Source organism: Escherichia sp. MOD1-EC7011, assembly GCF_002965005.1.
In the GTDB taxonomy this organism is placed as follows: Bacteria; Pseudomonadota; Gammaproteobacteria; order Enterobacterales; family Enterobacteriaceae; genus Escherichia; species Escherichia ruysiae.
Genome location: NZ_PTRD01000030.1, coordinates 1 through 50,246, shown reverse-complemented (window position 1 = coordinate 50,246; position 50,246 = coordinate 1). Strand labels below are relative to the sequence as shown.

48 protein-coding genes, 7 tRNA genes, 1 other RNA gene and 1 riboswitch are annotated in these 50,246 nt (G+C 50.8%); of the genes, 41 read left to right on the top strand and 15 right to left on the bottom strand.

Annotation, left to right across the window (positions count from 1 at the left end):
• Positions 1 to 1,452 precede the first annotated feature (1,452 nt).
• From cydA to pnuC, 21 genes are all read left to right on the top strand, one after another.
• Positions 1,453 to 3,021 (top strand): cytochrome ubiquinol oxidase subunit I, encoded by a 1,569-nt coding sequence (gene cydA, locus A7098_RS16040; RefSeq protein ID WP_010345240.1) that lies wholly within the window; start codon positions 1,453 to 1,455, stop codon positions 3,019 to 3,021.
• A gap of 15 nt (positions 3,022 to 3,036) precedes the next feature.
• Positions 3,037 to 4,176 carry a cytochrome d ubiquinol oxidase subunit II gene (cydB, locus tag A7098_RS16035; RefSeq protein ID WP_105281082.1) on the top strand — a complete coding sequence of 380 codons (1,140 nt, stop codon included), beginning with the start codon at positions 3,037 to 3,039 and terminating at the stop codon, positions 4,174 to 4,176.
• A gap of 14 nt (positions 4,177 to 4,190) precedes the next feature.
• On the top strand, positions 4,191 to 4,304 hold the full coding sequence (cydX, locus tag A7098_RS16030) for a cytochrome bd-I oxidase subunit CydX (protein ID WP_000270283.1): 114 nt from the start codon (positions 4,191 to 4,193) through the stop codon (positions 4,302 to 4,304).
• Positions 4,304 to 4,597, top strand: a complete 294-nt coding sequence (ybgE, locus tag A7098_RS16025; protein ID WP_000034602.1) for a cyd operon protein YbgE — start codon at positions 4,304 to 4,306, stop codon at positions 4,595 to 4,597. Before cydX ends, ybgE begins: the two co-directional genes overlap by 1 nt.
• Before the next feature lie 149 nt (positions 4,598 to 4,746).
• Complete coding sequence (ybgC, locus tag A7098_RS16020) at positions 4,747 to 5,151, top strand: tol-pal system-associated acyl-CoA thioesterase (protein ID WP_001098372.1); 405 nt, start codon at positions 4,747 to 4,749, stop codon at positions 5,149 to 5,151.
• Positions 5,148 to 5,840, top strand: a complete 693-nt coding sequence (gene tolQ, locus A7098_RS16015) for a Tol-Pal system protein TolQ (RefSeq protein WP_000131314.1) — start codon at positions 5,148 to 5,150, stop codon at positions 5,838 to 5,840. The genes ybgC and tolQ overlap by 4 nt, the downstream gene beginning before the upstream one ends.
• A gap of 3 nt (positions 5,841 to 5,843) precedes the next feature.
• The gene (gene tolR, locus A7098_RS16010) at positions 5,844 to 6,272 is read left to right on the top strand and encodes a colicin uptake protein TolR (protein ID WP_000090099.1); all 429 of its coding nucleotides are present in this window, start codon (positions 5,844 to 5,846) and stop codon (positions 6,270 to 6,272) included.
• Between the two features lie 64 nt (positions 6,273 to 6,336).
• Positions 6,337 to 7,584: a cell envelope integrity protein TolA gene (gene tolA, locus A7098_RS16005; RefSeq protein ID WP_105281081.1), complete on the top strand. Its 1,248-nt coding sequence runs from the start codon at positions 6,337 to 6,339 to the stop codon at positions 7,582 to 7,584.
• A gap of 132 nt (positions 7,585 to 7,716) precedes the next feature.
• Positions 7,717 to 9,009: a Tol-Pal system beta propeller repeat protein TolB gene (tolB, locus tag A7098_RS16000; protein ID WP_010352214.1), complete on the top strand. Its 1,293-nt coding sequence runs from the start codon at positions 7,717 to 7,719 to the stop codon at positions 9,007 to 9,009.
• Positions 9,010 to 9,043: 34 nt separating this feature from the next.
• Positions 9,044 to 9,565 (top strand): peptidoglycan-associated lipoprotein Pal, encoded by a 522-nt coding sequence (gene pal, locus A7098_RS15995; RefSeq protein ID WP_001295306.1) that lies wholly within the window; start codon positions 9,044 to 9,046, stop codon positions 9,563 to 9,565.
• Positions 9,566 to 9,574: 9 nt separating this feature from the next.
• Complete coding sequence (gene cpoB, locus A7098_RS15990; protein WP_000097569.1) at positions 9,575 to 10,366, top strand: cell division protein CpoB; 792 nt, start codon at positions 9,575 to 9,577, stop codon at positions 10,364 to 10,366.
• Between the two features lie 164 nt (positions 10,367 to 10,530).
• Positions 10,531 to 10,606 (top strand) — tRNA-Lys (locus tag A7098_RS15985).
• Between the two features lie 26 nt (positions 10,607 to 10,632).
• Positions 10,633 to 10,708: transfer RNA gene (locus A7098_RS15980), tRNA-Val, on the top strand.
• A 2-nt stretch (positions 10,709 to 10,710) separates the two neighbouring features.
• Positions 10,711 to 10,786: transfer RNA gene (locus A7098_RS15975), tRNA-Lys, on the top strand.
• A gap of 51 nt (positions 10,787 to 10,837) precedes the next feature.
• Positions 10,838 to 10,913, top strand: a tRNA-Val gene (locus tag A7098_RS15970).
• Between the two features lie 3 nt (positions 10,914 to 10,916).
• Positions 10,917 to 10,992: transfer RNA gene (locus tag A7098_RS15965), tRNA-Lys, on the top strand.
• Between the two features lie 48 nt (positions 10,993 to 11,040).
• A tRNA-Lys gene (locus tag A7098_RS15960) sits at positions 11,041 to 11,116 on the top strand.
• Positions 11,117 to 11,248: 132 nt separating this feature from the next.
• Positions 11,249 to 11,324, top strand: a tRNA-Lys gene (locus A7098_RS15955).
• A gap of 24 nt (positions 11,325 to 11,348) precedes the next feature.
• Positions 11,349 to 11,480: non-coding RNA, RtT sRNA (locus A7098_RS15950), on the top strand.
• 279 nt (positions 11,481 to 11,759) lie between these two features.
• The gene (gene nadA / locus A7098_RS15945; RefSeq protein WP_105281080.1) at positions 11,760 to 12,803 is read left to right on the top strand and encodes a quinolinate synthase NadA; all 1,044 of its coding nucleotides are present in this window, start codon (positions 11,760 to 11,762) and stop codon (positions 12,801 to 12,803) included.
• Positions 12,804 to 12,840: 37 nt separating this feature from the next.
• Positions 12,841 to 13,560, top strand: coding sequence for a nicotinamide riboside transporter PnuC (gene pnuC, locus A7098_RS15940; RefSeq protein WP_105281079.1), 720 nt, complete (start codon positions 12,841 to 12,843; stop codon positions 13,558 to 13,560).
• Here the strand turns inward: pnuC and zitB are convergent.
• Positions 13,557 to 14,498 carry a CDF family zinc transporter ZitB gene (zitB, locus tag A7098_RS15935; protein WP_032224980.1) on the bottom strand — a complete coding sequence of 314 codons (942 nt, stop codon included), beginning with the start codon at positions 14,496 to 14,498 and terminating at the stop codon, positions 13,557 to 13,559. The genes pnuC and zitB overlap by 4 nt on opposite strands.
• 114 nt (positions 14,499 to 14,612) lie before the next feature.
• Complete coding sequence (locus tag A7098_RS15930) at positions 14,613 to 14,993, bottom strand: YbgS-like family protein (RefSeq protein ID WP_000784355.1); 381 nt, start codon at positions 14,991 to 14,993, stop codon at positions 14,613 to 14,615.
• Positions 14,994 to 15,308: 315 nt separating this feature from the next.
• Between A7098_RS15930 and aroG the strand changes: the two genes are divergently transcribed.
• Positions 15,309 to 16,361, top strand: coding sequence for a 3-deoxy-7-phosphoheptulonate synthase AroG (gene aroG, locus A7098_RS15920; protein ID WP_105281078.1), 1,053 nt, complete (start codon positions 15,309 to 15,311; stop codon positions 16,359 to 16,361).
• Positions 16,362 to 16,519: 158 nt separating this feature from the next.
• Here the strand turns inward: aroG and gpmA are convergent, their stop codons facing one another.
• The 7 genes from gpmA to modE form a co-directional block, all read right to left on the bottom strand.
• The gene (gpmA, locus tag A7098_RS15915) at positions 16,520 to 17,272 is read right to left on the bottom strand and encodes a 2,3-diphosphoglycerate-dependent phosphoglycerate mutase (RefSeq protein WP_001295305.1); all 753 of its coding nucleotides are present in this window, start codon (positions 17,270 to 17,272) and stop codon (positions 16,520 to 16,522) included.
• A 202-nt stretch (positions 17,273 to 17,474) separates the two neighbouring features.
• A complete protein-coding gene (galM, locus tag A7098_RS15910; RefSeq protein WP_105281077.1) occupies positions 17,475 to 18,515 on the bottom strand; it encodes a galactose-1-epimerase in 1,041 nt (346 codons plus the stop codon).
• Positions 18,509 to 19,657, bottom strand: a complete 1,149-nt coding sequence (gene galK / locus A7098_RS15905) for a galactokinase (RefSeq protein ID WP_000053448.1) — start codon at positions 19,655 to 19,657, stop codon at positions 18,509 to 18,511. The genes galM and galK overlap by 7 nt, the downstream gene beginning before the upstream one ends.
• Positions 19,658 to 19,660: 3 nt before the next feature.
• Positions 19,661 to 20,707: a galactose-1-phosphate uridylyltransferase gene (gene galT, locus A7098_RS15900; RefSeq protein ID WP_000191494.1), complete on the bottom strand. Its 1,047-nt coding sequence runs from the start codon at positions 20,705 to 20,707 to the stop codon at positions 19,661 to 19,663.
• A gap of 9 nt (positions 20,708 to 20,716) precedes the next feature.
• Positions 20,717 to 21,733: a UDP-glucose 4-epimerase GalE gene (gene galE / locus A7098_RS15895; RefSeq protein ID WP_001265444.1), complete on the bottom strand. Its 1,017-nt coding sequence runs from the start codon at positions 21,731 to 21,733 to the stop codon at positions 20,717 to 20,719.
• 250 nt (positions 21,734 to 21,983) lie between these two features.
• Positions 21,984 to 23,456, bottom strand: coding sequence for a molybdate ABC transporter ATP-binding protein ModF (gene modF / locus A7098_RS15890; protein WP_105281076.1), 1,473 nt, complete (start codon positions 23,454 to 23,456; stop codon positions 21,984 to 21,986).
• A gap of 67 nt (positions 23,457 to 23,523) precedes the next feature.
• Positions 23,524 to 24,312 (bottom strand): molybdenum-dependent transcriptional regulator, encoded by a 789-nt coding sequence (gene modE / locus A7098_RS15885; RefSeq protein ID WP_001147441.1) that lies wholly within the window; start codon positions 24,310 to 24,312, stop codon positions 23,524 to 23,526.
• Between the two features lie 128 nt (positions 24,313 to 24,440).
• Here modE and acrZ point away from each other — a divergent pair, with 128 nt between their 5' ends.
• The 4 genes from acrZ (at position 24,441) to modC (ending at position 27,280) form a co-directional block, all read left to right on the top strand.
• Positions 24,441 to 24,590, top strand: coding sequence for a multidrug efflux pump accessory protein AcrZ (gene acrZ, locus A7098_RS15880; protein WP_000891515.1), 150 nt, complete (start codon positions 24,441 to 24,443; stop codon positions 24,588 to 24,590).
• Between the two features lie 166 nt (positions 24,591 to 24,756).
• Positions 24,757 to 25,530, top strand: a complete 774-nt coding sequence (modA, locus tag A7098_RS15870; protein WP_000113010.1) for a molybdate ABC transporter substrate-binding protein — start codon at positions 24,757 to 24,759, stop codon at positions 25,528 to 25,530.
• The gene (modB, locus tag A7098_RS15865; protein WP_000604034.1) at positions 25,530 to 26,219 is read left to right on the top strand and encodes a molybdate ABC transporter permease subunit; all 690 of its coding nucleotides are present in this window, start codon (positions 25,530 to 25,532) and stop codon (positions 26,217 to 26,219) included. Before modA ends, modB begins: the two co-directional genes overlap by 1 nt.
• 2 nt (positions 26,220 to 26,221) lie before the next feature.
• Complete coding sequence (gene modC / locus A7098_RS15860) at positions 26,222 to 27,280, top strand: molybdenum ABC transporter ATP-binding protein ModC (RefSeq protein ID WP_032224988.1); 1,059 nt, start codon at positions 26,222 to 26,224, stop codon at positions 27,278 to 27,280.
• Here the strand turns inward: modC and ybhA are convergent, their stop codons facing one another.
• Entirely contained in the window at positions 27,281 to 28,099 is an 819-nt protein-coding gene (gene ybhA, locus A7098_RS15855) for a bifunctional pyridoxal phosphate/fructose-1,6-bisphosphate phosphatase (RefSeq protein ID WP_105281075.1), read from the bottom strand.
• Between the two features lie 154 nt (positions 28,100 to 28,253).
• Here ybhA and pgl point away from each other — a divergent pair, with 154 nt between their 5' ends.
• On the top strand, positions 28,254 to 29,249 hold the full coding sequence (gene pgl / locus A7098_RS15850; RefSeq protein WP_105281074.1) for a 6-phosphogluconolactonase: 996 nt from the start codon (positions 28,254 to 28,256) through the stop codon (positions 29,247 to 29,249).
• Positions 29,250 to 29,289: 40 nt separating this feature from the next.
• On the opposite strand, the gene A7098_RS15845 is transcribed toward pgl, so the two are convergent.
• Complete coding sequence (locus tag A7098_RS15845) at positions 29,290 to 30,243, bottom strand: LysR family transcriptional regulator (protein ID WP_105281073.1); 954 nt, start codon at positions 30,241 to 30,243, stop codon at positions 29,290 to 29,292.
• 184 nt (positions 30,244 to 30,427) lie between these two features.
• Between A7098_RS15845 and A7098_RS15840 the strand changes: the two genes are divergently transcribed.
• From A7098_RS15840 to A7098_RS15830, 3 genes are all read left to right on the top strand, one after another.
• Positions 30,428 to 31,480 (top strand): 4-oxalomesaconate tautomerase, encoded by a 1,053-nt coding sequence (locus A7098_RS15840; protein ID WP_105281072.1) that lies wholly within the window; start codon positions 30,428 to 30,430, stop codon positions 31,478 to 31,480.
• A gap of 75 nt (positions 31,481 to 31,555) precedes the next feature.
• Positions 31,556 to 32,989, top strand: coding sequence for an anion permease (locus A7098_RS15835; RefSeq protein ID WP_001036486.1), 1,434 nt, complete (start codon positions 31,556 to 31,558; stop codon positions 32,987 to 32,989).
• A 182-nt stretch (positions 32,990 to 33,171) separates the two neighbouring features.
• Positions 33,172 to 35,433: a hydratase gene (locus A7098_RS15830; RefSeq protein WP_105281071.1), complete on the top strand. Its 2,262-nt coding sequence runs from the start codon at positions 33,172 to 33,174 to the stop codon at positions 35,431 to 35,433.
• A 140-nt stretch (positions 35,434 to 35,573) separates the two neighbouring features.
• Here A7098_RS15830 and A7098_RS15825 read toward each other — a convergent pair whose 3' ends face one another.
• From A7098_RS15825 to bioA, 3 genes are all read right to left on the bottom strand, one after another.
• Complete coding sequence (locus A7098_RS15825) at positions 35,574 to 36,857, bottom strand: putative acyl-CoA thioester hydrolase (protein WP_105281070.1); 1,284 nt, start codon at positions 36,855 to 36,857, stop codon at positions 35,574 to 35,576.
• 151 nt (positions 36,858 to 37,008) lie between these two features.
• Positions 37,009 to 37,485 carry a kinase inhibitor gene (locus A7098_RS15820; RefSeq protein WP_000767386.1) on the bottom strand — a complete coding sequence of 159 codons (477 nt, stop codon included), beginning with the start codon at positions 37,483 to 37,485 and terminating at the stop codon, positions 37,009 to 37,011.
• 42 nt (positions 37,486 to 37,527) lie between these two features.
• Positions 37,528 to 38,832, bottom strand: coding sequence for an adenosylmethionine--8-amino-7-oxononanoate transaminase (gene bioA / locus A7098_RS15815; protein ID WP_105281069.1), 1,305 nt, complete (start codon positions 38,830 to 38,832; stop codon positions 37,528 to 37,530).
• A gap of 86 nt (positions 38,833 to 38,918) precedes the next feature.
• On the opposite strand from bioA, the gene bioB reads away from it, so the two are divergent.
• From bioB to uvrB, 5 genes are all read left to right on the top strand, one after another.
• Entirely contained in the window at positions 38,919 to 39,959 is a 1,041-nt protein-coding gene (bioB, locus tag A7098_RS15810) for a biotin synthase BioB (protein WP_000951210.1), read from the top strand.
• A complete protein-coding gene (bioF, locus tag A7098_RS15805; protein ID WP_105281068.1) occupies positions 39,956 to 41,110 on the top strand; it encodes an 8-amino-7-oxononanoate synthase in 1,155 nt (384 codons plus the stop codon). Before bioB ends, bioF begins: the two co-directional genes overlap by 4 nt.
• Positions 41,097 to 41,852 (top strand): malonyl-ACP O-methyltransferase BioC, encoded by a 756-nt coding sequence (gene bioC, locus A7098_RS15800; RefSeq protein ID WP_105281067.1) that lies wholly within the window; start codon positions 41,097 to 41,099, stop codon positions 41,850 to 41,852. Before bioF ends, bioC begins: the two co-directional genes overlap by 14 nt.
• Positions 41,845 to 42,525: a dethiobiotin synthase gene (gene bioD, locus A7098_RS15795; RefSeq protein ID WP_105281066.1), complete on the top strand. Its 681-nt coding sequence runs from the start codon at positions 41,845 to 41,847 to the stop codon at positions 42,523 to 42,525. Before bioC ends, bioD begins: the two co-directional genes overlap by 8 nt.
• Before the next feature lie 573 nt (positions 42,526 to 43,098).
• Entirely contained in the window at positions 43,099 to 45,120 is a 2,022-nt protein-coding gene (uvrB, locus tag A7098_RS15790) for an excinuclease ABC subunit UvrB (RefSeq protein WP_000042545.1), read from the top strand.
• 211 nt (positions 45,121 to 45,331) lie between these two features.
• Here the strand turns inward: uvrB and yvcK are convergent, their stop codons facing one another.
• Positions 45,332 to 46,240, bottom strand: a complete 909-nt coding sequence (gene yvcK, locus A7098_RS15785) for a uridine diphosphate-N-acetylglucosamine-binding protein YvcK (protein ID WP_010347415.1) — start codon at positions 46,238 to 46,240, stop codon at positions 45,332 to 45,334.
• A 265-nt stretch (positions 46,241 to 46,505) separates the two neighbouring features.
• A riboswitch (molybdenum cofactor riboswitch) is annotated at positions 46,506 to 46,650 on the top strand.
• On the opposite strand from yvcK, the gene moaA reads away from it, so the two are divergent.
• From moaA to A7098_RS15755, 6 genes are all read left to right on the top strand, one after another.
• Positions 46,638 to 47,627 carry a GTP 3',8-cyclase MoaA gene (moaA, locus tag A7098_RS15780; protein ID WP_001295301.1) on the top strand — a complete coding sequence of 330 codons (990 nt, stop codon included), beginning with the start codon at positions 46,638 to 46,640 and terminating at the stop codon, positions 47,625 to 47,627. (Overlaps the previous riboswitch by 13 nt.)
• 21 nt (positions 47,628 to 47,648) lie before the next feature.
• A complete protein-coding gene (gene moaB / locus A7098_RS15775) occupies positions 47,649 to 48,161 on the top strand; it encodes a molybdenum cofactor biosynthesis protein B (RefSeq protein WP_000084634.1) in 513 nt (170 codons plus the stop codon).
• A 2-nt stretch (positions 48,162 to 48,163) separates the two neighbouring features.
• Complete coding sequence (gene moaC, locus A7098_RS15770; protein ID WP_000080885.1) at positions 48,164 to 48,649, top strand: cyclic pyranopterin monophosphate synthase MoaC; 486 nt, start codon at positions 48,164 to 48,166, stop codon at positions 48,647 to 48,649.
• Entirely contained in the window at positions 48,642 to 48,887 is a 246-nt protein-coding gene (gene moaD, locus A7098_RS15765) for a molybdopterin synthase sulfur carrier subunit (protein WP_105281065.1), read from the top strand. Before moaC ends, moaD begins: the two co-directional genes overlap by 8 nt.
• Before the next feature lies 1 nt (position 48,888).
• Positions 48,889 to 49,341, top strand: a complete 453-nt coding sequence (moaE, locus tag A7098_RS15760) for a molybdopterin synthase catalytic subunit MoaE (RefSeq protein WP_105281064.1) — start codon at positions 48,889 to 48,891, stop codon at positions 49,339 to 49,341.
• 134 nt (positions 49,342 to 49,475) lie between these two features.
• Positions 49,476 to 50,180 carry a Bax inhibitor-1/YccA family protein gene (locus A7098_RS15755; RefSeq protein WP_000373623.1) on the top strand — a complete coding sequence of 235 codons (705 nt, stop codon included), beginning with the start codon at positions 49,476 to 49,478 and terminating at the stop codon, positions 50,178 to 50,180.
• Positions 50,181 to 50,246: the final 66 nt, after the last annotated feature.

Sequence of the window (50,246 nt, the reverse complement as noted above, 5' to 3'; positions counted from 1 at the left end):
ATTTTGAGGGCAACTGATGAAGCCCACTGTTTACGAACATTTTATTTTCCGGTTACACAGTTTCCTGATTTGACCTGCGTGAGAGGCGCCGGTTATTAATCATTTGAAACGTGAGCTACGGTCGAAAATATTATTTCAGTATGAATTAATATATATTTTTTTGGGGCCTTATAAGTAGCTGGTGCTTCTTTACAATGCGATTGTATAAAAAACTTTTTTAATATAATTAGTTATATCACTCGATGTACTACTGAATTATCAACTATTACTTTAAGGTTCAGTAGTCGTAAAGCTGTATCTCCAGATAACTAAATTTCTGACATCTTACAATATCATCATCTTCAAATAGTTAATTTTAGAATATTACACTGCTAAAACAGGTAAATTAAAGCAATCTATTAGATGTTGCAGAACAACCTTGATTCCAACGGCGAAATCGCTGCTGCTCATATGGAGCTGAATATCACTCAGTTCATGCTTGATGAGTCGATATCGCTATATCCATAGATAGGGGAGAGTACAATCGCATCAACGCCAATCACATGTGTTGCTTTCTTCATGGGGAATCCTTTGTAAGGCAGAGAGTTAATATTTTTTAGACAAGGTAGCGTGTATCCGAGAGTATCCGGTGTTTTCTAACGCCTGGTTATAATTCCGTTTGGTTGTTTCGTATCACTGCTATAACAATTTCTCTTGATTTTCAATCGTTGAGCGAATCATTGAATACCGATCGGGAAATATCAATACCATATATAATTTCTTTTGAAAATTCTTGTTCTATCTGACTATACCGAAGGTATCTATTTCTTTTCGTGATTATTGCCAGAAAAACAATAAGTGACGGATTTACAGTATGCTGCTCATAAAGACAACAATCAATTAACTTTGATAAAAATTTGTTATGTGAAATAGCAACAAATTGGCTACTCTAATCAATTAGGATTACAAAAAGTCGATAAGGCGGCTCTGTTAAATAAAATACTGGTTTTTTATCTATATATTTCCATGCCGGTAATTTTACTGTGTTATTTGGTTACAATAAATTAACAATAAAATTACTAGTGGCTCATGATTTACACATAATTAACATATCTGATTGATTTTGATATAAATCAATTTTTAATTCTTGAAAAAAATCTGCAAAACGAGATAAATTGTCGTAGATCAAATTGGTGAGATGGTGACAATTTCGCTATAAATTGATCACTGTCGAAAAATGCAATTTTGCTCAATAAAAACCTGTTTATTGTAAGGATTTTGCGGCGTAATATAATTACGGGATCAATTTGGTTTATTCATTAACATATTTGTAACCTTTTTATCATTGTCTTTCCTCTTTTGATGAAATGGCAACGGTAGGGGCGAGCAAATAATTTTGTATTGGGGCATGCGTGTGACCCTTTCTAACGGGGTTCACTCTCGGAGTCTTCATGCGATGAGCAAGGAGTCATGATGTTAGATATAGTCGAACTGTCGCGCTTACAGTTTGCCTTGACCGCGATGTACCACTTCCTTTTTGTGCCGCTGACGCTCGGTATGGCGTTCCTGCTGGCCATCATGGAAACGGTTTACGTCCTTTCCGGCAAACAGATTTATAAAGATATGACCAAGTTCTGGGGCAAGTTGTTTGGTATCAACTTTGCTCTGGGTGTGGCAACCGGTCTGACCATGGAGTTCCAGTTCGGGACTAACTGGTCTTACTATTCCCACTATGTAGGGGATATCTTCGGTGCGCCACTGGCAATCGAAGGTCTGATGGCCTTCTTCCTCGAATCCACCTTTGTAGGTCTGTTCTTCTTCGGTTGGGATCGTCTGGGTAAAGTTCAGCATATGTGTGTCACCTGGCTGGTGGCGCTCGGTTCAAACCTGTCCGCACTGTGGATTCTGGTTGCGAACGGCTGGATGCAAAACCCAATCGCGTCCGATTTCAATTTCGAAACTATGCGTATGGAGATGGTGAGCTTCTCCGAGCTGGTGCTTAACCCGGTTGCTCAGGTGAAATTCGTTCACACTGTAGCGTCTGGTTATGTGACTGGCGCGATGTTCATCCTCGGTATCAGCGCATGGTATATGCTGAAAGGTCGTGACTTCGCCTTCGCAAAACGCTCCTTTGCTATTGCTGCCAGCTTCGGTATGGCTGCCGTCCTGTCTGTTATTGTTCTGGGTGATGAATCTGGTTACGAAATGGGCGATGTGCAGAAAACCAAACTGGCTGCTATTGAAGCCGAGTGGGAAACGCAACCTGCGCCCGCCGCCTTTACTCTGTTTGGTATTCCTGATCAGGAAGAGCAGACGAACAAATTTGCGATCCAGATCCCTTACGCGCTGGGTATTATCGCAACGCGTTCCGTGGATACACCGGTTATCGGCCTGAAAGAACTGATGGTGCAGCACGAAGAACGTATTCGTAACGGGATGAAAGCGTACTCTCTGCTCGAACAACTGCGTTCTGGTTCCACCGATCAGGCTGTACGTGACCAGTTCAATAGCATGAAGAAAGACCTCGGTTACGGTCTGCTGCTGAAACGCTATACGCCAAACGTGGCAGATGCGACTGAAGCGCAGATTCAACAGGCAACCAAAGACTCCATTCCACGTGTAGCGCCGCTGTACTTCGCGTTCCGTATCATGGTGGCGTGTGGCTTCCTGCTGCTGGCAATTATTGCGCTCTCCTTCTGGAGTGTCATCCGCAACCGCATTGGCGAGAAAAAATGGCTGCTGCGCGCTGCGCTGTACGGTATTCCGCTGCCGTGGATTGCTGTAGAGGCGGGCTGGTTCGTTGCTGAATATGGTCGTCAACCGTGGGCTATCGGTGAAGTGTTGCCTACCGCAGTAGCGAACTCGTCGCTGACTGCAGGCGATCTCATCTTCTCGATGGTGCTGATTTGCGGCCTGTATACCCTGTTCCTGGTGGCAGAATTGTTCTTAATGTTCAAATTTGCACGCCTTGGCCCAAGCAGCCTGAAAACCGGTCGCTATCACTTTGAGCAGTCTTCAACGACTACTCAGCCGGCACGCTAAGACAGGAGTCGTCAAATGATCGATTATGAAGTATTGCGTTTTATCTGGTGGCTGCTGGTTGGCGTTCTGCTGATTGGTTTTGCAGTCACTGACGGTTTCGACATGGGGGTGGGGATGCTCACCCGTTTCCTCGGTCGTAACGACACCGAGCGTCGAATTATGATTAACTCTATCGCGCCACACTGGGACGGTAACCAGGTATGGCTGATCACCGCAGGCGGCGCGCTGTTCGCTGCCTGGCCGATGGTCTATGCCGCTGCGTTCTCCGGCTTCTATGTCGCGATGATCCTCGTGCTGGCGTCTTTGTTCTTCCGTCCGGTCGGTTTTGATTACCGTTCCAAGATTGAAGACACCCGTTGGCGCAACATGTGGGATTGGGGCATCTTCGTAGGTAGCTTTGTTCCACCGCTGGTGATTGGCGTAGCATTCGGTAACCTGTTGCAGGGCGTACCGTTCAACGTGGATGAGTATTTGCGTCTGTATTACACCGGTAACTTCTTCCAGTTGCTTAACCCGTTCGGCCTGCTGGCAGGTGTGGTGAGCGTAGGGATGATCATTACTCAGGGCGCGACCTATCTGCAGATGCGTACCGTGGGCGAACTGCACCTGCGTACCCGTGCAACAGCTCAGGTGGCGGCGCTGGTGACACTGGTCTGCTTCGCACTGGCTGGCGTATGGGTGATGTACGGTATCGACGGTTATGTCGTTAAATCGACAATGGATCATTACGCAGCATCTAACCCGCTGAATAAAGAAGTTGTTCGTGAAGCTGGCGCATGGTTGGTGAACTTCAACAATATGCCGATTCTGTGGGCTATTCCGGCGCTGGATGTTGTTCTGCCGCTGCTGACCATCCTGACTGCACGTATGGATAAAGCCGCGTGGGCGTTTGTGTTCTCCTCCCTGACGCTGGCCTGTATCATCCTGACTGCCGGTATTGCAATGTTCCCGTTTGTGATGCCGTCCAGCACCATGATGAACGCAAGTCTGACAATGTGGGATGCAACTTCCAGCCAGCTGACGCTTAACGTCATGACCTGGGTTGCGGTGGTTCTGGTTCCGATCATTCTTCTCTACACCATCTGGTGTTACTGGAAAATGTTCGGACGTATCACCAAAGAAGATATTGAACGTAACACCCACTCTCTGTACTAAGTAAGGAGCTAATAATGTGGTATTTCGCATGGATTCTGGGAACGCTTCTTGCCTGTTCATTTGGGGTAATCACCGCGCTGGCGCTTGAGCACGTCGAATCAGGTAAAGCCGGTCAAGAAGACAGCTAATGAGCAAGATTATCGCAACCTTGTATGCGGTAATGGACAAGCGCCCTCTGCGGGCGCTTTCCTTCGTGATGGCGCTTCTGTTAGCAGGATGTATGTTTTGGGATCCATCACGTTTCGCCGCGAAGACCAGTGAACTGGAAATCTGGCATGGTTTATTGCTGATGTGGGCCGTCTGTGCTGGCGTGATTCACGGCGTGGGTTTTCGTCCGCAGAAGGTTCTTTGGCAAGGGATTTTTTGCCCACTGCTTGCCGATATTGTTCTCATTGTCGGGCTGATTTTCTTCTTCTTTTAAATCAGAATTCTCTTTAAAAATTTATGGACCTTCAACAGTCCATAAATTTTTACGCTCCCTTAACTTGCCCTCATTCCCAAACCTCAATCGCACGCGTATAGTAGCAGCGTTTAAAAGTTCTAACTTTTGTTGCATTACCGGGATGTAAAGTGAATACAACGCTGTTTCGATGGCCGGTTCGCGTCTACTATGAAGATACCGATGCCGGTGGTGTGGTGTACCACGCCAGTTACATCGCTTTTTATGAAAGAGCACGCACAGAGATGCTGCGTCACCATCACTTCAGTCAACAGGCGCTGATGGCTGAGCGTGTTGCCTTCGTGGTACGTAAAATGACGGTGGAATATTACGCACCTGCACGGCTCGACGATATGCTCGAAATACAGACTGAAATAACATCAATGCGTGGCACCTCTTTGGTTTTCACGCAACGTATTGTCAACGCTGAGAATACTCTGCTGAATGAAGCCGAGGTTCTGATTGTTTGCGTTGACCCACTCAAAATGAAGCCTCGTGCGCTTCCTAAGTCTATTGTCGCGGAGTTTAAGCAGTGACTGACATGAATATCCTTGATTTGTTCCTGAAGGCTAGCCTTCTGGTTAAACTTATCATGTTGATTTTGATTGGTTTTTCAATCGCATCCTGGGCCATTATTATCCAGCGGACCCGTATTCTGAACGCTGCGGCGCGTGAAGCCGAAGCGTTTGAAGATAAATTCTGGTCTGGAATCGAACTTTCTCGCCTCTATCAGGAGAGCCAGGGAAAACGGGATAATCTCACTGGTTCGGAACAAATCTTTTACAGCGGGTTCAAAGAATTTGTGCGCCTGCATCGTGCCAATAGCCATGCGCCGGAAGCCGTAGTAGAAGGGGCCTCACGAGCGATGCGTATCTCGATGAACCGTGAACTGGAAAATCTGGAAACGCACATTCCATTCCTCGGTACGGTAGGTTCCATCAGCCCATATATTGGTCTGTTTGGTACAGTCTGGGGGATCATGCATGCCTTTATCGCTCTTGGCGCAGTGAAGCAGGCAACGCTGCAAATGGTTGCGCCCGGTATCGCAGAAGCGTTGATTGCGACGGCAATTGGTCTGTTCGCCGCAATTCCAGCGGTAATGGCTTATAACCGCCTCAACCAGCGCGTAAACAAACTGGAACTGAATTACGACAACTTTATGGAAGAGTTTACCGCGATTCTGCACCGCCAGGCGTTTACCGTTAGCGAGAGCAACAAGGGGTAAGCCATGGCCAGAGCGCGTGGACGAGGTCGTCGCGATCTCAAGTCCGAAATCAACATTGTTCCGTTGCTGGACGTACTGCTGGTGCTGTTGCTGATCTTTATGGCGACAGCGCCCATCATTACCCAGAGCGTGGAGGTCGATCTGCCAGACGCTACTGAATCGCAGGCGGTGAGCAGTAACGATAACCCGCCAGTGATTGTTGAAGTGTCTGGTATTGGTCAGTACACCGTGGTGGTTGAGAAAGATCGTCTGGAGCGTTTACCCCCAGAGCAGGTGGTGGCGGAAGTGTCCAGCCGTTTCAAGGCTAATCCGAAAACGGTCTTTCTGATCGGTGGCGCAAAAAATGTGCCTTACGATGAAATAATTAAAGCACTGAACTTGTTACATAGTGCGGGTGTGAAATCGGTTGGTTTAATGACGCAGCCTATCTAAGCATCTGCGTTTCCCTTGCTTGAAAGAGAGCGGGTAACAGGCGAACAGTTTTTGGGAACCGAGAGTGTCAAAGGCAACCGAACAAAACGACAAGCTCAAGCGGGCGATAATTATTTCAGCAGTGCTGCATGTCATCTTATTTGCGGCGCTGATCTGGAGTTCGTTCGATGAGAATATAGAAGCTTCAGCCGGAGGCGGCGGTGGTTCGTCCATCGACGCGGTAATGGTTGACTCAGGTGCGGTAGTTGAGCAGTACAAACGTATGCAAAGCCAGGAATCAAGCGCGAAGCGTTCCGAAGAGCAGCGCAAGATGAAGGAACAGCAGGCTGCTGAAGAACTGCGTGAGAAACAAGCGGCTGAACAGGAACGCCTGAAGCAACTTGAGAAAGAGCGGTTAGCTGCTCAGGAACAGAAAAAGCAGGCTGAAGAAGCCGCTAAACAGGCCGAGTTAAAGCAGAAGCAAGCGGAAGAGGCGGCAGCGAAAGCGGCAGCAGATGCCAAAGCGAAGGCCGAAGCGGATGCCAAAGCAGCCGCAGAAGCTGCGAAGAAAGCGGCTGCAGACGCGAAGAAAAAAGCGGAAGCAGAAGCCGCTAAAGCTGCTGCGGCGCTGAAGAAGAAGGCGGAAGCAGCAGAAGCCGCAGCAGCAGAAGCGAGAAAAAAAGCGGCTGCCGAAGCTGCTGAAAAAGCGAAGGCCGAAGCTGAGAAGAAAGCAGCGGCAGAAAAAGCTGCTGCTGATAAGAAAGCGGCAGCAGAGAAAGCCGCAGCAGAGAAAAAAGCAGCAGAAAAAGCGGCTGCTGAAAAAGCGGCTGCTGAAAAGGCTGCTGCTGATAAGAAAGCAGCTGCAGAAAAAGCCGCCGCAGACAAAAAAGCGGCAGCGGCAAAAGCAGCCGCTGAAAAAGCCGCTGCAGCAAAAGCTGCCGCAGAGGCAGATGATATTTTCGGTGAGCTAAGCTCTGGTAAGAATGCACCGAAAACCGGTGGTGGTGCGAAAGGGAACAATGCTTCGCCTGCCGGGAGTGGTAATACTAAAAACAATGGCGCATCAGGGGCCGATATCAATAACTATGCCGGGCAGATTAAATCTGCTATCGAAAGTAAGTTCTATGACGCATCGTCCTATGCAGGCAAAACCTGTACGCTGCGCATAAAACTGGCGCCAGATGGTATGTTACTGGATATCAAACCTGAAGGTGGCGATCCCGCACTTTGTCAGGCTGCGTTGGCAGCAGCTAAACTTGCGAAGATCCCGAAACCACCAAGCCAGGCAGTATATGAAGTGTTCAAAAACGCACCATTGGACTTCAAGCCGTAATCGCGATGTTGACCGTCACGGCGGTTAACATCAAACATCGGTTGTCGCTGGGTTCTGGTAGTTTTGTGTATTTGAGTTTGTTAACATTCTGCTAAATTATCGTGGGCTATCTGTCCAGATAAGGGAGATATGATGAAGCAGGCATTACGAGTAGCATTTGGTTTTCTCATACTGTGGGCATCAGTTCTGCACGCTGAAGTCCGCATTGTGATCGACAGCGGTGTAGATTCCGGTCGTCCTATTGGTGTAGTTCCTTTCCAGTGGGCAGGCCCTGGCGCGGCACCCGAAGATATTGGTGGCATCGTTGCTGCTGACTTGCGTAACAGCGGTAAGTTTAATCCGTTAGATCGCGCTCGTCTGCCACAGCAGCCGGGTAGTGCGCAAGAAGTTCAACCTGCTGCATGGTCTGCATTGGGCATTGATGCTGTCGTTGTAGGTCAGGTCACTCCGAATCCTGACGGCTCTTACAATGTTGCTTATCAGCTGGTTGATACCGGCGGTGCGCCGGGTACTGTACTTGCTCAGAACTCATATAAAGTTAACAAGCAATGGCTGCGTTATGCTGGTCATACCGCCAGTGACGAAGTGTTTGAAAAACTGACCGGCATTAAAGGTGCGTTCCGTACCCGTATTGCCTACGTTGTTCAGACCAATGGCGGTCAGTTCCCGTATGAACTGCGCGTATCTGACTATGACGGTTACAACCAGTTTGTGGTTCATCGCTCACCGCAGCCGCTGATGTCTCCGGCGTGGTCACCGGATGGCTCTAAACTGGCATATGTCACCTTCGAAAGCGGTCGTTCCGCGCTGGTCATCCAGACGCTGGCAAATGGCGCTGTACGTCAGGTAGCTTCATTCCCTCGTCACAATGGTGCGCCTGCATTCTCGCCAGACGGCAGCAAACTGGCATTCGCTCTGTCGAAAACCGGTAGCCTGAACCTGTACGTAATGGATTTGGCTTCTGGTCAGATTCGTCAGGTGACTGATGGTCGCAGCAACAACACCGAACCGACCTGGTTCCCGGACAGCCAGAACCTGGCCTTCACTTCTGACCAGGCCGGTCGTCCGCAGGTTTATAAAGTGAACATTAACGGCGGTGCGCCACAACGTATTACCTGGGAAGGTTCTCAGAACCAGGATGCGGATGTCAGCAGCGACGGTAAATTTATGGTAATGGTCAGCTCCAATGGTGGACAGCAGCACATTGCCAAACAAGATCTGGTAACGGGAGGCGTACAAGTTCTGTCGTCAACGTTCCTGGATGAAACGCCAAGTCTGGCACCTAACGGCACTATGGTAATCTACAGCTCTTCTCAGGGGATGGGATCCGTGCTGAATTTGGTTTCTACAGATGGGCGTTTCAAAGCGCGTCTTCCGGCAACTGATGGACAGGTCAAATTCCCTGCCTGGTCGCCGTATCTGTGATAATAATTAATTGAATAGTAAAGGAATCATTGAAATGCAACTGAACAAAGTGCTGAAAGGGCTGATGATCGCTCTGCCTGTTATGGCAATTGCGGCATGTTCTTCCAATAAGAACGCCAGCAATGACGGCAGCGAAGGCATGCTGGGTGCCGGCACTGGTATGGATGCGAACGGCGGCAACGGCAATATGTCTTCCGAAGAGCAGGCTCGTCTGCAAATGCAACAGCTGCAGCAGAACAACATCGTTTACTTCGATCTGGACAAGTACGATATCCGTTCTGATTTCGCTCAAATGCTGGATGCACACGCAAACTTCCTGCGTAGCAACCCGTCTTACAAAGTCACCGTAGAAGGTCACGCGGACGAACGTGGTACTCCGGAATACAACATCTCCCTGGGTGAACGTCGTGCGAACGCCGTTAAGATGTACCTGCAGGGTAAAGGCGTTTCTGCAGACCAGATCTCCATCGTTTCTTACGGTAAAGAAAAACCTGCAGTACTGGGTCATGACGAAGCGGCATACTCCAAAAACCGTCGTGCGGTACTGGTTTACTAAGAGAATTGCATGAGCAGTAACTTCAGACATCAACTATTGAGTCTGTCGTTACTGGTTGGTATAGCGGCCCCTTGGGCCGCTTTTGCTCAGGCACCAATCAGTAGTGTCGGCTCGGGCTCGGTCGAAGACCGCGTCACTCAACTTGAGCGTATTTCTAATGCTCACAGCCAGCTTTTAACCCAACTCCAGCAACAACTCTCTGATAATCAGTCCGATATTGACTCCCTGCGTGGTCAGATTCAGGAAAATCAGTATCAACTGAATCAGGTCGTGGAGCGGCAAAAGCAGATCCTGTTGCAGATCGATAGCCTCAGCAGCGGTGGCGCAGCGGCGCAATCAACCAGCGGCGATCAAAGCGGTGCTGCGGCATCAACGACGCCAACAGCTGATGCAGGTACTGCGAATGCTGGCGCGCCGGTGAAAAGCGGCGATGCAAACACGGATTACAATGCAGCTATTGCGCTGGTACAGGATAAATCCCGCCAGGATGACGCAATGGTGGCATTTCAGAATTTCATCAAAAATTACCCTGATTCAACTTACCTGCCAAACGCCAATTATTGGCTGGGTCAGTTAAACTACAACAAGGGTAAGAAAGATGATGCGGCTTACTATTTTGCTTCGGTGGTGAAAAACTATCCGAAGTCACCGAAGGCTGCGGATGCGATGTTTAAAGTTGGCGTCATCATGCAGGACAAAGGTGACACCGCGAAAGCGAAAGCCGTGTACCAGCAGGTTATCAGTAAATACCCTGGGACTGATGGCGCAAAACAGGCGCAAAAACGTCTGAACGCGATGTAATGCATAACACACGACCAGAAGTCGCATTATTTCTGGTCGTGTCGTGCGAATCATAAGCAGTTGAGTGATCTACATCGAAATTTTTGTTGCGCTCAAATCTGAAATCAGTAATATATGCCGCCGTTGCCACGGGATATCAAACAACTCGAAAGCAACGCAAAAGTGGGTCGTTAGCTCAGTTGGTAGAGCAGTTGACTTTTAATCAATTGGTCGCAGGTTCGAATCCTGCACGACCCACCACTTTAAGTAGTATCCAGCGTAGTATCGGGTGATTAGCTCAGCTGGGAGAGCACCTCCCTTACAAGGAGGGGGTCGGCGGTTCGATCCCGTCATCACCCACCACCGGGTCGTTAGCTCAGTTGGTAGAGCAGTTGACTTTTAATCAATTGGTCGCAGGTTCGAATCCTGCACGACCCACCACTAATTACGGTGGGTTCGGTGGAAGTAGTTTGTAGTATCCAGCGCAGTATCGGGTGATTAGCTCAGCTGGGAGAGCACCTCCCTTACAAGGAGGGGGTCGGCGGTTCGATCCCGTCATCACCCACCACTCGGGTCGTTAGCTCAGTTGGTAGAGCAGTTGACTTTTAATCAATTGGTCGCAGGTTCGAATCCTGCACGACCCACCAATTTTAATATTGGCATCAAGTAAAAAATCTTTCAGGTAACACCCGTATGGGTCGTTAGCTCAGTTGGTAGAGCAGTTGACTTTTAATCAATTGGTCGCAGGTTCGAATCCTGCACGACCCACCAATTTAAAGGTGGTTACTGGTAGAGAACGTGAAGGATAACGTTGCGTTAGCAACGGCCCGAAGGGCGAGACGAAGTCGAGTCATCCTGCACGACCCACCATCCTGAATGATTAAAGCAGCATAATCCCGCAAGGGGTCGTTAGCTCAGTTGGTAGAGCAGTTGACTTTTAATCAATTGGTCGCAGGTTCGAATCCTGCACGACCCACCAATGTAAAAAAGCGCCCTAAAGGCGCTTTTTTGCTATCTGCGATATTCAAAGATTCGAACCTGCAGCAGGTTCGAGTTGAGCGCAGCGAAACAACGGAGCCGCTCGCGGCGACGACCCGAAGGGCGAGCGAAGCGAGTCATCCTGCACGACCCACCAATGTAAAAAAGCGCCCTAAAGGCGCTTTTTTGCTATTCAGGCATTCCACAATTTCAATTCTTAACCCTGATGACATACTTTGCGCTTGCTGCGTAAGCAACTCTACGTCGGTGGAAATAAGATACCTGGCATTACATCCGACATCTCATACGTAATTCGAGTGACTTTTCCCCACTGTTCGGCTATTTTGTTTAGCATATAAAACAAATCAAACCGATAACGGCGAACATCACGCTTTATATCGGTTTAAATGTTAAGCCTGTAAAACGAGATGGTAAGATGAGCGTGATGTTTGATCCTGAAGCGGCGATTTATCCCTTCCCCCCGAAGCCGACGCCGTTAAGCATTGATGAGAAAGCGTATTACCGTGAGAAAATAAAACGTCTGCTAAAAGAACGTAATGCGGTGATGGTTGCCCACTACTATACCGATCCTGAAATTCAACAACTGGCAGAAGAAACGGGGGGTTGTATTTCTGATTCTTTAGAAATGGCGCGCTTTGGTGCCAAACATCCCGCTTCAACGCTACTCGTAGCCGGGGTGAGATTTATGGGAGAAACCGCCAAAATTCTCAGCCCGGAAAAAACAATTCTGATGCCGACACTTCAGGCTGAATGTTCACTGGATCTCGGCTGCCCAATTGAAGAATTTAACGCATTTTGTGATGCCCATCCCGATCGCACTGTCGTGGTCTACGCTAACACTTCTGCTGCAGTAAAAGCGCGTGCAGACTGGGTGGTGACTTCAAGTATTGCTGTTGAACTCATTGATCATCTGGATAGTCTGGGTGAAAAACTCATCTGGGCACCAGACAAACACCTGGGGCGTTACGTACAAAAGCAGACGGGGGCAGATATTATATGCTGGCAAGGTGCCTGCATTGTGCATGATGAGTTTAAGACTCAGGCGTTAATCCGTTTACAAAAACAACACCCTGATGCAGCTATACTGGTGCATCCGGAATCACCACAAGCCATTGTCGATATGGCGGATGCGGTCGGTTCCACAAGTCAGTTGATCAATGCTGCGAAAACATTGCCGCATCGGCGCCTTATTGTGGCGACTGACCGGGGTATCTTCTACAAAATGCAGCAGGCAGTGCCAGACAAAGAGTTACTGGAAGCACCAACCGCTGGCGAGGGAGCAACTTGCCGTAGCTGCGCGCATTGCCCGTGGATGGCCATGAATGGCCTTCAGGCCATCGCAGAGGCATTAGAACAGGAAGGAAGCAATCACGAGGTTCATGTTGATGAAAGGCTGCGAGAGAGGGCGCTAGTGCCGCTCAATCGTATGCTGGAATTTGCGGCTACACTACGTGGATAACGAATAATAAGGCGTCACGTTACGCTTTGGGGGAAAGATGGATTTTTTTAGTGTACAGAATATCCTGGTACATATACCAATAGGGGCGGGCGGTTATGATCTCTCATGGATCGAAGCGGTAGGCACGATCGCCGGGTTGCTGTGTATTGGCCTTGCCAGTCTGGAGAAGATCAGCAACTACTTCTTTGGCCTGATCAACGTCACCTTGTTTGGCATTATTTTCTTTCAGATTCAGCTGTATGCCAGCCTGCTATTACAGGTGTTTTTCTTTGCCGCGAATATTTACGGCTGGTATGCGTGGTCGCGACAAACCAGTCAGAACGAGGCGGAGTTGAAAATTCGCTGGTTACCATTGCCGAAGGCATTAACCTGGCTGGCGGTTTGTGTCATTGCTATTGGTCTGATGACGGTATTTATCAATCCGGTGTTTGCATTTTTGACCCGCGTGGCAGTCATGATCATGCAAGCATTAGGATTACAGGTTGCGATGCCTGAACTGCAACCGGACGCCTTCCCGTTCTGGGATTCCTGCATGATGGTACTCTCCATCGTGGCAATGATTCTGATGACGCGGAAATACGTCGAAAACTGGTTGCTGTGGGTCATTATTAACGTAATTAGCGTGGTGATTTTCGCCTTGCAGGGCGTCTATGCCATGTCGCTGGAGTATCTGATCCTGACGTTTATTGCCCTCAACGGCAGCCGAATGTGGATCAACAGCGCACGCGAAAGAGGTTCACGCGCGCTGTCCCATTAATGGTGATGATGTGAATGGCCAGACACCCCTTCATTCAGGTGGCAGTCTGGCCCATGACAAGGTTGATATTCCATCTGGATGGTGGCGTGCTCAATCTGATAGTGATCCATCAGATAATGTTGGATCTTGTCCAACAACGCATCGTGATCGTGTGGCGGGATCACCTGCACATGCAACGTCATTACTGGTTTCTCACCTACCATCCACACGTGTACATGATGCACATTTCGGACTTCCGGAATTTCCCGACACATACGGCGCTTGAGTTCAGCGATATCCAGCGACACCGGTGCACCTTCAAGTAATTCATTCACGCTGTCTTTCAATAATCGCCACGCGCTGCGCAGAACCAGAAGCGACACCAGTATCGAGAGAATGGGGTCAGCAGGCGTCCAGCCGGTCCAGATAATAATCAACGCGGCAACGATAGCACCAACCGAACCCAGAAGATCTCCCAGTACATGCAGTGCCGCTGCGCGCACATTGAGGTTTTTCTCTTCGCTGCCGTGATGAAGTAACCAGAAAGAAAGTATATTTGCCAGCAACCCAGCCACGGCAATTGCCATCATCATGCCGCCCTCGACCGGACGCGGCGTGCGGAAGCGTTCTATCGCCTCCCAGACAATCAAAATGGTAATCACCACCAGGGCGATGGCATTCACAAACGCCGCGAGCGTGGTCAATCTTAGCCAACCGAAAGTGTGGCGGATGGTGGGAGGACGACGTGAAAATTGTACGGCAAGCAGGGCGAAAAGCAGGGCGGCAGTATCGGTCAACATATGACCCGCGTCGGCCAGCAACGCCAGAGAGCCTGAGAGAAAACCGCCAATAACCTCAACCAGCATAAACCCGGCAGTCACGCCGAAAGCATACAACAAGCGACGAGCATTATTATCTTCTGGCAGGTGTGAGGAAGCGTGTGAGTGTGAGTGCGCCATGACGAGTCATCCCTTAATTTATCTCACTTAACTTTATGACATCATACTGCTTTTAGAAGGGAAAAATTAAAAAGGAGAGCCTCCGCTCTCCCATTATCAGCCATATATCCAGGCTTACTGCGTAGTACCGTCGGTTTTGGTATCGACATCATTGTTGATGCCATCACCGGTTTGTACTTTTTTATTAATGTCCGGGCAGCGACCATCTTTGCACATCGTATTTTTGTGCTCTTCATCTTTGGTCATGCCGTCATTGTCCATTGATGAACCGTTCGGGTGCAGCATGGTGCCGCCTGAGTTGTTATTAACCCCGCTATTATCAACGTTATTTGGTGCGACATTTTCACGGGCGTCCGGGGCAACCTGACCCGCATCAGCTGCGGCGTTTGCCTGGCCATTATTGGTTTGCGCTCCGCTATCGGCAGCCAGCGCGGCACCGCTGGCAAGGCTTAGAGTGGCAGTCAGAAATAGTGTGGCCAGTTTTGTCATTTTCATAGGATGCTCCTGTTATGGTCGTTATGTCGGATAACCTCTTCCAACAGTGCATTTGCAGGTGAATATCAGGTAATGGTTTAAGATTTCAGCCAGAAGAATAAATCCAGCAGAGAATCTTGAAAAAATTAATAAACAGAGACGTTACAGTTAGAAATTGTAGGTCAGATCTCGTTTTTCGCGACAATCTGGCGTTTTTCTTGCTAATTCCAGGATTAATCCGTTCATAGTGTAAAACCCCGTTTACACATTCTGACGGAAGATATAGATTGGAGGGATTGCATTCACCAAGATAAGTATGGCAACACTGGAACAGACATGAATTATCAGAACGACGATTTACGTATCAAAGAAATCAAAGAGTTACTTCCACCTGTCGCACTGCTGGAAAAATTCCCTGCTACCGAAAATGCCGCGAATACGGTTGCCCATGCCAGAAAAGCGATCCATAAGATCCTGAAAGGTAATGATGAACGCCTGTTGGTGGTGATTGGCCCGTGTTCTATTCATGATCCCGTCGCGGCTAAAGAGTATGCCACTCGCTTGCTGGCGCTGCGTGAAGAGCTGAAAGATGAGCTGGAAATCGTTATGCGCGTCTATTTTGAAAAGCCGCGCACCACGGTGGGCTGGAAAGGGCTGATCAACGATCCGCATATGGACAACAGCTTCCAGATCAACGACGGTTTGCGCATTGCCCGTAAGTTGCTGCTCGATATTAACGACAGTGGTCTGCCAGCGGCGGGTGAATTTCTCGATATGATCACCCCGCAGTATCTCGCTGACCTGATGAGTTGGGGCGCAATTGGTGCACGTACAACCGAATCTCAGGTTCACCGCGAACTGGCGTCCGGTCTTTCTTGCCCGGTAGGTTTCAAAAATGGCACCGACGGTACGATTAAAGTGGCTATCGATGCTATTAATGCCGCCGGTGCGCCGCACTGCTTCCTGTCTGTAACCAAATGGGGGCATTCGGCGATTGTGAATACCAGCGGTAACGGCGATTGCCATATCATTCTGCGCGGCGGTAAAGAGCCTAACTACAGCGCGAAGCACGTTGCTGAAGTGAAAGAAGGGCTGAACAAAGCAGGCCTGCCAGCACAGGTGATGATCGATTTCAGCCATGCTAACTCGTCCAAACAATTCAAAAAGCAGATGGATGTTTGTGCTGACGTTTGCCAGCAGATTGCCGGTGGCGAAACAGCCATTATTGGCGTGATGGTGGAAAGCCATCTGGTGGAAGGTAATCAGAGCCTCGAGAGCGGGGAGCCGCTGGCCTACGGTAAGAGCATCACCGATGCCTGCATCGGCTGGGAAGATACCGATGCTCTGTTACGCCAACTGGCGAACGCAGTGAAAGCACGTCGCGGGTAAGGTTTAATTGTCGGATGCACCGCCAGAGTGGCGTATCCGATTAATCACCGTAGGCATGATAAGACGCGCAGCGTCGCATCAGGCAATGTGCTCCATTGTTAGCAACAAAAAAGCCGACTCACTTGCAGTCGGCTTTCTCATTTTTAAACGAATGACGTTTACTTCGCTTTACCCTGGTTAGCCACCGCCGCTGCTTTCGCTGCGATCTCGTCAGCATTACCCAGATAATAGCGTTTCAGCGGTTTGAAGTTCTCGTCAAACTCATAAACCAGCGGCACGCCGGTCGGAATATTCAGCTCAAGAATCTCTTCTTCGCTCATGTTATCGAGATATTTCACCAGCGCACGTAACGAGTTACCGTGTGCTGCGATGATCACGCGCTCACCGCTCTTCATACGCGGCAGAATGGTTTCATTCCAGTAAGGGATCACGCGGTCAATGGTCAGCGCCAGACTTTCCGTCAGCGGCAGCTCTTTCTCGCTCAGTTTTGCGTAACGCGGATCGTGACCCGGATAACGCTCATCATCTTTAGTCAGTTCCGGCGGAGTCACTGCAAAACCACGACGCCACTGTTTCACCTGCTCGTCGCCATACTTTTCAGCGGTTTCTGCTTTGTTCAGACCCTGCAACGCACCGTAGTGACGTTCGTTCAGTTTCCAGGATTTCTCAACGGGCAGCCATGCCTGATCCAGTTCGTCCAGCACATTCCACAGGGTATGGATAGCGCGTTTCAGCACAGAGGTGTAAGCAAAGTCAAAGCTGTAACCTTCCTCTTTCAGCAGCTTACCTGCTGCTTTTGCTTCGCTTACGCCTTTCTCAGACAGATCCACGTCGTACCAACCGGTGAAACGGTTTTCTTTGTTCCACTGACTTTCGCCATGACGAACCAGAACTAGCTTAGTTACAGCCATATACTTACTCCTCAAATCATCTTTTAATGATAATAATTCTCATTATATTGCCGTGACGAAGCAACAGCAATGCTTACGCATAACCATAGCGAAAATAGTGTCGCAGTGTAAGGTTGTTGTGAATATTGAGTTGCAAATATGTCGGTGTTTGCTGGTGATTTGAACAATATGAAGATAAAGCCCTCATGACGAGGGCTTCAGGTTACTCAGCAATAAACTGATATTCCGTCAGGCTGGAATACTCTTCGCCTGGACGCAGGAAGCAGTCCGGTTGCGGCCATTCAGGATGGTTAGGGCTGTCCGGCAGAAACTCGCTTTCCAGAGCCAGCCCTTGCCAGTCGGCGTAAGGTTCGGTTCCTCGTGACGGCGTGCCGCCGAGGAAGTTGCCGGAGTAAAATTGCAAAGCCGGAGCGGTGGTGTAGACCTTCAGCTGCAATTTTTCATCTGCTGACCAGACATGTGCCGCCACTTTCTTGCTATCACCTTTGGCCTGCAACAAAAACGCGTGATCGTAACCTTTCACTTTGCGCTGATCGTCGTCGGCAAGAAACTCACTGGCGATGATTTTGGCACTGCGGAAATCAAAAGATGTCCCGGCGACAGATTTCAGGCCGTCGTGCGGAATGCCGCCTTCATCAACTGGCAGATATTCGTCCGCCATAATCTGCAACTTGTGATTACGCACGTCAGACTGCCCGCCGTCGAGGTTGAAATAGACGTGGTTAGTCATATTCACTGGGCAAGGTTTATCAACTGTGGCGCGATAAGTAATAGAGATACGGTTATCGTCGGTCAGACGATACTGCACCGTCGCGCCGAGATTCCCCGGAAAGCCTTGATCGCCATCTTCTGAAGTCAGGGCAAACAGTACCTGACGATCGTTCTGGTTAACAATTTGCCAGCGGCGTTTGTCGAACCCTTCCGGGCCGCCATGCAGCTGGTTAACACCCTGACTTGGCAACAGCGTCACGGTTTCACCGTTTAAGGTATAACGGCTATTGGCGATACGGTTGGCATAACGACCAATAGAGGCTCCCAGAAACGCGGCCTGATCCTGATAGCATTCCGGGCTGGCACAGCCGAGCAGCGCCTCGCGGACGCTGCCATCGGAAAGCGGAATACGGGCTGAAAGTAAAGTCGCACCCCAGTCCATCAGCGTGACTACCATCCCTGCGTTGTTACGCAAAGTTAACAGTCGGTACGGCTGACCATCGGGTGCCAGTGCGGGAGTTTCGTTCAGCACTGTCCTGCTCCTTGTGATGGTTTACACACGTAAAAAGTCTCTTTAATGCCTGTTTTGGCTTCATATTGTTCAGCGACAGCTTGCTGTACGGCAGGCACCAGTTCTTCCGGGATCAGCGCGACGATACAGCCGCCAAATCCGCCACCGGTCATGCGTACGCCACCTTTGTCGCCAATCACAGCTTTTACGATTTCTACCAGAGTGTCAATTTGCGGCACGGTGATTTCGAAATCATCGCGCATAGAGGCATGAGACTCCGCCATCAGCTCGCCCATACGCTTCAGGTCGCCTTGCTCCAGCGCGCTGGCTGCTTCAACGGTACGGGCGTTTTCAGTCAGGATATGACGCACGCGTTTCGCCACGATCGGATCCAGTTCATGCGCAACCGCGTTGAACTCTTCAATGGTGACATCGCGCAGGGCTGGCTGCTGGAAGAAACGCGCACCGGTTTCGCACTGTTCACGACGGGTGTTGTATTCGCTGCCAACCAGGGTACGTTTGAAGTTACTGTTGATGATGACGACAGCCACACCTTTCGGCATGGAAACGGCTTTGGTTCCCAGAGAGCGGCAATCGATCAGCAAGGCATGATCCTTCTTACCCAGTGCGGAAATTAGCTGATCCATGATCCCGCAGTTACAGCCAACAAACTGGTTTTCTGCTTCCTGACCGTTAAGCGCGATTTGTGCGCCGTCCAGCGGCAGATGATAAAGCTGCTGCAATACGGTTCCGACCGCGACTTCCAGTGAAGCGGAAGAACTTAACCCGGCACCCTGCGGCACATTGCCGCTGATCACCATGTCCACACCGCCGAAGCTGTTGTTACGCAGTTGCAGATGTTTCACCACGCCACGAACGTAGTTCGCCCATTGATAGTTTTCATGCGCGACAATGGGCGCATCGAGGGAAAACTCGTCAGTCTGATTTTCATAATCGGCTGCCATTACGCGAACTTTACGGTCATCGCGTGGCGCACAGCTAATCACGGTTTGATAATCAATCGCGCAGGGCAGAACGAAACCGTCGTTGTAGTCGGTGTGTTCGCCAATAAGATTCACGCGCCCAGGCGCCTGAATGGTATGAGTGGCAGGGTAGCCAAATGCGTTGGCAAACAGAGATTGTGTTTTTTCTTTCAGACTCATTTCTTACACTCCGGATTCGCGAAAATGGATATCGCTGACTGCGCGCAAACGCTCTGCTGCCTGTTCTGCCGTCAGGTCACGCTGGGTCTCTGCCAACATTTCATAACCGACCATAAATTTACGTACAGTGGCAGAGCGCAACAGAGGTGGATAAAAGTGCGCGTGCAGCTGCCAGTGTTGATTCTCTTCGCCATTAAACGGCGCGCCGTGCCAGCCCATAGAATAGGGGAAGGAACACTGGAAGAGGTTGTCATAACGACTGGTCAGCTTTTTCAACGCCAGCGCCAAATCGCTGCGCTGGACGTCGGTCAAATCGGTGATCCGCAAAACGTGGGCCTTAGGCAACAGTAGCGTTTCGAACGGCCAGGCAGCCCAGTAGGGCACTATGGCTAACCAGTGCTCGGTTTCGACAACGGTACGACTACCGTCTGCCAGTTCACGCTGGACATAATCCACCAGCATTGGCGATTTCTGTTCGGCGAAATATTCTTTTTGCAGGCGGTCTTCACGCTCAGCTTCGTTAGGCAGGAAGCTATTTGCCCAAATCTGACCGTGCGGATGCGGGTTAGAGCACCCCATCGCCGCACCTTTGTTTTCAAAAACCTGCACCCACGGGTATGTTTTCCCTAGTTCTGCGGTTTGCTCTTGCCAGGTTTTGACGATTTCTGTCAATGCTGCAACGCTGAGCTCTGGCAGTGTTTTACTGTGATCCGGTGAAAAGCAGATCACCCGGCTGGTGCCACGCGCGCTCTGGCAACGCATCAGCGGATCGTGACTTTCCGGCGCGTCTGGCGTGTCGGACATCAGCGCCGCAAAGTCATTGGTAAAAACGTAAGTCCCGGTGTAATCGGGGTTTTTATCGCCTGTCACCCGCACATTACCTGCGCAAAGGAAGCAATCTGGATCGTGCGCAGGTAACACCTGTTTGGCTGGCGTTTCCTGCGCCCCCTGCCAGGGGCGCTTAGCGCGGTGCGGTGAAACCAGAATCCATTGCCCGGTGAGTGGGTTATAGCGGCGATGTGGATGATCAACGGGATTAAATTGCGTCATGGTCGTTCCTTAATCGGGATATCCCTGTGGATGGCGTGACTGCCAGTGCCAGGTGTCCTGCGCCATTTCGTCAAGAGTGCGCGTTACGCGCCAGTTCAGTTCGCGCTCGGCTTTGCTGGCGTCCGCCCAGTAGGCCGGAAGGTCGCCTTCGCGACGCGGTGCAAAATGATAATTAACCGGTTTGCCGCAGGCTTTGCTGAAGGCATTAACCACGTCCAGCACGCTGCTGCCTACGCCTGCGCCGAGGTTGTAGATGTGTACGCCAGGCTTGTTCGCCAGTTTTTCCATCGCCACGACGTGACCGTCCGCCAGATCCATTACGTGGATGTAATCGCGTACGCCAGTACCGTCTTCGGTCGGATAATCGTTACCAAAAATCGCCAGCGAGTCGCGACGGCCTACAGCAACCTGGGCAATGTACGGCATCAGGTTATTCGGAATGCCTTGCGGATCTTCGCCCATATCGCCCGACGGATGCGCGCCAACCGGGTTGAAGTAGCGCAGCAGGGCAATGCTCCAGTCCGGCTGGGCTTTTTGCAGGTCGGTAAGGATTTGTTCCACCATCAGCTTGCTTTTGCCGTAAGGGCTTTGCGGTGTGCCGGTCGGGAAACTTTCAACGTATGGAATTTTGGGCTGATCGCCATAGACGGTGGCGGAGGAGCTAAAAATAAAGTTTTTGACGTTCGCGGCGCGCATGGCGCTAATCAGGCGCAGAGTACCGTTGACGTTGTTGTCGTAATATTCCAGCGGTTTTTGTACCGATTCGCCAACGGCTTTCAGCCCGGCGAAGTGGATCACGGTGTCGATAGCGTGATCGTGCAGGATCTCGGTCATCAACGCTTCGTTACGGATATCGCCTTCAACAAACGTCGGATGTTTGCCGCCTAAACGCTCGATAACAGGCAGTACGCTGCGCTTACTGTTACAGAGGTTATCAAGAATGATGACATCATGACCGTTTTGCAGTAATTGCACACAGGTATGACTTCCAATGTAACCGCTACCACCGGTAACCAGAACTCTCATAATTCGCTCCATCAGGCTTATGGTATGAAATAACCATAGCATAACAAAGATGCGAAAAGTGTGACATGGAATAAATTAGTGGAATCGTTTACACAAGAATTTAGCCATTTTCTATGCACAATTAAATGATTATAAAACAGAGGGTTTATGAATGATTGCGCCTTTTATCTGAAAAAAAGCGCGTTTTCATGCCTGGATGCGTTAAACCGTAGACCGGATAAGGCGTTCACACCGCATCCGGCACAGTCACTCAATTTATTTTGGTAAGCGCATAACGATAGAGGTCACCGTCTGGCACGAACTCCAGACGATGGGTAATACAGGCTGGCGCATCTTCGGCGTGGTGTGAAACAAACAACAACTGCGTTTCACCTTCGCTAATCAGCACATCAACAAATCTACGGATAAGCTGGCGATTGAGTGGATCAAGCCCCTGCAATGGTTCATCAAGAATAAGCAAGGTCGGATGCTTCACCAGTGCCCGGACGATCAATGCCAGACGCTGTTGTCCCCAGGAAAGGCTATGGAAAGGGGCGTCTGCGGTGCGTTTATCAATGCCGAGAATATCCAGCCACTGTTGCACCAGTTTTTGCTGGCGATCCGAAACGGCCTGATAAATGCCAATCGAATCAAAATAGCCAGAAAGGATCACATTACGCACAGTGGTGCTGACGCGGTAATCCAGATGCAAACTACTGCTGACGTAACCGATATGCTTTTTGATATCCCAGATGGTTTCGCCGCTGCCACGGCGTCGTCCGAAAAGCGTCAAATCGTTGCTGTAACCTTGCGGGTGATCGCCAGTAATCAGGCTTAATAACGTCGATTTTCCCGCGCCATTTGGCCCGATAATTTGCCAGTGTTCGCCTGGATTCACCTGCCAGCTAAGGTTATTAAGAATGGGGCGATCATTATAAGAAACCACGCCGTTGTTCAGCACAATGCGCGGTTCGTTGGCGGGTAAGGCGTGACGTGCTGAAGGTTCATCCGGCTCTGGTAGCTGCACGCCAGCAAGTTTCTCGCTGTGCGCCAGTTGTGCGACGAGTGCCTGTTGGAACAATTCTTCTTTCGCGCCAGTTTCCGCTAACGTGCAATCCGCCAGCACACCGGCAAACTGGACAAATTCCGGGATCTCATCGAAGCGATTGAGCACCAGTACCAGAGTAATACCAGACTGATGTAACGAGGCGAGCAGTTTTGCCAGTTGCTGACGTGAGGCAACATCAAGGCCATCGAATGGTTCATCAAGAATCAGTAAATCAGGATCTGACATCAGCGCCTGACAGAGCAGGGTTTTACGCGTCTCGCCAGTGGAAAGGTATTTAAAGCGTCGGTCGAGGAGAGCGGTAATACCGAACTGCTGTGCCAGCTGCGCACAACGCTGTGCATCTTTAACGTCATCCTGAATGATCTCAGCCGTGGTACGCCCGGTGTCAGCTTCGCCAGGACTTAGCATATCGGTATTATTCCGCTGCCATTCGTTGCTGACGAGCTTTTGTAACTGCTCGAAGGAGAGACGAGTGATGCGGGAAAACTGGTTTTGCCGTTCGCCTTTCAAAAGCGAAAGTTCACCGGCCAGCGCGCGAGCCAGCGCCGACTTCCCGCTGCCATTTGAACCGACAAACGCCCAACTATCACCCGCGTTTAACGTTAGCTGAGACAATTGCAGCGTTTTTGTGTCGCTAAGACGAAACGTGCCTTGCAAAATTTGCAACGATGACATTTTGTATCCCATTTTTTGCAGCGATTACTGACAGGGATACGTGTTTCATAACAAATTGTCAACACGCTTAGCACAGCGTGGCGATAATTACGCTGTCGGCATTAAAGTAGGCCGTGACATTCTGCCCTTGCTCAAGAGAAGCTGCTTCATTTAACGGCACCGTAGCGCACAGGGTTTGCCCGTCGGGTAGCGCCATTAATACTTCGCACTGCTCCGCGCCGCGCTCAATATGACTAATAATGCCCGGCAATTGGTTGTCGGCGTTTTGTGCGACCGCCTTGTCCTGAGTAATACCTACCCACGGCGCTTTCAGCAGTATCAATACTTCTTTGCCTTCATCCAGACCCAGACGCGCGCCGCTTTGCGCGGTAATCGCGACTTTTAATCGTGTTTTACCATCAGCCAGTAAGACATCAACATGCTGTTGAACGTCATCATGATCGCGGGCGGTGATGGTGCCGAACCACTGGTTACGGGCGCTGGTCTGCAGTGAAAAACGTGAGATAGCTGCCAGCAGGCTGTTCAGCGGCAGGGCGTCGTCGTCACTTAATACATCAAAGGCTTTTTGCTGGATCTGCGCCAGGAGGTCATAGAGCTGAATCAGCCGCTGACCATAGCGGGTCAGGACTGCGCCGCCGCCACCTTTACCGCCTGTTGCACGCTCAACCAGAATATGCTCACTTAACTGATTCATCTCGTTAATGGCATCCCAGGCACTTTTATAGCTGATACCGGCATCTTTCGCCCCCTGGCTGATAGAACCGGAAAGGGCAATGTGTTTTAGTAGCGAAATGCGGCGTGGGTCGGCAAAGAGCTTTTGTTGAAGCTTAAGGGTGAGAAGGATTTCGGCCTGCATAACAATGTCCTGGCAAAAGTCTTATTGTGACGGAAAACGAACGCCACGCAAAGCTGACCGCACAAAAGGGGAGTGCTTTTCTGTGCTTAGCGGTTAGAATAGTGACAGGACTATATCTGGAGTTGACCATGTTAGAGTTATTAAAAAGTCTGGTATTCGCCGTAATCATGGTACCTGTCGTGATGGCCATCATCCTGGGTCTGATTTACGGTCTTGGTGAAGTATTCAACATCTTTTCTGGTGTTGGTAAAAAAGACCAGCCCGGACAAAATCATTGATTCCCTGAATGCCCGCTTAGTCGGGCATTTTCTTTTTTCTCAACTTCCTGCTTTTCCTGCCGATATTTTTTCTAGCTACCTCTCAAAGGTTAACAATAACTGCTGGGAAAATTCTGAATCAGTCGTTATATTGTTGCCTACATAACGTTACATGAAGGGGTTACCAATGGCTCGTAAATGGTTGAACTTGTTTGCCGGAGCGGCGCTCTCTTTAACTCTTGCAGGCAATGCGCTGGCAGACGAAGGGAAGATTACAGTTTTTGCGGCAGCATCACTGACCAACGCAATGCAGGACATCGCTACGCAATATAAAAAAGAGAAAGGCGTGGACGTCGTTTCTTCTTTCGCCTCGTCTTCTACCCTGGCTCGTCAGATTGAAGCGGGTGCGCCTGCGGATCTGTTTATTTCTGCCGATCAGAAATGGATGGATTATGCGGTTGATAAAAAAGCGATCGATACTGCCACGCGCCAGACATTGCTCGGCAATAGCCTGGTCGTTGTAGCACCGAAAACCAGTGCACAGAAAGATTTCACTATCGACAGTAAAACCAACTGGACTTCGCTGCTGAATGGCGGTCGCCTGGCGGTTGGCGATCCGGAACATGTCCCCGCTGGCATTTATGCGAAAGAAGCACTGCAAAAACTGGGCGCATGGGATACGCTCTCCCCGAAACTGGCTCCGGCGGAAGATGTTCGTGGGGCGCTGGCGCTGGTCGAACGTAATGAAGCTCCGCTGGGCATTGTTTACGGTTCTGACGCAGTTGCCAGCAAAGGGGTAAAAGTGGTTGCCACCTTCCCGGAAGATTCACATAAAAAAGTGGAATATCCGGTTGCTGTTGTTGAAGGGCATAACAATGCGGCAGTGAAAGCATTTTATGATTATTTGAAAGGGCCGCAGGCTGCGGAAATCTTTAAACGTTACGGATTTACAACTAAGTAATGATACTGACCGATCCAGAATGGCAGGCGGTTTTACTAAGCCTGAAAGTTTCTTCCCTGGCTGTGCTGTTTAGCCTGCCGTTTGGGATCTTTTTTGCCTGGTTACTGGTGCGTTGCACGTTTCCGGGCAAAGCTCTGCTCGACAGCGTACTGCATCTACCGCTGGTGTTACCGCCCGTGGTCGTTGGTTACTTGCTGTTAGTCTCTATGGGACGGCGCGGATTTATCGGTGAACGCCTGTATGACTGGTTTGGCATTACCTTCGCCTTTAGCTGGCGCGGTGCGGTTCTCGCTGCCGCCGTCATGTCTTTTCCGCTGATGGTGCGGGCAATTCGTCTGGCGCTGGAAGGGGTTGATGTCAAACTGGAACAGGCCGCAAGAACACTGGGTGCCGGGCGCTGGCGCGTTTTCTTTACCATCACGTTACCGCTGACCTTGCCGGGAATTATTGTCGGTACGGTGCTGGCTTTCGCTCGTTCGCTCGGTGAGTTTGGTGCAACTATCACCTTTGTTTCTAACATTCCTGGTGAAACGCGAACCATTCCTTCAGCCATGTATACCCTGATCCAGACTCCTGGCGGGGAAAGCGGTGCGGCGAGACTTTGCATCATCTCTATTGCGCTGGCGATGATCTCTCTGTTGATTTCAGAATGGCTGGCCAGAATCAGCCGTGAGCGGGCGGGGCGCTAATCATGCTGGAACTGAATTTTTCCCAGACGTTGGGCAACCATTGCCTGACTATTAATGAAACGCTGCCCGCCAATGGTATCACTGCTATCTTTGGCGTCTCCGGTGCCGGAAAAACCTCGCTGATTAACGCCATTAGTGGGCTGACACGTCCGCAAAAAGGGCGGATTGTCCTCAATGGTCGGGTACTAAATGATGCCGAAAAAGGTATCTGCCTGACGCCAGAAAAGCGTCGTGTTGGCTATGTATTTCAGGATGCGCGGCTGTTTCCGCATTACAAAGTGCGTGGCAATCTGCGCTACGGCATGGCGAAAAGCATGGTCGATCAGTTCGACAAGCTGGTGGCGCTTTTAGGCATTGAACCGTTACTTGACCGTTTACCTGGCAGCCTGTCCGGTGGCGAAAAACAGCGTGTGGCGATTGGGCGGGCTTTGCTGACAGCGCCGGAATTGCTGTTGCTGGATGAACCGCTGGCGTCACTGGATATTCCGCGTAAACGCGAACTGTTGCCTTATCTGCAACGTCTGACGCGGGAAATCAACATTCCGATGTTGTATGTCAGCCATTCTCTGGATGAGATCCTCCATCTGGCAGACAGAGTGATGGTGCTGGAAAACGGTCAGGTAAAAGCCTTTGGCGCTCTGGAAGAGGTATGGGGCAGCAGCGTGATGAATCCGTGGCTGCCGAAAGAGCAACAAAGCAGCATTCTGAAAGTGTCGATACTGGAACATCACCCGCATTACGCAATGACCGCGCTGGCGCTGGGCGATCAGCATTTGTGGGTCAATAAGCTGGACGCGCCGCTGCAAGCTGCGCTACGTATCCGCATTCAGGCTTCCGATGTCTCGCTGGTTTTACAGCCTCCGCAGCAAACCAGCATTCGTAACGTGTTGCGCGCAAAAGTGGTCAATAGCTATGACGACAACGGCCAGGTTGAGGTCGAACTGGAAGTCGGTGGTAAAACGCTGTGGGCGCGTATTAGCCCGTGGGCGAGGGATGAACTGGCAATCAGACCAGGCCTGTGGCTGTACGCGCAAATTAAAAGTGTGTCGATAACCGCCTGATTAAATCAGGTGGCTATAAATGAACTGAGCAATGCTGTCGGTGGTGTTATCTCCAATCACAATATTGGCGCGGGCTTTTACTGCGTCATCGGCATTGCCCATCGCCACACCCGTTCCGGCGGCTTCCAGCATACTGATATCATTAAAGTTATCGCCAAACGCAATCACATTTTCCATCGACCAGCCTTGCGCCTCAATCCATTTCGTCAGGCGTCTACCTTTGCTGTTGCCGCCGCGTGCAATATCAACCTGATCGTGCCAGGACCATTCGCACTCCAGTCCCAATTCATGTTCAACATGCTTACCAAAATGCTGCAATCGCGGCAGGTCATCGTGCGTCAGGGCGAACTTCCACACCGCCTTAACTTCTTGTGCCGTCTCGGCCAGTGAGGCAACCTGGGTAAAGGTAGGACGCTGTTCTGGTGGCAGGGTTTGCGCCCAGTTAGAAGTACGAATGACATGCCCGGTCGGGTGTTCATACACCATTGCATCATCGACATACATCAGGCCGTGAATGTGGTGTTCATTCAGCATCTCAATGAGTTGCAGGGCTTTATTAACAGGCATTGGATCGGCTTCAAGCACGGTTTTTGCATGATAATCATACAAATAGGTGCCATTACAGCAAATAGCAGGTGTATCCAGCGCCAGTGCCTGATAAAAAGGATGAATAGCGACGTGATGGCGACCCGTGACGATAATTAATTGATAGCCAGCTTCGCGAGCGCGAGCCAGTGCTTCTATCGATGAAGTAAGCAAGGTCTTTTTCGGGGTCAATAAGGTGCCGTCTAAGTCGAGAGCAATCACGCGTGTGGTCATGGCGTATTCCAGATTAAGGTTAAGAATTTTCGTCTGCGCGAATGGTACACCGATACCACTATCGGACAAAATTCTGCGTTTTAATTCAGCATTCACCGCCAAAAGCGACTAATTTTAGCTGTTACAGTCAGTTGCTAAATGCAAAGGAGCATTCATGAAGCAAACAGTTTATATCGCCAGCCCTGAGAGCCAGCAAATTCACGTCTGGAACCTGAATCATGAAGGCGCACTGACGCTGACGCAGGTTGTTGATGTGCCGGGGCAGGTGCAGCCGATGGTGGTCAGCCCGGACAAACGTTATCTCTACGTTGGCGTTCGCCCTGAGTTTCGCGTCCAGGCGTATCGTATCGCCCCGGACGACGGTGCACTGACATTCGCCGCAGAGTCGGCGCTGCCGGGTAGCCCGACGCATATTTCTACCGATCACCAGGGACAGTTTGTCTTTGTAGGTTCTTACAATGCGGGTAACGTGAGCGTAACGCGACTGGAAGATGGCCTGCCAGTGGGCGTCGTCGATGTGGTCGAGGGGCTGGACGGCTGCCATTCCGCCAATATCTCACCGGATAACCGCACGCTGTGGGTTCCGGCATTAAAGCAGGATCGCATCTGCCTGTTTACGGTCAGCGATGATGGTCATCTGGTAGCGCAGGACCCGGCGGAAGTGACAACCGTTGAAGGCGCCGGCCCGCGTCATATGGTGTTCCATCCAAACGAACAATATGCGTATTGCGTCAATGAGTTAAACAGTTCAGTGGATGTCTGGGAACTGAAAGATCCGCACGGCAATATCGAATGTGTCCAGACGCTGGATATGATGCCGGAAAACTTCTCCGACACCCGTTGGGCGGCTGATATTCATATTACTCCAGATGGTCGTCATTTATACGCCTGTGACCGTACCGCCAGTCTGATTACCGTTTTCAGCGTTTCGGAAGATGGCAGCGTGTTGAGCAAAGAAGGTTTCCAGCCAACGGAAACCCAGCCGCGCGGCTTTAACGTTGATCACAGTGGCAAGTATCTGATTGCTGCCGGACAAAAATCTCACCACATCTCAGTTTACGAAATTGTTGGCGAGCAGGGGCTACTGCATGAAAAAGGTCGCTATGCGGTCGGGCAGGGGCCGATGTGGGTGGTGGTGAACGCACACTAACCGTTGAGTTACCCGGCGCAGTATTTCCTGCGCCGGGGTATTACCCCATCTCCTGTAACGCATGTCTCTGGCGTTCGACGATATTGGTCCATAAATTGTCTTTATCATCAGTCCACAAATTAATCAGCAAGGCAAAAAAGCGTTCTGCTGCCGGAGAAAGCACGGCATCTTTACGACGAATAATCCCCAATGTCCGACGTATAACGGGTTCCACCAGCGGGATACCAATAATAGAAGAATAGGGCGCATGAGGCATTGCCAGGCCAGGAAGCGCCGAAATCCCCAGTCCTGCTTCCACCAGTCCTAATGACGTCGAAAGATGACGCACTTCGTAAAACCAGTCCAGCTTCCAGGGTTTGTCGGACAATTTTTGCTCAATCAGCAGTCGGTTGCCGCTGGAGGAGCGCACGCCAATCATTTTGTAACCTACCAGTTCCTGCCATTCCACCAGCTGCTTTTTGGCTAATGGGTGGTCACGCCGACAGGCCAGCACAAACGGCTCGTTGACCAGTGGCGTAAAATCGATGGATGAATTTGTGATGTTGTTCATGTTTATGCCAAAGTCCGATTCGTTGCACAGCACCGATTCCATGCAATTATTCGTGCCTTGTTCCAGAATTCGCACTTTAATATTGGGATATAGCTCATTAAATTTGCCAATTGCCAACGGCAAGAAATAAAAAACAGCGGTAGGAATACACGCTAATGTCACCATACCACGATGATAAATATTCATATCGCGAATATTAAACAGTGTTTCATCGAATTTCTTTATTAATTCCCGCGCCACAGGAAGCAACATTCTCCCCGCTTTTGTTAAAGTAACCTTGCGAGTTGTACGCTCAAAGAGTTGAATATGTAAATCCTCTTCCATCTTTTTTATTCTGCGCGTTAATGCAGGTTGCGTAATATTAAGTAATTTAGCAGCATTGTTAAATGAACTGGACTCTGCCAGCGTGACAAATGCTTTCATACTTGATAATTCATGCTTCATTATTACTCCGGAAAATGGAAGCGGTGCTTTTTAGTGATTTGCAGTTAAACCAGTTTAACTGCCTTTTAATCACTTAAATTAATGAAAAAATGTTATTAATCGTGAAGCTAAAGTCATTAGAGATGCTTTGCCCTTAATGTAACCATATCGCAATAAGTTATGTTTTTAAATTGAGGGCATTATTATGAAAAAAATACCCTGCGTGATGATGCGAGGTGGAACCTCGAGGGGCGCGTTCCTGTTAGCGGAACATTTACCCGAAGATCAAACGCAGCGCGATAAAATATTGATGGCAATTATGGGTTCCGGTAATGATCTGGAAATTGACGGTATCGGCGGCGGTAATCCGCTGACCAGTAAAGTCGCCATTATTAGCCGTTCCAGCGATTCGCGTGCTGATGTCGATTATTTGTTTGCGCAGGTAATCGTCCATGAGCAACGTGTCGATACCACACCTAACTGCGGCAATATGTTGTCTGGCGTTGGGGCATTCGCCATTGAAAATGGTTTGATTGCAGCGACATCACCGGTCACCCGCGTGCGTATCCGTAACGTCAATACAGGCACGTTCATCGAAGCCGATGTTCAAACGCCAAACGGTGTCGTCGAGTATGAGGGTAGCGCCAGAATTGATGGTGTGCCAGGGACTGCCGCGCCGGTCGCGCTCACTTTTCTGAATGCAGCAGGAACGAAAACTGGAAAAGTCTTCCCGACAGATAAACAAATTGATTATTTTGACGATGTCCCGGTGACTTGTATCGATATGGCGATGCCAGTCGTTATTATTCCGGCTGAATATCTGGGAAAAACAGGCTATGAATTACCAGCGGAACTGGATGCCGACAAAGCATTATTAGCCCGCATTGAATCTATCCGTCTACAAGCGGGTAAAGCAATGGGCTTAGGCGATGTCAGTAATATGGTTATCCCTAAACCTGTACTTATTTCTCCAGCACAGAAAGGTGGGGCAATTAATGTGCGTTATTTTATGCCGCATTCTTGCCATCGCGCGCTGGCGATAACTGGTGCTATTGCCATTTCCAGTAGCTGTGCGCTGGAAGGCACCGTCACCCGACAAATCGTCCCTTCTGTAGGATACGGCAATATCAATATTGAACACCCCAGTGGTGCGCTTGACGTTCATTTAAGCAATGAAGGTCAGGATGCCACGACGTTACGTGCATCTGTTATTCGGACGACCAGAAAAATATTTTCCGGTGAAGTTTATCTTCCCTGAAAAAATTCGTTGTCAGGATAAGGACAATCAATAAAGGACTTCTGTATGAGTCATACAGAAAGAACAGGATTTTAAATGAATAAGAAATCGTTATGGAAGCTAATTCTGATATTAGCGATCCCATGTATTATTGGCTTTATGCCTGCTCCGGCAGGATTAAGCGAACTGGCGTGGGTACTGTTTGGTATCTACCTGGCGGCAATTGTGGGTCTGGTTATTAAGCCATTCCCGGAACCTGTCGTACTGTTAATTGCGGTTGCCGCTTCAATGGTCGTCGTGGGTAACTTATCCGATGGTGCGTTTAAAACCACCGCCGTATTAAGCGGTTACTCTTCCGGTACAACCTGGCTGGTGTTCTCGGCGTTCACCTTAAGCGCCGCGTTTGTTACCACCGGCTTAGGCAAACGTATCGCCTATCTGCTGATTGGTAAAATTGGTAGCACCACCTTGGGTCTGGGTTACGTTACCGTATTCCTCGACCTGGTACTGGCTCCGGCAACACCGTCTAACACCGCGCGTGCGGGCGGCATTGTGTTACCGATCATCAACAGCGTGGCGGTGGCTTTGGGGTCAGAACCGGAAAAAAGCCCGCGTCGTGTTGGACATTACCTGATGATGTCCATTTACATGGTCACCAAAACCACCAGCTATATGTTCTTTACCGCAATGGCGGGGAACATTCTGGCGCTGAAAATGATCAACGACATTCTGCACCTGCAAATTAGCTGGGGTGGATGGGCGTTGGCCGCTGGTTTACCGGGCATCATTATGCTGCTGGTCACTCCGCTGGTGATTTACACCATGTATCCACCAGAAATTAAGAAGGTGGATAACAAAACAATTGCTAAAGCGGGCCTTGCCGAACTGGGACCGATGAAAATCCGCGAAAAAATGCTGCTCGGTGTCTTTGTGCTGGCGCTGCTGGGCTGGATTTTCAGTAAGTCTCTGGGGGTTGATGAATCCACCGTGGCAATCGTTGTTATGGCGACCATGCTGCTGCTGGGTATCGTTACCTGGGAAGACGTGGTTAAAAATAAAGGCGGCTGGAATACCTTAATCTGGTACGGCGGTATTATCGGCTTAAGCTCCTTATTATCGAAAGTTAAATTCTTCGAATGGTTAGCTGAAGTCTTTAAAAATAACCTGGCATTTGATGGTCATGGCAACGTTGCCTTCTTTGTCATTATTTTCCTTAGCATCATCGTGCGTTATTTCTTCGCTTCCGGTAGTGCCTATATCGTTGCTATGTTACCGGTATTTGCCATGCTGGCGAACGTCTCCGGCGCACCGTTAATGTTAACTGCGCTGGCGCTGCTGTTCTCCAACTCCTACGGCGGCATGGTCACTCACTATGGCGGCGCGGCTGGTCCGGTTATCTTCGGTGTTGGCTATAACGACATTAAGTCCTGGTGGCTGGTCGGTGCGGTTCTGACGATATTAACCTTCCTGGTGCATATCACCCTTGGCGTATGGTGGTGGAATATGCTGATCGGCTGGAACATGCTGTAAATATACTCGTCATACTTCAAGTTGCATGTGCTGCGTCTGCGTTCGCTCACCCCAGTCACTTACTTATGTAAGCTCCTGGGGATTCACTCGCTTGTCGCCTTCCTGCAACTCGAATTATTTAGAGTATATCCATTTATTATCTTTCTGCGCACTTTACGGTGCGCAGATATCTGGAGCATTTGATGATCAAGTTATCTGAAAAAGGCGTGTTTCTCGCCAGTAATAACGAAATAATTACCGAAGAACATTTCACCGGCGAAATTAATAAAGAAGAAGCAAAAAAAGGCACTATTGCCTGGTCTATTCTCTCTTCTCATAATACATCCGGAAATATGGACAAACTTAAAATTAAGTTTGATTCATTAGCCTCTCACGATATTACCTTTGTTGGTATTGTACAGACCGCTAAAGCGTCCGGTATGGAACGTTTTCCGCTACCGTATGTGCTGACCAACTGCCATAACTCACTGTGCGCCGTCGGCGGCACCATTAATGGTGATGACCATGTTTTTGGTTTATCGGCAGCGCAGCGTTATGGCGGTATTTTTGTGCCTCCGCATATTGCGGTCATCCATCAATATATGCGTGAAATGATGGCAGGCGGCGGCAAAATGATCCTCGGTTCAGACAGCCACACCCGTTACGGTGCATTAGGGACAATGGCGGTCGGTGAGGGCGGCGGCGAGCTGGTAAAACAACTGCTTAATGACACCTGGGATATCGACTATCCGGGTGTTGTTGCGGTGCATTTGACCGGAAAACCAGCACCTTATGTGGGACCGCAGGATGTGGCGCTGGCTATCATCGGTGCCGTGTTCAAAAACGGCTACGTCAAAAACAAAGTGATGGAATTCGTAGGTCCCGGTGTTGCTGCGCTCTCTACCGATTTCCGCAACAGCGTTGACGTGATGACCACTGAAACCACCTGTTTAAGTTCCGTCTGGCAAACCGATGAAGAAGTCCATAACTGGCTGGCGCTGCACGGTCGCGGCCAGGATTACTGCCAGCTTAATCCACAACCGATGGCGTACTACGATGGCTGCATCAGCGTTGATCTAAGCGCCATCAAACCAATGATTGCGCTGCCGTTCCACCCAAGCAACGTGTATGAAATCGACACGCTGAACCAGAACCTGACCGATATTCTGCGTGAGATTGAAATTGAGTCCGAGCGCGTGGCGCACGGTAAAGCCAGACTCTCGCTGCTGGATAAAGTGGAAAATGGACGCCTGAAAGTACAACAGGGGATTATCGCAGGCTGTTCTGGCGGTAACTATGAAAACGTTATCGCCGCAGCAAATGCGCTGCGCGGTCAATCCTGTGGCAATGATACCTTCTCGCTGGCGGTTTACCCGTCATCGCAGCCGGTGTTTATGGATTTAGCCAAAAAAGGCGTGGTAGCAGATTTGATTGGCGCAGGCGCAATCATCAGAACCGCGTTCTGCGGCCCATGCTTTGGGGCGGGTGATACGCCAATCAACAACGGTTTGAGTATTCGCCACACCACGCGTAACTTCCCGAACCGCGAAGGCTCTAAGCCAGCTAATGGGCAGATGTCAGCGGTGGCGTTGATGGACGCTCGTTCTATCGCTGCGACTGCGGCAAACGGTGGCTATTTAACCTCTGCCAGCGAACTTGATTGCTGGGACAACGTGCCGGAGTACGCCTTCGATGTAACGCCGTATAAAAACCGTGTTTATCAGGGCTTTGTGAAAGGGGCAACCCAGCAACCGTTGATCTATGGACCGAACATCAAAGACTGGCCGGAATTGGGTGCGCTGACTGACAATATCGTCCTCAAAGTGTGCTCGAAGATCCTCGACGAAGTGACTACCACTGACGAATTGATTCCTTCCGGTGAAACCTCTTCATATCGTTCAAATCCGATTGGTCTGGCGGAGTTTACCCTGTCACGTCGCGATCCAGGCTATGTTGGCAGAAGTAAAGCCACTGCTGAGCTGGAAAATCAACGTCTGGCGGGGAATGTCAGTGAACTGGCAGAGGTGTTTGCGCGCATTAAGCAGATTGCTGGTCAGGAACATATTGATCCGCTGCAAACTGAAATTGGCAGCATGGTTTATGCGGTCAAACCAGGCGATGGTTCTGCGCGTGAACAGGCGGCGAGCTGCCAGCGTGTGATTGGCGGTTTGGCGAATATTGCCGAGGAATACGCGACTAAACGTTACCGTTCTAATGTCATCAACTGGGGGATGTTACCGCTGCAAATGGCAGAAGTGCCGAACTTTGAAGTGGGGGATTACATTTATATTCCTGGCATTAAAGCGGCGCTGGATAATCCAGGTACGACCTTCAAAGGTTATGTGATCCATGAAGATGCGCCGGTTACGGAAATTACGCTGTATATGGAAAATCTGACTGAGGAAGAGCGTGAGATTATCAAGGCGGGTAGTTTGATTAACTTCAATAAAAACCGTCAGATGTAAAAAGCGCCATGTGAATGTAGGTCGCATCCGGCACTTATTGTCGGATGCGATGCTGGCGCATCTTATCCGACCTACAAATCGCATCGACCCGTAGGCCGGATAAGGCGTTTACGCCGCATCCGGCAAATAGTTAGCAACGCTTATTTCTTTGCTTCTGCAACCACTTTGCTACCCACGCCACGGTTATTGTATTCCCACATGCGGTTGTAGTTAGTGTCATTCAGATTGCGCTGTACTTCGTCGTTATCATCAACGCTGCCGGTATTACCCGCAAATGGACGATTAGAAATCACCGCGTCGGCCCACGGTTTAGCCGTGTTAAAGCCTTCGTTGATGGCGCTATCACGGATCACTACCTGACCGTTGGTATTGGCATCAACATCCAGCGAGCGGCCCAGCTGTGCGACGCCATCACCGGAGGCATTGAAACGGCTATTTACGGCAAGGAAACCGTAGTAAATATTGGACAGCGTAGCCGGTGCGAACACATACGCTTCTTGCTGAGTACGTGAGTTCACCACGCGGAATTCGGTATTATCGAACACCACTGCACCACGGCCGGAAACGATATCCACATCCCCTTCGATGTAGCTATTAGTTACCAGAGTACGCGGCTGACGATTCGTTTCCAGACGGTTTTGCACACCGCTGTTGGTGACAAAGAAGGTATTCTGACGACCAAGAATGTTAACGTTGTTGATCTGTACTTTGTCGCCATCAGTACGCAACGCCACCGCCGGATGGTTACCCGCATCTACGCTATCGCCCAGCGTGTTTTCGATGGTCAGGTTTTGCAGTTGCAGGCCATTGTTTTGTGACCAGAAGACCGCAGAACAGAGAACGCCGATGCTGTTGCTGCGTTTGCTCTGGCAACTATCGTACATATACCACGCTGGTTTACCGGGCATATATTTGCCGCGTGGGTTAACGTCATGACGCCAGTCAGCAGGGCTCATGCCACCATCAAGGGAAAGTCCAATTTTCACATCAATCGGTTTTTCGCCCATGCCGTAGACAGTGATTCCGCCCGGTGCCGCAGGGACATAAACCGTACCTTCATACTCACCTGGCATCACGGCAATATACTGGCGCTTATTAGTACGCTTGATAATTGCCGCATCTACCGCCGCCTGAATCGTGGTATGCGTTACACCTTGAGTACCCGCCGGGCCGACAACAAAGTCAGGTTGCGCAGGCAGGGTAATCGGGGAAGGATTCCATGCTGCAGCACCTGGTGTCAGGGACGCAAAATAGTGTTGAGCATCGAAATTCTGCGCTTCTTTTGCCGACAGAATCGGGCGAGAAGAGATACCAGGCGCGGTTTGATCAGAAGGACGTTGATCGGGCGGTGTTGAGCTACAGGCGGTCAGCGTCACGCCAAAAGCCAGTGCCAGCGCCAGACGGGAAACTGAAAATGTGTTCACAGGTTGCTCCGGGCTTTGAAATGGAAAAATGAATCCGTTGAAGCCTGCTTTTTTATACTAACTTTAGCGAAACGGGAAGGTAAAAAGACAAAAAGTTGTTTTTAATACCTTTAAGTGATGTCAGATGGCCTTGCACCATCTGACAGAACATTTAACTGAACATCGCGGTAATTGATGCGCTGGCGAGAGAGTGGAAATGAACGTTAAAACCTACCATCGCGCCGCTGGCTCCTTCATCGACATCAATACGTTCTACATCCAGCGCGTGAACGGTAAAGATGTAGCGATGGGTTTCGCCTTTCGGCGGCGCGGCGCCACCGTATCCGGCTTTACCAAAATCGGTACGTGTCTGGAGCACGCCATCAGGGATTGCCACCAGACCAGAGCCAAACCCCTGCGGTAATACGCGGGTATCAGCGGGTAAGTTAACAACTACCCAGTGCCACCAGCCGGAGCCGGTTGGCGCATCCGGGTCGTAGCAGGTGACAACAAAACTTTTCGTTCCCGCAGGAACATCATCCCACGCCAGATGTGGCGAAATATTATCGCCATCGTAACCCATGCCGTTAAAGACATGACGATGCGGCAGCTTATCGCCATCGCGCAGATCGTTACTGATGAGTTTCATGAACCCTCCTTTCTTGTTTGCAGAAAGTGTAGCCAGAAACCCTCACGCTGACTTCCCGTTATTGGCAAAAAATGTTTCATCCAGTACGGCGCGATTTACCGCTGCGGTCAGGCGCTGCAACTGTTCCGGGCGAATAATATAGGGCGGCATCAGGTAAATCAGCTTGCCAAAAGGCCGTATCCACACACCCTGCTCGACAAAGAATTTTTGCAGTGCTGCCATATTCACCGGACGAGTGGTTTCGACCACGCCAATTGCCCCCAGTACGCGCACATCGGCAACCAGTTCGGCGTCACGGGCTGGGGTCAGTTGCTCGCGTAGTTGCGCTTCAATCTTTGCCACCTGCTGCTGCCATTCGCCAGATTCGATAATCGCCAGGCTGGCGTTCGCTGCCGCGCAGGCCAGCGGATTGCCCATAAAAGTTGGCCCGTGCATAAAGCAACCAGCTTCGCCGTTACTGATAGTTTCTGCAACCTCGCGCGTGGTGATCGTGGCGGAAAGGGTCATCGTGCCGCCGGTTAAGGCTTTACCGAGGCACAAAATGTCCGGCGCGATTTCTGCATGTTCACAGGCAAACAGTTTGCCGGTTCGACCAAATCCGGTGGCGATTTCGTCAGCAATCAGCAAGATACCTTCACGATCGCACATTTTGCGGATTCGTTTTAACCATTTCGGATGATACATGCGCATCCCGCCTGCGCCCTGGACAATCGGTTCAATGATCACCGCAGCGATTTCATGACGATGCGCTGCCATCAGGCGCGCAAAGCCCACCATATCGCGTTCATCCCATTCGCCATCCATGCGGCTTTGCGGGGCTGGAGCAAACAAGTTTTCTGGCAGATAGCCTTTCCACAGGCTGTGCATAGAGTTGTCAGGATCGCATACCGACATCGCGCCAAAAGTATCGCCATGATAACCATTGCGGAAGGTCAGAAAACGCTGGCGTGCTTCGCCTTTGGCCTGCCAGTACTGCAACGCCATCTTCATCGCCACTTCCACCGCTACAGAGCCGGAGTCCGCGAGAAAAACGCACTCCAGCGGTTGCGGCGTCATTGCCACCAGTTTGCGGCATAGCTCGATGGCGGGCGCATGGGTGATACCGCCAAACATCACATGCGACATGGCATCAATTTGCGACTTCATCGCCGCATTAAGCTGCGGGTGATTGTAACCGTGGATCGCCGCCCACCAGGACGACATACCGTCAACCAGGCGTCTGCCGTCAGACAAAATCAGCTCGCAACCTTCCGCGCTCGCCACCGGATAAACCGGCAGCGGGGAGGTCATGGATGTGTACGGGTGCCAGATATGGCGTTGGTCAAAGGCAAGATCGTCCATTGTCATAATCGACTTGTAAACCAAAATGAAAAGATTTAGGTTTACAAGTCTACACCGAATTAACAACAAAAAACACGTTTTGGAGAAGCCCCATGGCTCACCGCCCACGCTGGACATTGTCGCAAGTCACAGAATTATTTGAAAAACCGTTGCTGGATCTGCTGTTTGAAGCGCAGCAGGTGCATCGTCAGCATTTCGATCCTCGTCAGGTACAGGTCAGCACTTTGCTGTCGATTAAGACCGGAGCTTGTCCGGAAGACTGCAAATACTGCCCGCAAAGCTCGCGCTATAAAACCGGGCTGGAAGCCGAGCGGTTGATGGAAGTTGAACAGGTGCTGGAGTCGGCGCGCAAAGCGAAAGCGGCTGGATCGACACGTTTCTGCATGGGCGCGGCGTGGAAGAATCCCCACGAACGCGATATGCCGTACCTGGAGCAGATGGTGCAGGGGGTAAAAGCGATGGGCCTCGAGGCGTGTATGACGCTGGGTACATTAAGTGAATCCCAGGCGCAGCGCCTCGCGAATGCCGGGCTGGATTACTACAACCACAACCTCGACACCTCGCCGGAGTTTTACGGCAATATCATTACCACGCGTACCTACCAGGAGCGTCTCGATACGCTGGAAAAAGTGCGCGATGCCGGGATCAAAGTCTGTTCAGGTGGCATTGTGGGCTTAGGCGAAACGGTAAAAGATCGCGCCGGATTATTGCTGCAACTGGCAAACCTGCCGACGCCGCCGGAAAGCGTGCCAATCAACATGCTGGTGAAGGTGAAAGGCACGCCGCTGGCGGATAACGATGATGTCGATGCCTTTGATTTTATTCGCACCATTGCGGTAGCGCGGATCCTGATGCCGACCTCTTATGTGCGCCTTTCTGCCGGACGCGAGCAGATGAACGAACAGACTCAGGCGATGTGCTTTATGGCAGGCGCAAACTCGATTTTCTACGGTTGCAAACTGCTGACCACGCCGAATCCGGAAGAAGATAAAGACCTGCAACTGTTCCGCAAACTGGGGCTGAATCCGCAACAAACCGCCGTTCTGGCGGGCGATAACGAACAACAGCAACGTCTGGAACAGGCGCTGATGACCCCGGACACCGACGAATACTACAACGCGGCAGCCCTATGACCTGGCAGGAGAAGATTAACGCGGCACTCGATGCGCGGCGTGCTGCCGATGCCTTGCGTCGCCGTTATCCGGTGGCGCAAGGAGCCGGACGCTGGCTGGTGGCGGATGATCGCCAGTATCTGAACTTTTCCAGTAACGATTATTTAGGTTTAAGCCATCATCCGCAAATTATCCGTGCCTGGAGGCAGGGTGCGGAGCAATTTGGCGTCGGTAGCGGCGGTTCCGGTCACGTCAGCGGTTATAGCGTGGCGCATCAGGCGCTGGAAGAAGAACTGGCCGAGTGGCTGGGCTATTCTCGGGCACTGCTGTTTATCTCTGGTTTTGCCGCTAATCAGGCGGTCATTGCCGCGATGATGGCGAAAGATGACCGCATCGTTGCCGACCGGCTTAGCCACGCCTCCTTGCTGGAAGCGGCCAGTTTAAGTCCGGCGCAGCTTCGTCGTTTTGCTCATAACGATGTCGCTCATCTGGCGCGCCTGCTTGCTTCCTCCTGTCCAGGGTTGCGACTGGTGGTGACAGAAGGCGTATTCAGTATGGACGGCGATAGTGCGCCGCTGACGGAAATCCACCGTGAGACACAACAGCACAACGGCTGGTTGATGGTCGACGATGCCCACGGTACGGGTGTTATCGGTGAACAGGGGCGCGGTAGCTGCTGGCAACAGCAGGTGAGGCCGGAATTGCTGGTGGTTACGTTTGGCAAAGGATTTGGTGTCAGCGGTGCGGCGGTGCTTTGCTCTGAAACTGTGGCGGATTATCTGCTGCAATTTGCCCGCCATCTTATCTATAGCACCAGTATGCCGCCCGCTCAGGCGCAGGCATTACGTGCGTCGCTGGCGGTCATTCGCAGTGAAGAAGGTGACGCGCGACGCGCAAAACTGGCAGCACTCATTACGCGTTTTCGTGCCGGAGTACAGGATTTGCCGTTTACGCTTGCGGATTCATGCAGCGCCATCCAGCCATTGATCGTCGGTGATAACAGCCGTGCGTTACAACTAGCAGAAAAACTGCGCCAGCAAGGCTGCTGGGTCACGGCGATTCGCCCGCCAACCGTACCCGCTGGCACTGCGCGACTGCGCCTGACCTTAACCGCAGCTCATGAAACGCAGGATATCGACCGTCTGGTGGAGGTGCTGCATGGCAACGGTTAATAAACAAGCCATTGCGGCGGCATTTGGTCGGGCTGCCTCACAGTATGAGCAACACGCAGAGTTACAGCGTCAGAGCGCCGATGCCTTGCTGGCAATGCTCCCGCAACGCAAATACGCCCGAGTGCTGGATGCTGGCTGTGGACCTGGCTGGATGAGCCGCCACTGGCGCGAGCGCAGCGAGCAGGTGATGGCGTTAGATCTCTCGCCGCCAATGCTTGCCCAGGCACGCCAGAAGGATGCCGCAGATCATTATCTGGCGGGGGATATCGAATCCCTGCCGTTAGCGACTGCGACGTTCGATCTTGCATGGAGCAATCTCGCGGTGCAGTGGTGCGGTAATTTATCCACGGCATTAGGTGAGCTTTGCCGCGTAGTACGCCCCGGCGGCGTAGTGGCGTTTACCACGCTGGCGCAGGGATCGTTACCCGAACTGCATCAGGCGTGGCAAGCAGTAGACGAACGCCCCCATGTCAATCGCTTTTTACCGTCAGCAGATATTGAACAGGCGCTAAAAGGTTTTCATTATCAACATAATATGCAGCCTGTCACGCTGTGGTTTGATGATGCGCTCAGTGCCATGCGTTCGCTGAAAGGCATTGGCGCAACGCATCTTCACGCAGGGCGCGATCAGCGAGTATTAACCCGTTCACAGTTACAACAACTGCAACTGGCCTGGCCGCAACAGCAGGGGCGATATCCCCTGACTTATTATCTTTTTTTGGGAGTAATTACTCGTGAGTAAACGCTATTTTGTCACCGGAACGGACACCGAAGTGGGTAAAACCGTTGCCAGTTGCGCACTGTTGCAGGCCGCGAAGGCCGCAGGTTACCGGACGGCAGGCTACAAACCCGTTGCCTCCGGTAGCGAAATGACTGCAGAAGGTTTACGCAACAGCGATGCACTGGCGTTACAGCGCAACAGCAGCCTGCAGCTGGATTACGCCACGGTGAATCTATATACCTTCGAAGAGCCGACCTCGCCGCATATCATCAGCGCGCAAGAGGGCAGGCCAATTGACCCATTGGTGATGAGTGCCGGATTACGTGCGCTGGAACACCAGGCTGAGTGGGTGCTGATAGAGGGCGCGGGCGGCTGGTTTACGCCGCTTTCTGACACTTTCACTTTTGCGGATTGGGTAACACAGGAACAACTGCCGGTGATACTGGTAGTTGGCGTGAAACTCGGCTGTATTAATCACGCGATGTTGACGGCACAGGCAGTACAGCAGGCAGGACTAACACTCGCAGGCTGGGTGGCGAACGATGTCACTCCGCCAGGCAAACGTCATGCTGAATATATGGCTACGCTCACCCGAATGATCCCCGCGCCGCTGCTGGGGGAAATTCCCTGGCTTCAGGAAAATCCAGAAAGTGCGCTCACCGGAAAATATATAAATCTCACATCACTGAAGTAGCAAAAAAATTGGTTGAATTGCGAGCGAGATCGCGTCTTCGGTCGCCCGTAATTTAACCAACCAAATGCTAAAAAAATCGCGAAAAAAATTTTACCCCGGCATTATACGATTAGTATGGGAATTGCCCAGGCGGCTGGACATAGGGGCTGCAGGTAGTTATCCACTATTCCTGTGGATAACCATGTGCATTAGAGTTAGAAAACGTAAGGTAAGCGAGAGAATACGCGGCTTGCACGCAAATTGGCGCTAAAGACGGCTTAAATAAATATTTTTTATTTTTCAATCTGTTAGATAAATGCAATGGCTGTCAGGAAAGTGTCATCTCCTGCAATAAATCCGTCATCAGCCATCTTGACAAATGTTAAAAAAGCCATTGCTCTGGGGATAACCCTGCAGACCAGAGTTTTATCTCGTCACAGCGTCAATTTTGCCTACGGTTTAGACCTTAGTTTACGGCGTAACAGAAATGTTGTGGTGTGAGACTGTTTTTTTATCCAGTATAATTTATTGGCATTATTAATCATGACGAGTAAAATTACACACCTGCCCGCCCATTCCTTCAGGTAGCAACTCATGAGTAAACCATTCAAACTGAATTCCGCGTTCAAACCTTCTGGCGATCAGCCGGAGGCGATTCGACGCCTCAAAGAGGGGCTGGAGGATGGCCTCGCGCATCAGACTTTGCTTGGCGTGACGGGGTCGGGGAAAACCTTCACTATTGCTAATGTCATCGCTGACCTGCAACGCCCAACCATGGTGCTGGCGCCCAACAAAACGCTGGCAGCGCAACTATATGGTGAGATGAAAGAGTTCTTCCCGGAAAACGCGGTGGAGTATTTCGTCTCCTATTACGATTACTATCAGCCAGAAGCCTATGTTCCGAGTTCAGATACGTTTATTGAGAAAGATGCCTCAGTAAACGAACATATCGAACAGATGCGACTTTCAGCAACCAAAGCGTTGCTGGAGCGGCGAGATGTTATTGTCGTAGCGTCAGTTTCCGCAATTTATGGTCTGGGCGATCCTGATTTATATCTCAAGATGATGCTGCACCTCACGGTCGGTATGATTATCGATCAGCGCGCGATCCTGCGTCGCCTGGCGGAGTTGCAATATACCCGCAACGACCAGGCATTCCAGCGCGGCACTTTTCGCGTGCGGGGTGAGGTGATCGACATCTTCCCGGCAGAGTCCGACGACGTTGCGCTACGTGTAGAATTGTTCGACGAAGAAGTGGAACGTCTCTCGCTTTTCGACCCACTAACCGGGCAGATTATCTCGACCATTGCGCGTTATACCATCTACCCGAAAACGCACTATGTTACGCCGCGCGAGCGCATTGTGCAGGCGATGGAAGAGATTAAAGAAGAACTGGCGGATCGGCGCAAGGTACTGCTGGCAAATAACAAGTTGCTGGAAGAGCAGCGGCTGACCCAGCGTACCCAGTTTGATCTGGAGATGATGAATGAGCTGGGATATTGCTCGGGCATCGAAAACTATTCTCGCTTTCTTTCCGGGCGTGGGCCTGGCGAGCCACCGCCGACGCTGTTTGATTACCTGCCTGCCGATGGGCTGCTGGTGGTTGATGAATCACACGTCACCATTCCGCAGATAGGCGGTATGTATCGCGGCGACCGGGCGCGTAAAGAAACGCTGGTGGAGTATGGTTTCCGCCTGCCATCGGCGCTGGATAACCGTCCGCTGAAGTTTGAAGAGTTCGAAGCATTAGCCCCGCAAACCATCTATGTTTCCGCGACGCCCGGCAACTATGAACTGGAGAAATCCGGCGGCGACGTGGTGGATCAGGTGGTGCGTCCAACCGGATTGCTTGATCCGATTATCGAAGTGCGTCCGGTCGCGACCCAGGTCGATGATCTTCTTTCAGAAATTCGCCTGCGGGCGGCAATTAACGAACGCGTTCTGGTGACGACGCTGACCAAGCGGATGGCGGAAGACCTCACCGAATATCTCGAAGAACACGGCGAGCGCGTGCGTTATCTTCACTCCGACATTGATACCGTTGAACGTATGGAAATCATCCGCGACTTGCGTCTGGGCGAGTTCGATGTGCTGGTTGGCATCAACTTACTGCGCGAAGGTCTGGATATGCCGGAAGTGTCGCTGGTGGCAATCCTCGACGCCGACAAAGAGGGCTTCCTGCGTTCTGAACGTTCGTTGATCCAGACCATTGGTCGTGCGGCACGTAACGTTAACGGTAAAGCGATTCTCTACGGCGATAAGATAACCCCGTCAATGGCGAAAGCGATTGGCGAAACCGAACGTCGCCGCGAGAAACAGCAGAAGTACAACGAAGAGCATGGCATTACACCACAAGGGCTGAACAAGAAAGTGGTCGATATCCTGGCGCTGGGGCAGAACATTGCTAAAACCAAAGCCAAGGGCAGAGGGAAAGCGCGCGCGATTGTTGAGCCGGATAATGTGCCGATGGATATGTCGCCAAAAGCGTTGCAGCAGAAAATCCATGAACTGGAAGGGCAGATGATGAAACACGCACAAAACCTGGAGTTCGAAGAGGCGGCGCAAATTCGTGACCAGTTGCATCAGTTGCGTGAGCTGTTTATTGCGGCTTCGTGACGAGATGAAAAAGCCGGAATGTTTTTCTGGTTTGAGGCTGATGAGAAACGTAAAATTGCCTGATGCGCTACGCTTATCAGGCCTACATGCACTCTGCAATATATTGAATTTGCGCGATTTGTAGGCCGGATAAGGCGTTCACGCCGCATCCGACATGAACAACGCGCACTTTGTCTGCAATCTGACGCCGGAATGTTCTTCCGGTTTTCCGTTAACCCAACGCCTGTAACGCCTTTTCCAGTGCGTTATGTAACAACTGGCGGTCATGACGATAGGGGATATCGCTGGCCTCCAGTACATCCTGAATCACTATTCTGTCGGTGACCGCAGAAACATCCACTTTCGGCCCAACGACGACGGCATCAATAACCTTTTTACCGACATACTGCTCCATAATCGCCAACTTATTTTCCAGTTTCAGATTCGCCGCTGGTAGGCTAAGTTCACGTCCCAGATTGCCGATATAGACCATCGGTGCTGGCGTGCGGCGTAATGCCTGCGCCATTTCCTTAAGCAGCAGGATCGGCATCAGGCTGGTATAAAAACTGCCTGGCCCGATAAGAATCAGATCTGCTTCATTGATAGCATGTACAGCTTCACGCGTAGCAGGCACATTAGGGGTTAACAGTAATTCTTGAATCGGCGTGGTTAACTGGTCAATATTTACCTCGCCGTAAACTTCATGCCCCTGATCGTCAATCGCCATCAGATCAACGGGATGCTCTGACATCGGAATCAAATGCGCATCCACTTTCAGCAGATTACGAATTAAATTGATGGCTTCCAGAGGCCGCACGCTAAGGTGGTCCAGCGCCTTTAACATCAGGTTTCCAAGGTTATGCCCGGAAAGCTCGCCATTACCGCCAAAACGATATTCAAACATCGCGGAAGCGACGCTGGGTTCTGTAATTAACTGATTAAGACAGTTGCGCATATCGCCCCAGGCAATACCGCCTTCTGAGCGGCGAATACGCCCTGTTGAACCACCGTTATCGGTGGTGGTCACAATGCCCGTTAAACGAGAACCCAAAGACGAAAGTGATGAGAGAACGCGTCCCAGTCCATGCCCTCCGCCGAGAGCAACGACACGATCAAGGTCAGCCAGCGTACGATTGCGCATATAAATTCCTGAAGTCAGATTATCCGCGCTACAGTAGCGCAACTGACAGGGAAACAGCAATTAACCCGCCAATATTGAGGATACAAATAATTGTTTTCTACCTCTAAAGGACGATATACGCACTGCATTGCTGATGATGTACATCAAAGTAAAACCATCATTTTCCCTTATTCTGTAGGGAAATAGCACGATCATGACGCTATATACATGATTACATAGCGGAAAGTGTGAATGGTAAAAATCTCATTTACACGCTAGTATCGGCATAACCACTAAACACTCTAGCCTCTGCACCTGGGTCAACTGATACGGTGCTTTGGCCGTGACAATGCTCATAAAGATTGCCACCAGGGCGAAGGAAGAAATGACTTCGCCTCCCGTATCTGGAAAGGTGTACATGGCTTCACAACTGACTGATGCATTTGCGCGTAAGTTTTACTACTTGCGCCTGTCGATTACCGATGTGTGTAACTTTCGTTGCACCTACTGCCTGCCGGATGGCTACAAGCCGAGCGGCGTCACTAATAAAGGCTTCCTGACCGTCGATGAAATTCGTCGGGTTACTCGCGCCTTCGCCAGTCTGGGCACCGAAAAAGTGCGTCTGACAGGCGGCGAGCCGTCTTTACGTCGCGACTTTACCGATATCATCGCCGCTGTGCGGGAAAACGACGCTATTCGCCAGATTGCGGTCACCACCAATGGTTATCGCCTGGAACGCGATGTCGCGAACTGGCGCGATGCAGGCCTGACGGGCATTAACGTCAGCGTTGATAGCCTCGACGCCCGTCAGTTTCATGCCATTACCGGGCAGGATAAATTCAACCAGGTAATGGCAGGCATCGATGCTGCATTTGAAGCCGGGTTTGAGAAGGTTAAAGTCAATACCGTGCTGATGCGGGATGTCAATCATCATCAACTCGACACCTTTCTGAACTGGATCCAGCATCGCCCCATTCAGCTGCGTTTTATCGAACTGATGGAAACGGGCGAGGGCAGCGAACTCTTCCGCAAGCACCATATTTCTGGTCAGGTTCTGCGTGACGAGCTGCTGCGTCGCGGCTGGATCCATCAGCTTCGTCAACGCAGCGACGGCCCCGCACAAGTCTTTTGTCATCCGGATTACGCCGGAGAGATCGGCCTTATCATGCCGTATGAAAAAGACTTCTGCGCCACCTGCAACCGCCTGCGCGTCTCCTCCATTGGTAAACTCCATCTCTGCCTGTTTGGTGAAGGCGGCGTTAACCTGCGCGATCTGCTGGAAGACGATACCCAGCAACAGGCGCTGGAAGCGCGTATTTCGGCGGCGCTGCGGGAGAAAAAACAGACCCATTTCCTGCATCAAAACAACACCGGTATTACGCAAAACTTATCGTACATTGGCGGTTAAAACGTCAAAAGGAGAGATCAGATGAGTCAGGTAAGCACTGAATTTATCCCGACCCGTATTGCTATTCTTACGGTTTCTAATCGTCGCGGTGAAGAAGACGATACCTCCGGTCACTATCTGCGCGACTCGGCGCAGGAAGCAGGCCATCACGTTGTCGATAAAGCCATTGTCAAAGAAAACCGCTACGCCATTCGCGCTCAGGTATCTGCGTGGATCGCCAGCGACGATGTACAAGTGGTGCTGATTACAGGTGGTACTGGCCTGACAGAAGGCGATCAGGCGCCAGAAGCACTGTTGCCGCTGTTCGATCGTGAAGTCGAAGGCTTCGGCGAAGTGTTCCGTATGCTGTCGTTCGAAGAGATTGGCACCGCAACGCTGCAATCTCGGGCGGTGGCGGGTGTTGCTAACAAAACGCTGATTTTCGCGATGCCCGGCTCGACTAAAGCGTGCCGCACCGCCTGGGAAAATATCATCGCCCCGCAGCTGGATGCCCGTACGCGTCCGTGCAATTTCCATCCACATTTGAAGAAATAAGTATGTCGCAACTGACCCATATCAACGCCGCTGGCGAAGCGCACATGGTGGATGTCTCCGCCAAAGCGGAAACTGTGCGTGAAGCGCGCGCCGAAGCCTTTGTCACCATGCGCAGTGAGACGCTGGCGATGATCATTGATGGTCGCCATCACAAAGGCGACGTATTTGCCACTGCGCGCATTGCCGGTATTCAGGCGGCAAAACGCACCTGGGATCTGATCCCGCTTTGTCATCCGCTGATGCTCAGCAAAGTTGAAGTCAATTTACAGGCTGAGCCGGAACATAATCGGGTACGAATTGAAACGCTTTGCCGCCTGACCGGGAAAACGGGTGTCGAAATGGAAGCATTAACCGCAGCCTCCGTGGCGGCGCTGACCATTTATGACATGTGCAAAGCGGTGCAAAAAGATATGGTGATTGGTCCGGTACGTTTGCTGGCGAAGAGCGGCGGCAAGTCGGGTGATTTTAAGGTGGAAGCGGATGATTAAAGTTCTTTTTTTCGCCCAGGTGCGCGAGTTGGTAGGAACGGATGCAACCGAAGTGGTTGCGGATTTCTCAACCGTAGAAGCATTACGCCAACACCTGGCAGCGCAGAGCGATCGCTGGACGCTGGCGCTGGAAGATGGCAAATTGCTGGCTGCCGTCAACCAGACGCTGGTGAGTTTTGACCATCCGCTGACTGACGGCGACGAAGTGGCTTTCTTCCCGCCGGTAACCGGAGGTTAAGATGGCAGAAACCAAAATTGTTGTCGGATCTCAGCCTTTTAGCGTTGGGGAAGAGTACCCGTGGCTGGCTGAGCGTGACGAAGATGGTGCAGTGGTCACGTTTACCGGTAAGGTGCGCAACCATAACCTGGGCGACAGCGTCAAAGCATTAACCCTCGAACACTATCCGGGGATGACGGAAAAAGCACTGGCGGAAATCGTGGATGAGGCGCGTAACCGCTGGCCGCTGGGGAGAGTCACGGTGATTCATCGCATTGGCGAATTATGGCCGGGCGATGAAATCGTATTTGTCGGGGTCACCAGCGCGCATCGTAGCAGCGCGTTTGAAGCCGGGCAGTTTATTATGGACTATCTCAAAACCCGCGCACCGTTCTGGAAGCGTGAAGCCACGCCGGAATGCGACCGCTGGGTTGAAGCCCGGGAGAGCGATCAGCAGGCGGCAAAACGCTGGTAGTTTTTGTTAGCCGGATAAGGCACCGCTGCATCCGGCAATTTCATCGCTCTGGACATACGTTTACGCTGCGTCGATGCACACCCTCATCATTTGCAGTATCCTTTAGATATTCCTTATATCTTCAGGAGAAAGTCATGGACAGATTCCCACGTTCAGATTCAATCGTACAACCCCGTGCTGGCTTGCAAACCTATATGGCGCAAGTCTATGGCTGGATGACAGTTGGTTTGTTACTGACCGCATTTGTTGCCTGGTATGCAGCCAACTCTGCTGCCGTTATGGAGCTGCTATTCACTAACCGTGTCTTCTTAATCGGTTTGATAATCGCGCAATTAGCTCTGGTTATCGTGTTATCAGCGATGATTCAAAAACTCAGCGCGGGCGTAACGACGATGCTCTTTATGCTTTATTCGGCGCTAACGGGCTTAACGCTCTCCAGTATTTTCATTGTCTACACTGCCGCCTCTATTGCCAGTACCTTCGTTGTCACCGCCGGGATGTTCGGCGCGATGAGTCTGTATGGTTACACCACGAAACGCGATTTAAGTGGCTTCGGCAATATGCTATTTATGGCATTAATTGGTATCGTCATAGCCTCGCTGGTGAACTTCTGGCTGAAAAGCGAAGCATTAATGTGGGCAGTCACCTACATCGGCGTGATTGTCTTTGTTGGACTGACGGCGTATGACACTCAGAAACTGAAAAATATGGGTGAACAGATTGATACCCGCGACACGTCGAACCTGCGTAAATATTCCATTCTTGGCGCCTTAACGTTGTATCTGGACTTCATCAACCTGTTCCTGATGTTGCTGCGGATCTTTGGCAACCGCCGTTAAACGCATTTCTTATAAAAATCCCGGAACGACCCCGGGCTTTTTTATCTATTCGATAATAAGTATATA

Coding starts and splice junctions, on each gene's coding strand:
- galK (WP_000053448.1), bottom strand. CDS start 19,657: ATGAGTCTGAAAGAAAAAACACAATCTCTGTTTGCCAACGCATTTGGC.
- modC (WP_032224988.1), top strand. CDS start 26,222: ATGCTGGAACTGAATTTTTCCCAGACGTTGGGCAACCATTGCCTGACT.
- A7098_RS15830 (WP_105281071.1), top strand. CDS start 33,172: ATGATCAAGTTATCTGAAAAAGGCGTGTTTCTCGCCAGTAATAACGAA.
- moaD (WP_105281065.1), top strand. CDS start 48,642: ATGATTAAAGTTCTTTTTTTCGCCCAGGTGCGCGAGTTGGTAGGAACG.
- moaB (WP_000084634.1), top strand. CDS start 47,649: ATGAGTCAGGTAAGCACTGAATTTATCCCGACCCGTATTGCTATTCTT.
- A7098_RS15840 (WP_105281072.1), top strand. CDS start 30,428: ATGAAAAAAATACCCTGCGTGATGATGCGAGGTGGAACCTCGAGGGGC.
- moaC (WP_000080885.1), top strand. CDS start 48,164: ATGTCGCAACTGACCCATATCAACGCCGCTGGCGAAGCGCACATGGTG.
- nadA (WP_105281080.1), top strand. CDS start 11,760: ATGAGCGTGATGTTTGATCCTGAAGCGGCGATTTATCCCTTCCCCCCG.
- ybgE (WP_000034602.1), top strand. CDS start 4,304: ATGAGCAAGATTATCGCAACCTTGTATGCGGTAATGGACAAGCGCCCT.
- galT (WP_000191494.1), bottom strand. CDS start 20,707: ATGACGCAATTTAATCCCGTTGATCATCCACATCGCCGCTATAACCCA.
- bioB (WP_000951210.1), top strand. CDS start 38,919: ATGGCTCACCGCCCACGCTGGACATTGTCGCAAGTCACAGAATTATTT.
- A7098_RS15845 (WP_105281073.1), bottom strand. CDS start 30,243: ATGAAGCATGAATTATCAAGTATGAAAGCATTTGTCACGCTGGCAGAG.
- cydA (WP_010345240.1), top strand. CDS start 1,453: ATGTTAGATATAGTCGAACTGTCGCGCTTACAGTTTGCCTTGACCGCG.
- A7098_RS15835 (WP_001036486.1), top strand. CDS start 31,556: ATGAATAAGAAATCGTTATGGAAGCTAATTCTGATATTAGCGATCCCA.
- ybhA (WP_105281075.1), bottom strand. CDS start 28,099: ATGACCACACGCGTGATTGCTCTCGACTTAGACGGCACCTTATTGACC.
- A7098_RS15755 (WP_000373623.1), top strand. CDS start 49,476: ATGGACAGATTCCCACGTTCAGATTCAATCGTACAACCCCGTGCTGGC.
- cydX (WP_000270283.1), top strand. CDS start 4,191: ATGTGGTATTTCGCATGGATTCTGGGAACGCTTCTTGCCTGTTCATTT.
- aroG (WP_105281078.1), top strand. CDS start 15,309: ATGAATTATCAGAACGACGATTTACGTATCAAAGAAATCAAAGAGTTA.
- pal (WP_001295306.1), top strand. CDS start 9,044: ATGCAACTGAACAAAGTGCTGAAAGGGCTGATGATCGCTCTGCCTGTT.
- modF (WP_105281076.1), bottom strand. CDS start 23,456: ATGTCATCGTTGCAAATTTTGCAAGGCACGTTTCGTCTTAGCGACACA.
- cpoB (WP_000097569.1), top strand. CDS start 9,575: ATGAGCAGTAACTTCAGACATCAACTATTGAGTCTGTCGTTACTGGTT.
- bioF (WP_105281068.1), top strand. CDS start 39,956: ATGACCTGGCAGGAGAAGATTAACGCGGCACTCGATGCGCGGCGTGCT.
- modB (WP_000604034.1), top strand. CDS start 25,530: ATGATACTGACCGATCCAGAATGGCAGGCGGTTTTACTAAGCCTGAAA.
- moaE (WP_105281064.1), top strand. CDS start 48,889: ATGGCAGAAACCAAAATTGTTGTCGGATCTCAGCCTTTTAGCGTTGGG.
- moaA (WP_001295301.1), top strand. CDS start 46,638: ATGGCTTCACAACTGACTGATGCATTTGCGCGTAAGTTTTACTACTTG.
- tolB (WP_010352214.1), top strand. CDS start 7,717: ATGAAGCAGGCATTACGAGTAGCATTTGGTTTTCTCATACTGTGGGCA.
- acrZ (WP_000891515.1), top strand. CDS start 24,441: ATGTTAGAGTTATTAAAAAGTCTGGTATTCGCCGTAATCATGGTACCT.
- zitB (WP_032224980.1), bottom strand. CDS start 14,498: ATGGCGCACTCACACTCACACGCTTCCTCACACCTGCCAGAAGATAAT.
- A7098_RS15820 (WP_000767386.1), bottom strand. CDS start 37,485: ATGAAACTCATCAGTAACGATCTGCGCGATGGCGATAAGCTGCCGCAT.
- yvcK (WP_010347415.1), bottom strand. CDS start 46,240: ATGCGCAATCGTACGCTGGCTGACCTTGATCGTGTCGTTGCTCTCGGC.
- cydB (WP_105281082.1), top strand. CDS start 3,037: ATGATCGATTATGAAGTATTGCGTTTTATCTGGTGGCTGCTGGTTGGC.
- A7098_RS15930 (WP_000784355.1), bottom strand. CDS start 14,993: ATGAAAATGACAAAACTGGCCACACTATTTCTGACTGCCACTCTAAGC.
- modA (WP_000113010.1), top strand. CDS start 24,757: ATGGCTCGTAAATGGTTGAACTTGTTTGCCGGAGCGGCGCTCTCTTTA.
- pgl (WP_105281074.1), top strand. CDS start 28,254: ATGAAGCAAACAGTTTATATCGCCAGCCCTGAGAGCCAGCAAATTCAC.
- modE (WP_001147441.1), bottom strand. CDS start 24,312: ATGCAGGCCGAAATCCTTCTCACCCTTAAGCTTCAACAAAAGCTCTTT.
- bioC (WP_105281067.1), top strand. CDS start 41,097: ATGGCAACGGTTAATAAACAAGCCATTGCGGCGGCATTTGGTCGGGCT.
- pnuC (WP_105281079.1), top strand. CDS start 12,841: ATGGATTTTTTTAGTGTACAGAATATCCTGGTACATATACCAATAGGG.
- gpmA (WP_001295305.1), bottom strand. CDS start 17,272: ATGGCTGTAACTAAGCTAGTTCTGGTTCGTCATGGCGAAAGTCAGTGG.
- uvrB (WP_000042545.1), top strand. CDS start 43,099: ATGAGTAAACCATTCAAACTGAATTCCGCGTTCAAACCTTCTGGCGAT.
- bioA (WP_105281069.1), bottom strand. CDS start 38,832: ATGACAATGGACGATCTTGCCTTTGACCAACGCCATATCTGGCACCCG.
- tolR (WP_000090099.1), top strand. CDS start 5,844: ATGGCCAGAGCGCGTGGACGAGGTCGTCGCGATCTCAAGTCCGAAATC.
- galE (WP_001265444.1), bottom strand. CDS start 21,733: ATGAGAGTTCTGGTTACCGGTGGTAGCGGTTACATTGGAAGTCATACC.